The sequence below is a fragment of the Nostoc paludosum FACHB-159 genome (assembly GCF_014698835.1).
Classification (GTDB): domain Bacteria; phylum Cyanobacteriota; class Cyanobacteriia; order Cyanobacteriales; family Nostocaceae; genus Nostoc; species Nostoc paludosum.
Genome location: NZ_JACJTU010000040.1, coordinates 1 through 57,671, shown reverse-complemented (window position 1 = coordinate 57,671; position 57,671 = coordinate 1). Strand labels below are relative to the sequence as shown.

General features: G+C 38.7%; 38 protein-coding genes and 1 pseudogene (1 of these 39 running past the window's edge). 27 read left to right on the top strand and 12 right to left on the bottom strand.

Going from position 1 to position 57,671, the window contains the following annotated elements; genetic code table 11:
* Positions 1–495: the 5' portion of a uracil phosphoribosyltransferase gene (gene upp / locus H6H03_RS29115; RefSeq protein ID WP_190958537.1), read on the bottom strand. 141 nt of this gene lie to the left of the window's left edge; 495 of the gene's 636 nt are visible here — the first part of the coding sequence; the start codon lies at positions 493–495; its stop codon lies beyond the left edge, outside the window.
* A gap of 1,162 nt (positions 496–1,657) precedes the next feature.
* Between upp and H6H03_RS29110 the strand changes: the two genes are divergently transcribed.
* Positions 1,658–3,190 carry a glycosyltransferase gene (locus H6H03_RS29110; protein ID WP_190958536.1) on the top strand — a complete coding sequence of 511 codons (1,533 nt, stop codon included), beginning with the start codon at positions 1,658–1,660 and terminating at the stop codon, positions 3,188–3,190.
* Between the two features lie 308 nt (positions 3,191–3,498).
* Here H6H03_RS29110 and H6H03_RS29105 read toward each other — a convergent pair.
* From H6H03_RS29105 to H6H03_RS29080, 6 genes and pseudogenes are all read right to left on the bottom strand, one after another.
* Positions 3,499–6,171: pseudogene (locus tag H6H03_RS29105) on the bottom strand (beta strand repeat-containing protein); the annotation flags it as partial.
* Between the two features lie 833 nt (positions 6,172–7,004).
* Positions 7,005–7,148 carry a DnaB-like helicase C-terminal domain-containing protein gene (locus tag H6H03_RS29100; RefSeq protein ID WP_313931948.1) on the bottom strand — a complete coding sequence of 48 codons (144 nt, stop codon included), beginning with the start codon at positions 7,146–7,148 and terminating at the stop codon, positions 7,005–7,007.
* A gap of 257 nt (positions 7,149–7,405) precedes the next feature.
* Positions 7,406–8,080 (bottom strand): carbonic anhydrase, encoded by a 675-nt coding sequence (locus H6H03_RS29095; RefSeq protein WP_190958534.1) that lies wholly within the window; start codon positions 8,078–8,080, stop codon positions 7,406–7,408.
* 321 nt (positions 8,081–8,401) lie between these two features.
* Positions 8,402–8,539 carry a transposase gene (locus H6H03_RS40620; protein ID WP_242058032.1) on the bottom strand — a complete coding sequence of 46 codons (138 nt, stop codon included), beginning with the start codon at positions 8,537–8,539 and terminating at the stop codon, positions 8,402–8,404.
* A 172-nt stretch (positions 8,540–8,711) separates the two neighbouring features.
* A complete protein-coding gene (locus H6H03_RS29085; RefSeq protein ID WP_190958533.1) occupies positions 8,712–9,920 on the bottom strand; it encodes a glycosyltransferase in 1,209 nt (402 codons plus the stop codon).
* A 788-nt stretch (positions 9,921–10,708) separates the two neighbouring features.
* Positions 10,709–10,921, bottom strand: coding sequence for a hypothetical protein (locus H6H03_RS29080; RefSeq protein WP_190958532.1), 213 nt, complete (start codon positions 10,919–10,921; stop codon positions 10,709–10,711).
* Between the two features lie 47 nt (positions 10,922–10,968).
* Here H6H03_RS29080 and H6H03_RS29075 point away from each other — a divergent pair, with 47 nt between their 5' ends.
* The 23 genes from H6H03_RS29075 to H6H03_RS28965 all read left to right on the top strand — a co-directional run bounded on the left by H6H03_RS29075 (position 10,969) and on the right by H6H03_RS28965 (position 46,908).
* Complete coding sequence (locus H6H03_RS29075; protein ID WP_190958531.1) at positions 10,969–12,924, top strand: ATP-binding protein; 1,956 nt, start codon at positions 10,969–10,971, stop codon at positions 12,922–12,924.
* 683 nt (positions 12,925–13,607) lie between these two features.
* Positions 13,608–14,177, top strand: coding sequence for a DUF4255 domain-containing protein (locus H6H03_RS29070; protein ID WP_190958530.1), 570 nt, complete (start codon positions 13,608–13,610; stop codon positions 14,175–14,177).
* A gap of 35 nt (positions 14,178–14,212) precedes the next feature.
* On the top strand, positions 14,213–15,052 hold the full coding sequence (locus H6H03_RS29065) for a hypothetical protein (protein WP_190958529.1): 840 nt from the start codon (positions 14,213–14,215) through the stop codon (positions 15,050–15,052).
* A gap of 24 nt (positions 15,053–15,076) precedes the next feature.
* Positions 15,077–16,444: a phage tail sheath family protein gene (locus H6H03_RS29060; RefSeq protein WP_190958528.1), complete on the top strand. Its 1,368-nt coding sequence runs from the start codon at positions 15,077–15,079 to the stop codon at positions 16,442–16,444.
* Between the two features lie 164 nt (positions 16,445–16,608).
* Positions 16,609–17,070 (top strand): phage tail protein, encoded by a 462-nt coding sequence (locus tag H6H03_RS29055; RefSeq protein WP_190958527.1) that lies wholly within the window; start codon positions 16,609–16,611, stop codon positions 17,068–17,070.
* Between the two features lie 48 nt (positions 17,071–17,118).
* Positions 17,119–17,601 carry a phage tail protein gene (locus H6H03_RS29050; protein WP_190958526.1) on the top strand — a complete coding sequence of 161 codons (483 nt, stop codon included), beginning with the start codon at positions 17,119–17,121 and terminating at the stop codon, positions 17,599–17,601.
* Positions 17,602–17,603: 2 nt separating this feature from the next.
* Entirely contained in the window at positions 17,604–17,768 is a 165-nt protein-coding gene (locus H6H03_RS29045) for a DUF5908 family protein (RefSeq protein ID WP_190958525.1), read from the top strand.
* A 9-nt stretch (positions 17,769–17,777) separates the two neighbouring features.
* Positions 17,778–18,500: a CIS tube protein gene (locus tag H6H03_RS29040; RefSeq protein ID WP_190958524.1), complete on the top strand. Its 723-nt coding sequence runs from the start codon at positions 17,778–17,780 to the stop codon at positions 18,498–18,500.
* Between the two features lie 5 nt (positions 18,501–18,505).
* Positions 18,506–20,143: a type VI secretion system tip protein VgrG gene (vgrG, locus tag H6H03_RS29035; RefSeq protein ID WP_190958523.1), complete on the top strand. Its 1,638-nt coding sequence runs from the start codon at positions 18,506–18,508 to the stop codon at positions 20,141–20,143.
* A 29-nt stretch (positions 20,144–20,172) separates the two neighbouring features.
* On the top strand, positions 20,173–20,577 hold the full coding sequence (locus tag H6H03_RS29030; protein WP_190958522.1) for a GPW/gp25 family protein: 405 nt from the start codon (positions 20,173–20,175) through the stop codon (positions 20,575–20,577).
* 66 nt (positions 20,578–20,643) lie between these two features.
* The gene (locus H6H03_RS29025) at positions 20,644–23,067 is read left to right on the top strand and encodes an eCIS core domain-containing protein (protein WP_199339119.1); all 2,424 of its coding nucleotides are present in this window, start codon (positions 20,644–20,646) and stop codon (positions 23,065–23,067) included.
* 158 nt (positions 23,068–23,225) lie between these two features.
* Positions 23,226–27,341 (top strand): hypothetical protein, encoded by a 4,116-nt coding sequence (locus tag H6H03_RS29020; protein ID WP_190958521.1) that lies wholly within the window; start codon positions 23,226–23,228, stop codon positions 27,339–27,341.
* 14 nt (positions 27,342–27,355) lie between these two features.
* A complete protein-coding gene (locus H6H03_RS29015) occupies positions 27,356–28,969 on the top strand; it encodes a hypothetical protein (protein ID WP_190958520.1) in 1,614 nt (537 codons plus the stop codon).
* Between the two features lie 122 nt (positions 28,970–29,091).
* Positions 29,092–29,316 (top strand): hypothetical protein, encoded by a 225-nt coding sequence (locus H6H03_RS29010; protein WP_190958519.1) that lies wholly within the window; start codon positions 29,092–29,094, stop codon positions 29,314–29,316.
* Positions 29,317–29,391: 75 nt separating this feature from the next.
* Positions 29,392–31,725, top strand: a complete 2,334-nt coding sequence (locus H6H03_RS29005) for a hypothetical protein (RefSeq protein ID WP_190958518.1) — start codon at positions 29,392–29,394, stop codon at positions 31,723–31,725.
* 15 nt (positions 31,726–31,740) lie between these two features.
* The gene (locus H6H03_RS29000; RefSeq protein ID WP_190958517.1) at positions 31,741–33,597 is read left to right on the top strand and encodes a contractile injection system tape measure protein; all 1,857 of its coding nucleotides are present in this window, start codon (positions 31,741–31,743) and stop codon (positions 33,595–33,597) included.
* A 22-nt stretch (positions 33,598–33,619) separates the two neighbouring features.
* A complete protein-coding gene (locus H6H03_RS28995; RefSeq protein ID WP_190958516.1) occupies positions 33,620–34,093 on the top strand; it encodes a hypothetical protein in 474 nt (157 codons plus the stop codon).
* Positions 34,094–34,206: 113 nt separating this feature from the next.
* Entirely contained in the window at positions 34,207–35,400 is a 1,194-nt protein-coding gene (locus H6H03_RS28990; RefSeq protein WP_190958515.1) for a family 10 glycosylhydrolase, read from the top strand.
* Positions 35,400–35,609: a hypothetical protein gene (locus tag H6H03_RS28985; RefSeq protein ID WP_190958514.1), complete on the top strand. Its 210-nt coding sequence runs from the start codon at positions 35,400–35,402 to the stop codon at positions 35,607–35,609. Before H6H03_RS28990 ends, H6H03_RS28985 begins: the two co-directional genes overlap by 1 nt.
* A 309-nt stretch (positions 35,610–35,918) precedes the next feature.
* Complete coding sequence (locus H6H03_RS28980) at positions 35,919–37,250, top strand: hypothetical protein (protein WP_190958513.1); 1,332 nt, start codon at positions 35,919–35,921, stop codon at positions 37,248–37,250.
* A gap of 565 nt (positions 37,251–37,815) precedes the next feature.
* Positions 37,816–43,869, top strand: a complete 6,054-nt coding sequence (locus H6H03_RS28975; protein ID WP_190958512.1) for a hybrid sensor histidine kinase/response regulator — start codon at positions 37,816–37,818, stop codon at positions 43,867–43,869.
* A complete protein-coding gene (locus H6H03_RS28970) occupies positions 43,866–45,857 on the top strand; it encodes an ATP-binding response regulator (RefSeq protein ID WP_190958511.1) in 1,992 nt (663 codons plus the stop codon). The genes H6H03_RS28975 and H6H03_RS28970 overlap by 4 nt, the downstream gene beginning before the upstream one ends.
* Before the next feature lie 262 nt (positions 45,858–46,119).
* Positions 46,120–46,908, top strand: a complete 789-nt coding sequence (locus H6H03_RS28965; RefSeq protein ID WP_190958510.1) for a Uma2 family endonuclease — start codon at positions 46,120–46,122, stop codon at positions 46,906–46,908.
* A 24-nt stretch (positions 46,909–46,932) separates the two neighbouring features.
* Here the strand turns inward: H6H03_RS28965 and H6H03_RS28960 are convergent, their stop codons facing one another.
* The gene (locus H6H03_RS28960; RefSeq protein ID WP_190958509.1) at positions 46,933–48,255 is read right to left on the bottom strand and encodes an AAA-like domain-containing protein; all 1,323 of its coding nucleotides are present in this window, start codon (positions 48,253–48,255) and stop codon (positions 46,933–46,935) included.
* Positions 48,256–48,885: 630 nt separating this feature from the next.
* Here H6H03_RS28960 and H6H03_RS28955 point away from each other — a divergent pair.
* The 3 genes from H6H03_RS28955 (at position 48,886) to H6H03_RS28945 (ending at position 53,184) form a co-directional block, all read left to right on the top strand.
* Positions 48,886–50,469 carry a mechanosensitive ion channel family protein gene (locus H6H03_RS28955; protein WP_190958508.1) on the top strand — a complete coding sequence of 528 codons (1,584 nt, stop codon included), beginning with the start codon at positions 48,886–48,888 and terminating at the stop codon, positions 50,467–50,469.
* 129 nt (positions 50,470–50,598) lie between these two features.
* Positions 50,599–52,254 (top strand): mechanosensitive ion channel family protein, encoded by a 1,656-nt coding sequence (locus tag H6H03_RS28950; RefSeq protein WP_242058030.1) that lies wholly within the window; start codon positions 50,599–50,601, stop codon positions 52,252–52,254.
* Between the two features lie 357 nt (positions 52,255–52,611).
* Positions 52,612–53,184, top strand: coding sequence for a hypothetical protein (locus H6H03_RS28945; RefSeq protein WP_190958507.1), 573 nt, complete (start codon positions 52,612–52,614; stop codon positions 53,182–53,184).
* Positions 53,185–53,793: 609 nt separating this feature from the next.
* On the opposite strand, the gene H6H03_RS28940 is transcribed toward H6H03_RS28945, so the two are convergent.
* The 4 genes from H6H03_RS28940 to rppA all read right to left on the bottom strand — a co-directional run bounded on the left by H6H03_RS28940 (position 53,794) and on the right by rppA (position 57,234).
* Positions 53,794–54,015 carry a DUF4327 family protein gene (locus tag H6H03_RS28940; protein WP_190958506.1) on the bottom strand — a complete coding sequence of 74 codons (222 nt, stop codon included), beginning with the start codon at positions 54,013–54,015 and terminating at the stop codon, positions 53,794–53,796.
* A gap of 107 nt (positions 54,016–54,122) precedes the next feature.
* On the bottom strand, positions 54,123–54,980 hold the full coding sequence (locus H6H03_RS28935) for a nucleotidyltransferase domain-containing protein (protein ID WP_190958505.1): 858 nt from the start codon (positions 54,978–54,980) through the stop codon (positions 54,123–54,125).
* A gap of 162 nt (positions 54,981–55,142) precedes the next feature.
* Positions 55,143–56,468 (bottom strand): two-component system sensor histidine kinase RppB, encoded by a 1,326-nt coding sequence (gene rppB / locus H6H03_RS28930; RefSeq protein WP_190958504.1) that lies wholly within the window; start codon positions 56,466–56,468, stop codon positions 55,143–55,145.
* Between the two features lie 34 nt (positions 56,469–56,502).
* Positions 56,503–57,234: a two-component system response regulator RppA gene (gene rppA, locus H6H03_RS28925; RefSeq protein WP_190958503.1), complete on the bottom strand. Its 732-nt coding sequence runs from the start codon at positions 57,232–57,234 to the stop codon at positions 56,503–56,505.
* Between the last annotated feature and the right edge of the window lie 437 nt (positions 57,235–57,671).

Sequence of the window (57,671 nt, the reverse complement as noted above, 5' to 3'; positions counted from 1 at the left end):
TGCTGCAAGTAAGCAGATAAACTTAATTGATAGGGGATTAGTTGATTTCAGGCGTTCCACAGCTGCCACAGCTGAATTACCAGTGGCCAGCATTGGATCAACCACAAGCATATCGCGCTTGTCAACATCATGAGGGACTTTGAAATAATACTCAATAGGAATTAGAGTTTTAGGGTCACGATATAAACCAATATGCCCTACCCTTGCTGATGGTATTAATTCTAACATTCCATCCAAAATTCCTTGCCCTGCACGCATCACGGAGACTAACACCAATTTTTTATCGGGAGCCAGCATTGGTGCATTCATTGGGGCTAATGGTGTTTGAATCTGTTCAGATTTGAGTGGTAAATCTCGCGTGACTTCATAAGCCAATAACAGACTAATTTCTTTGAGGAGGGTGCGAAATTTCGTGGTGCTGGTTTCAGCTTTTCGCATTAGCGTTAGTTTGTGCTGAATCAAGGGATGTTGAATTAATGTTACTTGGTTGTGCATATTTTGTAAAACTTTTAGATGATATTGAACACCGACTCAAAATCATGAAAAAAAGAACTGTAAAAGACGCAAAAAAGTGAAAATTTCACAGAGTTTTTGCATAAGTTCTAATATTGATTATCTAATTTCAGCGAGTCTGGAAATACTGTCCCCAGCTTCTCAATTGTCACATTTTTATGGAATTGCAACAGCATAATCAAGATTTATAGCATCTTGTATTGTATAAGTGCCAGTAAATTTTGAAAGCAGTTTTGGTAAAATTTAGACAACATTAAGTAAGGGGACATAATTAAATGTAAAATACAACTTAGCGAAACCCTTTACTCCCTTTACTCTTGAGGGTTTTTCCTTCTGCCTTCTGCCTCCTACTTTCTACTTATCATTTGATAGGTCTTGTTGAGAATATCTGACTTTTGTTTTTTTACCCCAAAACGGTTACGCTCTTCTATTTCCTTACCTTCAGCCCCTTTATTACCGCTTTAGTACAAACGCTTAAAGACAAGATTCTCTGGCGTTATGGGCTAGTAGCAATTTATTAGCTTAGATTTTGGGCTGTTGGTATTCTAGGGAAGTTGGTTGTGGTTGCTGAAATCGGTACAGGGGACACTCCCTTTCAAGTTGACATAATTGATACGCTGCCATTGCCATGTAGAAACCAAATGTTCCAATTCCTAATAAACACATTAGGCCTAAAAATTGAATGACATCTTTGAAGACTCTCTGAAGCATAATTTTGAGATGATTACAAACGCTTTATTGTAGATATACAAGCGATTGTCTGGTGATTACGTTCAAGGACTTCAATAAATCTCAAATTTTCCTGACAATGCGTCCTGATAGCAATTTGAAAAAAGAAGATATAGAAAGAGATTTTCAATCAAAATCCAAAATCTTATGAGTTAGCGATCGCCATGCGATTTATGCCATGCGGTATATGTACGCGAGGTACAGTAGCGATTAACTTAAGCATAGGAAAATGCGCGGATTGGCTAGGTTTAAGGTGAAGGAAACCCTTTAACTTACTTCATTGATGGTATTTATTTACAGCCTGACTGCTTGTATTTTTCAGTCTTGGGAGTTTTTAACAAGCTCACTAAGGTGTTCTGCTGCCGTCTTTGGCAAAAATCTCTAGTAGAAATCAACCTGTATTAGGAAGTGGGCAATGCACATTGGATTTCTCAACCCTCAAGGCAATTTTGATTCTGGCAATAGTCACATAACCAAACACCCAGATTTTGGGGGTCAGCTGATCTACGTTAAGCAAGTCGCTATTGCCATAGCTCAGCAGGGACATAAAGTTGATATTCTCACCCGTCAAATCATTGACCCGGAGTGGCCAGAGTTTGCTGAAGTAATTGACACCTATCCAGGGGTAGATAACGTCCGGATTATCCGGTTAACAGCCGGGCCAAAAGAATTTTTGCCTAAAGAGTTATTGTGGCCTCATCTAGTTAAAGATTGGGTACCCAACATCCTGCAATTCTATCAACAAGATGGGGGTTTTCCCGATGCCATGACTGCTCACTACGGTGATGGAGGACTGTGTGGTGTTTTGATTGAGGAAGAAGCAGGCATACCTTTTACCTTTACTGCTCATTCTCTCGGCGCTCAAAAGATCGACAAACTAGAGGTCACCCCGGAGAATGTTACAGAAATAGACGAGCAATTCCACTTCAAATATCGCATCTTAGCCGAACGCTTGAGCATGAATCGCTCCGCTATCAATATTACCAGTACGCGGCAGGAACGCTTTGAACAGTACTCTCATCGAGTCTATGGTGGTGCAGTGGATGTAGACAACGACGATCGCTTTGCAGTGATTCCACCAGGAGCAGATTTTTCGATTTTCGGTGCAAAAGCGCGTTCCGAAAATGAGGAGGCTACCCATGAATTCATTCAAGAACGATTGGCGCGAGATATTGCCGAGTCACGTCGAGATTTGCCAGCGATTGTTGCATCCAGTCGATTAGAACTGAAAAAAAATATATTAGGGCTGGTGCAAGCCTTTGCAATGAGTCCGACACTACAGGAACGAGCTAACTTGATTTTACTCACAGGGGGACTGGACGATCCTTTACGAGAGGCGGCTAGCGACGACATAACCGAAGAAGTATTAGCCCCCATTCGGGAGGTGGTCAAAGAAAACGACTTGTGGGGAAAAATCGGTGCATTTGGTTTGCCAGATCAGTCTCAAGAGTCACTGGCAGCAGTATATCGACTTATGGTTAAACGCCACTCGGTATTCGCGCTGACTGCACTTTACGAACCCTTTGGACTTGCTCCCTTAGAAGCAGCAGTAGCAGGTTTACCGGTGGTAGCAACCAAAAACGGCGGCCCTAGCGAAAGCTTCCAGCAGGGAAATAAGGAATATGGGGTACTCGTTGACCCAGAAGATCCTGCTGATATTGCGCGGGGCTTGGAACGGTTGTTATGCGATGCTAAGGAGTGGGAGTATTTTGCCCAAGCTGGTCAGCAAAGGGTCTTGAAAAAGTACACGTGGGAATCTACTGCTGAAAACTACCTGGCTTTCCTTGAGCAGATTGTGTCTTCACCTGACACCCGCCCTCGTGCTGAACTCCTTCCCATCCATCCCTACTTCCTTAATCCAGAATCCGAGACTGATGTTTCATTAAAAGAATTGAGCGACCTGTACTTTGGCTCTAACCAAAGGTTACTAAGTACACCTAGCGTTTAAATCAGCTAGGATTAGCTTTTTCAAGGTATAGCAGGGAACAGGGAACAGGCTTGAAAGCATGATATCAAAATCCTTTTAGAGACGTTGCAATGCAACGTCTCTACTTTTTTTATCTCTGTGAAGTCTCTGGAGTTTAGACAAATTTGCTCAACTGGTTACAGATGCGCCGCAATGGACTGAATGGATGGCGTGAGAAAGTTGCGATCGCTTACCAAAAGAATTTGCATTGAGCAAAATAGATGCGAGATGCTAAAAAATAGCACCTCACAAACCTTACCGCTTGGTGACTTACAGAGCGCTAAATCCGATTAAACAACCACAAAATTGTTGTTGGTTAGTGACAATCCAGTAGATAGTTGTGCAAATTGTACCTGAGTAAACCCAGATGCACTGCCATCTTGGTCAAAGAACAGTCCACCTGTGGTGCTGTTGTAGATAAATCGCTGATCGCTAGTGGTTGCAGATGTTCCAATAGTAAACTGACTTGTCCCAAGTGAACCTGATGATAATCCCTCGCCAAAATCATAAGTCGATAGCTGAATTAGTTCATTAGTGGAGTTAAAGTCATAAATAGTATCAACACCCTTGCGGTAACTATTGAAGGCAAAGGTATCAATACCATCTCCTCCAATTAGGGTATCATTACCAAACTCACCTATCAGAATATCATTGCCAAAACCACCATAAAGGGTATTATTGCCTAAATCGCTAGCAATCAACCTATCGTTACCTGCACCGCCAACAAGTGTATCATTGCCACCACTGCCCCCATATATCGTATCGTTGCCACTGTTTCCCACAATATTGTCATCGTAATTGTTTGTACCCCAGATATTTAATCGTTCGATATTCTTGTAGCTAACCTGATTCGTGCCTGCTGTAATTGATCCAGTATTAGTACTAGCATTGAAAGTCGTTGTGATTCCTCCATTAGCACTCCTGTAATTGATCGACAAAACATCGTCACCCTTACCCCCGTCTATAGTATCTTTGCCATAACCCGCAGAGAGTGTATCGTTCCCACTATTCCCCACAATATTGTCATCGTAGTCTGTACCTCTGATATCTAATCGTTCGATATTTTTGTAGCTAACCTGATTCGTGCCTGCTGTAATTGATCCAGTGTTAGTAGTAGCATTGAAAGTCGTTGTGATTCCTTTGCTAGGAGAGCTGTAATCGAAATCGACGGACAACAAATCGTCACCCTTACCCCCGTCTATAGTATCTTTGCCATAGCCCGCAGAGAGAGTATCGTTGCCATTGCTCCCCACAATATTGTCATCGTAGGCTGTACCTCTGATATCTAATCGTTCGATATTTTTGTAGCTAACCTGATTCGTGCCTGCTGTAATTGATCCAATGTTAGTAGTAGCATTGAAAGTCGTTGTGATTCCTTTGCTAGCAGAGCTGTAATCGACGGACAACAAATCGTCACCCTTACCCCCGTCTATAGTATCTTTGCCATAGCCCGCAGAGAGAGTATCGTTGCCATTGCTCCCCACAATATTGTCATTGTAGGCTGTACCTATGAGATTTAATCGTTCGATATTTTTGTAACTAACTCGATTCGTATCGGCTGTGATTGTTCCAATGTTAGTAGTAGCATTGAAAGTCGTTGTGATTCCTTTGGTAGCATTACTGTAATCGACGGACAACAAATCGTTATCTTTACCCCCATCTACCGTTTGAGTTACTAAAGAAGAGGGGGCAGTATCTAGGGCAGTTACATAGAATGAGTCATTGCCATCGCCTCCAGAGAGCAGATTATTGCCTTCTGAATTGTCAACATTCAAGTAATCATCACCAATACCACCGTTGAGAGTGTTATTACCTGTTGTATAACCAGCATTCAAGGTATCGTTACCAGCATCACCGTTGAGGGTGTTATTGCCTGTGCCATAATATCTAAAAAAAGTTCCTCCTCCACCGTCGGAGAAGCCAGAAACAGAGAGATAATCATTACCAGTGCCACCGGAGAGGAGATTATTACCTGTTGAATAGTCAATATTCAAATAATCATCTCCAGCATCACCGTTGAGGATGTTATTACCTGTTGAATAATTAGCATTCAAAATGTCCTTACCAGCACCACCGTTGAGGGTGTTATCGCCAGAGATAGGATTGCCAAATGAAATTGAGCCTCGGTACTCGCTGTAGTCACCAGAGGCAAAAAGATAATCATTTCCATCGCCACCAGAGAGCAAGTTATTGCCTTTTGAAGAGTTAACATTCAAATTATCATCCCCAGCACCACCAATGAGTGAGTTACTCCCCGCACTACCAATGAGCGTGTCATTGCCTACACCACCAATGAGAGTATCATTGCCTACACCACCCCGCAGCAAATCATTGCCACTCAAGCCATCGATTTTGTCATTGCCGCCCTGACCATTGACGACATCATTTGAGTTATCTAAACCCGTAATGTTGTTAGAGAGGTCATTGAGGAAAGTCACCGTGTTCTTGATACCCAGGCTCGTTTCAGTAGAGTTGGCATCTAGGACATTAAAGCTGTCGCTGATGCTAGTTTGCCCATCAAAGATAATATTGCCAATAGCTGGGATACTACCAGAAGCTTTCAAGTTCTCCAAATCTTCTAGTTTGAAGTTTTGCAGGATAACTTTGACTTCATTTGCTCCATCAAAACTGATTTCTAAATTGCTACCATTCTGTGTCAGCAGCAGATTTCGCGCAGTCAACCCTTCCCCAATAAATTGTATGGTATCAATTTCAGCAATGACTGGTGCTGTTGGGTTTGTTCCTTTACCTACACCACCGAAATCAGTAATAATATCAGTCTCATCAGTACTATAGGCAAAGTTATTATCGAAAAAAAATCTATCCTTACCGCCCCCACCTGTTAAGGTGTCTTTACCTCCCTGACCATTAATGATATCATTTCCAGCTTTGCCATTAATTGTGTCGGCGTCGCTACTACCATTTAGGGTATCGTTTGCGTTGGTTCCAATGATATTTGACATAACTTTTTCCTACCTGAATCGATTTTTACGGTAAATGAAGTTCTCAATTTGCTGTGAGTACTGGGGAAAGCGCACAAAATTTCGCCGAAAGCATCATATTTCGGCATACCTTATATCACGTTGGAAAATTAGAAATTTTTGATGAAAAATCTCCTTTTAAGTTGTTTGCAAGTAGTATTTATCCAACTATTGAGGGCTGTCCATGTCTTAAGCGCCCTACAGATTTGTGAGGATGTAGATTCACAAAAACAACTAGTTTCACAGTTGTTTCAAGCATCCTCCATTAGTAACGTTGGCAAGCATTTAGCGTAGACATTGCTGAAGAAGATATGAAAAGCTGAGCTGGAATGTCCTAACCCAAAAGTTAATAATTGGGTTGGTTCTATAGTTTCAAGCCTACTAGTTGCAAAATCGGGAATACTTGACAGGGATATAAAGCAATAATTTCTGTACCTTTTTTGCAGGCGATCGCCTTCGGGCATTTCGCTTACAAACAAGAAATATCTTCAGATAACATCATATTAACTCAATCTAGAATATTTACTTACATTTGTGGATTTAAATACATATCTTTGCATATTCTTTATATTAATTGCTAATAAATCTATTCATAAGCACTGAACTTTGTATCTGCTTTATATTTTCAAAGTCAATTTTCAACTAGCTCATCAAAACTCCCGACCGCGAGATAAATTCTTGAATTTGGTAAACTGATGGTCAAACAAAAGCTTGACTGTCCCAGTGGGCCCAATACGGTTCGGTTAACGTGTTTATTCCTCGAAGATCCCCCCAACCCCCTTAAAAAGGGGGGCTTATAACCCTCTTTTACCCCCTTAAAAAGGGGGTCGCCGTAGGCGGGGGGATCTTAACCGAACCGTATTGCCAGTGGGCCCATTCCTCTGCTTGCGAACGATTAACTCAGCAATGCCACGTTCAGGTGTATCGGGATTATGCATTTCTTCCCTGTAGAGTATAATTACAACATCACTAATAGAACTTACGCATTGACAAATTAGACAGGAGGTGCTGTAAGAGTAATGAGGATAAAACAGACACTCAAGAAATTGTAGGGACTTGAAAGGCCGATAATTTAAGTCATCTCTATCAGCAGGTTGGGACTATCAGAGCGACTACCAAACCATCCACAGGCAAGTGTGACCCAGAAGTTGGGATTGACTGCATAATATCAATTTTCTGACAATGCGTAAGTTCTAGTATCATTAAATTCTCATTTTTAACTTGACTGTACACTAATTAGAGGATTAGGCACAGGAAACGAACGGTTTTTGAGAACTCTAAATTTCCCATCTTCGGCATCGTAGGCAAACACTTCTCCACTTTCAATTTCATAAATCCAAGCATGAAGTGTAAGTTGATTACTGTGAAGTTTGGAACGAATTACAGGATAAGTCTCTAAGTTTTCTATCTGTGTGAGGACGTTTTGCTCAATAGCAATTTTTAACAGTTTCTCATAAGGATAACCTTGGTAGTTATCTAGCACAAGACGGCGGGTAGCTTCAGCATGATTCTTCAACCATTCATAAACCAAAGGCATTTGCTGAGCCAGATTACCTATTTGTAGTAACCCTTTCATGGCACCACAATGAGAATGTCCGCAGATAACAATATCTTTAATACCCAAAGCCTCAACAGCATATTCTATACCCGCAGCTTCGCCACTATTCAACCTTCCATAACATGGTATGAGATTACCAACATTACGAATAACAAACAAATCTCCTGGTTGACTTTGTGTAATTAAAAATGGATCGATTCTTGAGTCTGAGCAAGTGATAAACAACACTTCTGGATTTTGCCCATGTGACAAATGCTCAAATAACTCACGGTGAGCAACAAAATAGTTGTCCTGAAATTCATTTAGCCCAGCAAGAATGCGCTTAATCGGCACAATTTAATTCTCCTTACTATCAGAAAAGATATTATTAGCATCATTGTTTTAAGAATTCAAAAGTTAGTAGCTAGGCTGCTGAATCAGGGAAAATCAAGAACTCATCATTAATCTTGTTTTGTTTGATTCAAAGCCACTGCTAAAATCTCAAAAAGTTCTTAATTAAGGATACTAAAGTCTATTTAATGTGCAATCTATTTGACATCAGAAACAATACATACACAAGGGTAGCCACTGAGATACCTGGCGGATATCCCACAAGCTTTCGCAGAGCAGGGGGAGCTCTTGAGCTGATCTCTCCCCTGCTCAAAACCATTTACCTCATTCACCCCAAAAATTTAGCCGATGTTGACCGCAGTTAGAGCAAATCTGAGAACTAGGAAAAATCCTATCCACAAGGATTAATTTACTTGAAAATTTCTCAGTTTTGTACTCCAATTGGCGGCGAAATTCATACATACTACAATCAGCAATTGCACCTGCTAATTTATGGTTTTTGAGAAACGCTTTAAGGTGTAAATCCTCAGTTATGATTCCTTGCCCCCAAAATGGGACTGCCAGACAATAATCCACTTTAGCACTTAGATTCTTGAAGTCAGGCAGATTCAGACCGATCGCTCCCACGAATTCATTAGCTAATCAATCGCTGGGCGGCAACCTGTGCGCCATCGCTACGCACTTCGGTGGCAACGGATTGGGCGCGGGCAACCACGTCTGGCTTTAGGGTGCGATCAAGTGCGATCGTCAGCGAGTCAGTGGTGGGTGGAACAGGTGGATGTGCGGTTCCAATGCCCAGTTGGTGGACCCGTTGCGCCCAGTAGTACTGGTCGTAATGCTGCGAGATAACAACCTGGGGCACGCCAGCTTGTGCGGCTGCGGTGGTCGTGCCCGCGCCCCCGTGGTGGACGACCGCAGCAACTCGTTTGAACAACACCTGCTGGTTGACTTCACCGATGGACAGACAGTCCGGTTCATTGTCCACCAGTAATAGGTCTGCCCAACCCCGATAAACGATCGCGCGCAATCCGATCGCGCGTGCGGTTTGGATCATCACCTGGCTGAGGTCTGCCGATACACGGGTACTGCCGAAACCGAAGTAGACAGGCGGCTCACCAGCATCGAGGAACATCTCCAGTTCGCGGGAGAGCGGGCGGTCATCCGGAACGATCCACGCCCCGGTCTGGAACACGGTTTGGTCTGCGAGATCGAACCAGGGAGCCAAAGTTGGATCGGCAGCCAGCCAGGGCTGGTTGGTCAAAATGTGGCTACGCACGTCGTTCAAGGGAGCCAGACCCAGTTTTGTCCGCTGTTTGTTGAGTATAGAACTCCAGTGGTCATTCCAGCGTTGGGCGTCTTGTGCCCAGAGTCCACTGTAATCGGTCATTGCGGGCGCTGGCTGGTCTCCCAGCAAGGTCAATACAGGTGGCGCGTGACGGGGCGAGGGCAGGACTGCGGGACAGTAAGCAGCGAAGACATAGGGGATGCCCATCTTCTCTGCGATCGATGGAGTGGCTATCTGTAGAGCTGTTGCGCCCACAATCATGTCACAGCCTCGCGCTGCTACTGCGATCGTCTCGAATTGTGTGGCGATCGTGCCTTCCATCATCTGCTGCCGCTGCTCAGGAGTGGGGTTGATGGCTGCCGATGGGCTGACTTTCCCAGTCGATTGCAGCTCAGGTCCAATGGGCGTGACGGACATTCCCAAGCTCTCGATCCAGTCGCAAAAGTCGGGCGGCACACACAGATGGATCTCCTGACCGAGGGTCTTCAGTTGTAGCGCCAGCGCCACCAGTGGTTGGATATCGCCCCGTGAGCCAATTGTCGATAGGAGTACCCGCATTATCGAATGCCTCGCGCAACATCACGAAGAACACTGAAAACAATACGATTGACGAACCAATCCAACATCACCTGCTTTGGACTACTCTAAAGTGAGCTTGTCCACAGGCAACGCCAAATCAAATCGATTGTCCCACGAATAATGCCTCCACGATCGCATAACCTCATACCCGCTTCGACTTGGGTTAATATCTTGCCTTGTCCGTTGCCGCTTCAATTGTAGTTTTTAAATAGTTAGTTGGACTGTCGAAGCTGTTATCTGTAGAATCAGCCATCGTTTGCGCTTCGAGTAATTACACTTAGCTGTTATTGCAAAATAGTTTGGAAATGACTGAATTGGGCTTTTTTCCCAAAAACAGAAATCAGTGCTTATACTTACAGCAAGCGAATAGTCAAATTGAGAAAGTGGGCAAAGTGAAGAAGCAGGGGGGCAGAGGGGTTCAGGGGCAGGGGAGAGAGTACTTTCATTTCCCCCTTGCTCCCCTGCACCCCTGCCTATAAAGCTTGCCCACTCTTTCCCTTACGCCGCAACGAGTTCTCGCACTGGGTCAGGCTCCATCATTATCAGCTACTCGTCAGCCGTTAAAAATTGATTATTTTGTTAACAGCGTGCCAATAAAATAAACAATTTTATTGTTGTTTAAGTGCTTAAATCTCGGTAAAAGCATCAGCCAGGGAATCGGGAATGTGGACTAAATCTGTGGCGGAATGTTCAGATGCGATTGAGTAGACCTTCTGTTCGGCTTGGTCAAGGATGACAGGGAATTCGGTTTCGGTTGCTTAGCCGAGTTAATCAAGTGAGCGATTCGAGTAGTAGGCAATCAGATAGGCTTCAGGTAGCGATCGCAAAATTAGTAATAATCTAAGTTTCAGTCCCAACAATGATTTATACAGTGTGGTTACTTGATAACTAAGGGACTGACAAATTAAAAATATCCAATTAAATCTTCTAGGGTGGGCATCTTGTCTGCCCTGTGAACTGGGTGGCACTGGCTTTATCATAGGCGATTATCCGAACATATATTACAGGGTGGTTGCTCTAAAGCCTTATGAAAACATCCCCCATATCCCATTGGCATCAAGAAAACCTTGCTACACTAATTCAAGCTACTGGCTATATTCGTCAATATCTAGAAAATAAGCTCGAAAATAAAGCGCCACAACCCCTTCCCAACGAAACAATATTACCTACATCTGCCTTGGCGAATTTATGTCGCCTCTTCTACCTCACTGAATTTGAACGGGATATCCTCCTTCTGTGCACTGCCCTGGAGATTGACCCCACCGTTGCCCAATTATGTGCTAAAGTCCAGGGAAATCCGCAATTAAATTATCCTACTCTTGCCTTAGCTTTAACCACCTTTCCTCAAGCCAGTTGGTCTGTGCTTTCTCCCCAAAATCCTTTACAATCCTGGCGATTAATTGAAATTGGTACTGGCTTTACCCTTACGCAAGCCCCCTTCCGCATCAATCCACGAATTCTCAGTTATCTAGTTGGAGAAGCAGCTTTTGATGAGCAATTAATGGGTTTTGTCCATCCGCTTCCCCTTCACCTTGAGCAAATACCCTTAGCTCCCTCCCAGGAAAAGATTGTAGAACAATTAGTTGCTATTTGGTCTGAGCTTTCCTCCTCTTCTCCTACGTTGCAACTATGTGGTATGGAAATAACCGCTAAATATGCCATAGCCAAAGCTGCATCTATTCGCCTTGGCTATAATTTGCATGTCATGTCTGCGGCGGTGCTTACCCAATCCCCTAACGAAATTTACCAAATCAAACAACGTTGGGAAAGGGAAGCGTTATTAAATAATAGTCTGCTGTTACTGGACTGTGATGATATTTTCTCGAATGAGCCAAAACCGGCTTTCACTGTTTCCCAGTTTGTGGAACATCTGCAAACACCTGTGATTATTTCTAGTACGCAACGGCTACAGGTTAAACACAATCATCTCATTACCTTTGATGTACCTCAACTCAGCTATCAAGAACAAGCAGGGATTTGGGCAACCCATCTTGGCACCCAAAGCAACCAATTGAATGGAGAGATTACCAAGTTAGTATCTCAATTTAACCTCAGCAACGCCACTATTCAAGCAGCCTGTCTGCAATTTAAACTTCAAAAGGCACATACCGATACCTCTGACACTCCCCACGCCAACTTATGGGATTTCTGCCGCCATCAAGCCCGTCCTAGTATCGATGGTTTAGCCCAACGCATAGATACATCTGCTACTTGGGATGACTTAGTGTTACCGGAACAACAACGCCAGGTACTCGCAGATATAGCCACTCAGCTGCGACAACGCGCAAAAGTTTACCAAGAATGGGGTTTTGCAGGCAAAGGTAGCCGCGGATTAGGGATTAGTGCCCTATTTCACGGGGAAAGCGGAACTGGTAAAACTATGGCAGCAGAGGTATTAGCAAATCAATTTCGTCTCGATCTTTACCGCATTGACCTAAGTGCTGTAGTGAGTAAATATATCGGTGAAACAGAAAAGAATTTGGAGCGCATATTCACAGCAGCCGAAACCGGAGGAATAATTTTACTATTTGATGAAGCAGATTCTCTATTTGGCAAACGTACAGAAGTCCAAGATAGTCACGATCGCCATGCAAATGTAGAAGTATCTTATTTACTCCAGCGTATGGAAGCATATCAAGGTTTGGCGATTCTGACCACAAATTTAAAAAATGCTTTAGATTCTGCGTTTTTGCGCCGTATCCGCTTTATGGTTGCTTTTCCATTTCCAGAAACCTCCTCACGTACCGAAATTTGGCAGCGTATTTTCCCGTCTCAAACACCCACCCAAGGTTTAGACTACGAAAAATTAGGACAACTCAAGGTTGCTGGCGGTAATATCCGCAATATTGCCATGAATGCCGCTTTTCTCGCAGCCGATACCGATGAACCAGTGATGATGAAACACATCCTACAAGCCGCACAACGGGAATATCTCAAATTGAAAAGATTATTAAATGATCAGGAAACTAAAGGATGGATCTAGTTCTATCGCCACAATTTTAGATACTAAATTGCCATGTAATAATTTGGTTTTTAGTTGGCGATCGCTAGAATTAAGATTAATAATTTGAGGTTTTTGATTATATGTATGATTTGTAGTGTAAACCTACGCTATTTTAAGCGTCTGGAATAAGAATTTTTAAATCACACAAATCACTTAACCATTTTCATACCTAAATTCAGCAACGTCAATAATTTCAAAATATATTTTTAACCAAATATAAAATGTAAAGATATATTTTGTGTTTAACTTGACAGACAATGTTGTTGTTATACTCAGCACTATTGTTTAAGTAGTGAATAGTCACAAAAAATACGAGTTCTTCATTTTGCTAGTTAGAGCGGATTTATAAAGTAAACCTTAAATTTTCGGGTGCGTTATAGCAAGGCTTAACCCACTGATAAATAGGGTATTCTGCGGGTAATTCTCACTTTCTTAAACTGCTAAATCCTCGCATAACCATAATACAGGCAGTTGCGATGCCTGGGTTGGGCTACGCCAACGGAGGAAAGCTGCACTCATCCTGCCTCTTTTACCTAATATTTACTTTATAAATAGACTCTTAGCTCTTAATTAGTTATCAAAACTGTTTTTGGTAGCTAACAATTGTCATGTTCTAGGAATAACGTGTTGGTTTGAATAGGAAAAATTAATTATTATTGCCTATGATAGAGCATGTCCTTTCATTCCTCAAAGAACAACTTAACACCTACATCCGAGTCAAAACCGGAGCGCAGGACTTTGAAGTCGTATTTGTTAGCGATCGAAATCAAAAAGAGCTTTCCTTCCAAAATGATGCCATTACTACCTTGCTAGTCAACGTAGAAGAAGACTATACTTTTCGTTCTGGAGCAGCCTATGAACGGATGCCTAATCAAGGTGGTAACCCACCAAAAAGCCCTAATATCTATCTCAATTTATATGTTCTCTTTGCTGCAAATTTTACCGATTACAGGCAATCTTTACAATTTTTATCCCTAATTATCAAATTTTTTCAAAGTCATCGCTTATTCAATCAGCACAACTCTCCAACGCTGAATTCTGAAATAGATAAATTGACCCTTGAACTTGTCAATTTGTCTTTTACAGAACAAAGAGAGGTTTGGGCTGGTTTGGGAATGTCTTACATGCCTTCAGCCATTTATAAAATCAGAATGGTTGTCTTTACAGATGCGGATACAGTGGAAGTTGGCTCTGATATAACTGATAACGTAGTTCTGACTTCAACTATCTAAATTTTTTCTAAAAAATAATACATATCGTCTAGATTATGCATTATAAACAACTATTTGAATTGAGGATTATTCACGAATATTATCGAGATCGAGTATGCTCTGACTTCAGTCTTGAACCAACAAGTCAATGTCAGAAGATACTTAGCGGTCATCGTCTGATTGTCAAAAACCAAGTTAACGGAATAGTGATAATTGCACCAGTAGATTCAGAAAGCAAGCTTTGGATAGAACTTGCTGAAAATTTGCAATTTAGTTTTATATTAAAACTCAAAAATAAAGAATTTATAGATTTCACAGAAATTGACTGGAAACCTGTTGATAATGTTATTTATCAATTTAATAATAAAAACCATAGTAATATTGAAGTATCAGACTTAGAAATAACTCAAACTAAATTGTCTGATAGGAAATTGCCCAGAGGACAAAATATTTTTGGCATTGTCGATATTTATAATCGCTCCTCTATATCTCAAATTTTGCATCAGGCCAGTGAATATAAAATTAATTTTCAAGCTAAAAAACAACAATGGCATTATTACTTGCTCACTGATAGTGAAACTAATGGCGATGAGTTCTTGATTAAAGATAAAGATACATCTAGGAAAACAGAAATTAAATTTACTAGATTTACAAGCGCCCAAGCTGAAAAAACAGACCCTATATTTTCGCTTCTTAAGCAACAATTCCCTCAAACTCAACAATATCTCTTTATATCTGACTCAGAAATTGCTTGTCAGGAAGCAGGAATAAAAAATATTCAGCTTTTAAAAAAGAAAAACAGTGAAAGTAGTAATTCAACTGTGTGGATAGAACATTTACCTAACCCGCCTAATTATAATGGAATCCAAGTAATTAATGTCCTCAAATATCTATAAAAATTCAAAAACAAGGATTGAAACATGGTAACTTATAAAACTCCCAACGTTTATGTTGAAGAAATTTCAATATTTCCCCCCTCAGTCGCCGATGTATCTACAGCGATTCCTGCCTTTATCGGTTACACAGAAAAAGCTCTAAAAGATGATGAAGATTTAACTAAAAAACCAACTCGCATTAGTTCGCTCCTTGAGTATGAAACTTTGTTTGGAAAAGCTCAAGCATCTAATTTTGAGGTGACAACTGATGCAGGTGTAATTAGTAGCATTAGCACTCCTGAACTCAAATATTTAATGTATTATGCCTTGCGCCTGTATTTTGATAATGGTGGGGGTAGTTGTTATATAGTTTCGGTAGGGCAATACGGCACAGAAGCTTTGAAAAAAGCTGATTTTGAAGCAGGTTTATCAGCTTTAGAAAAAGAAGATGAACCTACTTTAATACTACTGGCTGATGCAGTCAACTTAAGCGAAATAGATTATTACGCGCTTTGTCAGCAAGCTTTGAAGCAATGCAATAAGTTAAAAGATAGATTTGCCATTTTCGATGTTCTAGCAGAGAAAAAAGATAAGACAGGGGGAGTTAATAAATTCCGAGATGCTATTGGCACAGAAACAGACGAATTAAAGTATGGTGCAGCTTATTATCCTTATTTGCAAACCTCGCTTAATTACTATTACACCGATGATTCTGTAACTATCAAAGGAGTTGGAGAAACTGCTGATGCACAAGATGAAAAGTTAACTGACAGTAAAACCCAAAGAACCGATCTCTACAACAAAATTCAGACAGAGATAGGTAAAAAGCGAGTTGTATTACCTCCAAGTGCTGCTGTCGCAGGAGTATATGCCAGAGTAGATAGGGACAAGGGAGTTTGGAAAGCACCTGCTAATGTTAGTTTGGCATCGGTACTTGCTCCTACAGTAAAAATTAGCAACGAGGAACAAGAAAATCTCAACATAGATCCCACCGCAGGTAAATCCATCAATGCTATTCGCAGTTTTACCGGAAAAGGAACCTTAATTTGGGGTGCAAGAACTTTAGCTGGCAATGACAATGAATGGCGCTATATACCTGTGCGGCGACTATTCAATCTCATTGAAGAATCAATTCAAAAAGCCACCGCATTTGTTGTTTTTGAGTCTAATAATGCCATCACCTGGCTAAAAGTGAAATCTTTAATTGAAAGTTATTTAGAGGGATTATGGCGACAAGGTGCGCTGGCTGGTACAACACCAGAACAGGCTTATTTTGTCAATATTGGACTCGGTAAAAGTATGACCGCGCAGGATATTTTAGAAGGACGCATGATTGTAGAAATTGGTCTTGCAGCAGTTCGGCCGGCTGAGTTTATTATTCTAAAATTCTCTCATAAGTTACAGCAAGCATAGAGAAATTCTGGGACTTTCCAATAAAAAAAATCCCATTGCTTTGATGGCAAGGGAACAGGGGGCAGGGGAGACAAACAAAAGTATTATCGAAGTAAATTGGATAATTTATTTTCTCCAAGTCCCCTAAAAGAACTAAGGACACTTAAATTAAGGACAAATAAATCATGGCAACCTCAGCAGAAGATATCAAAAATAATTATCCAATTCCTGTCTTTTATTATCGGGTCACCATAGATGGAGATGATTCCCACGCTTTCTCAGAAGTATCAGGATTAAGCATTGAATATGAAACCATAACTTATAGAGATGGCATGAGTTATAAAGATGGGGCAAAGCACATGCCAGGATTAAGCACTCCTGTTAACTTAAGCCTAAAAAAAGGCATAGTCCGAAAAGACAGCTATTTATTTAGTTGGATTAGTAGCGTTAAATTGAACACTGTAGCCAAGCGCGATATTCGCATTGACTTATTAGATGAAACAGGTGCAGCAGTTGTCTCTTGGACAGCGATAAATGCTTTTCCCAAAAAATTAGATGCACCATCATTTAATGCAACTAGCAATGAAGTTGCTATTGAGAGTTTAGATCTAATGGCTAACGATCTCAAGATTGACTATCCAGGATAATTACTCATTTTTATTTTTTTCCTTGACTTTTCCAAAAATTCTAGTGAGATGGCAGATAAATTTCCTATTCCGGAACTTACTTTGACAGAAAATCCCCCTGTTGGATTTTATTTTATGGTTGTCTTTTTCATTGCCGGAATTGTGCCTAATCCGTTAGATATTCGGTTTCAAAAAGTATCCGGAATTTCTGCCGAAATAGAGACAACAGACATTCGTGAAGGTGGTGAGAATATATTCAGACATCGTTTGCCTACTCATGTCACTTATAATAATCTAGTTTTAGAAAGAGGGATGGTGATTGGTTCTCCTCTGACTACAGAGTTTAATATTGCCATGAGTTCTATGAGATTTACACCTAGCAATGTCTTAGTTATGTTGCTGAATGAGAATAGTATCCCTCTTTTTAGCTGGTTATTTAAAAGAGCTTATCCCGTGAAATGGACAGTCTCCGATCTAGATGCTAGTGCCAATACAGTAGTTATAGATACGATGGAATTAGCCTACGCAAGATTTCAAAGTGTGAGTATTTAGCTATGCCCGTAGAAATTAAAGAATTAATTATTCGTGCCAACATTGTCGATAGTAATGATATTAATCACAAATCTCCAATTGAAGGCAATTCTGACCAAAAACAAGAAATCATTGCTGCTTGTGTGGCACAGGTACTAAAAATCTTGGAGCGTAAGCGAGAAAGATAAGGAAAATATATGCTTAAAAACCCTTTTAAATTAGAAAAGTTAAAAATTTGTGTTTATGGAAATAGACTTCGGATTGGTTTACCACAAGAAACCTTTGAAGCTATGTTTAATCCTGAATCTTATTCCTTAACATACGAAAATGTTTATCAATCTTATCAAGGAATTAATACTAGTGGGCGCACTGCTAAATATTCTCTGAGCAAACCTCAGAAGTTATCTCTCAAGTTGATTTTAGATGACACAGGAGTAGCAGATTATGGGCTTTCTGGGTTTGCGGCTGCTGCATTCCTTGGCAAGCTGAAAGGAACGAAAGATATTTACAAACAAGTAAATCGCTTTCTTGAGCTAACTACTTATATGGATGGCAAGAGCCATGAACCTAAATTTCTCAAAATTGAATGGGGAGACTTAATTTTTGATTGCCGTCTGGAATCTGTTAATGTTAACTATACGCTTTTCAACCGCAGTGGACAACCGATAAGGGCTGAGTTAGATACAGTTTTTATCGGTGATATCCAAGATTCAAAGCGCATTAAAAAAGAAAATAAAAGCTCGCCAGATTTATCCCACTCTAGAACTATCAAAGGTGGAGATAAATTGCCTGTGATGGCTCAAGAAATATACGGTAATTCTGCCTATTACATTCAGCTTGCTCGTGCTAATAATCTTAATAACTTCAGAAAGTTAAAACCAGGAATAAATATAAAGCTACCGCCAGTTAAAGAAGTATAAAAATAATGAGTGGTGTTGTCACAGTCACAATTTTGAATGATGGGTCAACAATGAACCCTGAATATAACGTCATGTCAATTGACATTATCAGAGAGGTCAATAAAATCCCCATAGCTCAAATAATTTTATTAGATGGTGACGCTACGAAACGAGAGTTTGCTATTAGCAACACAGATTTTTTTAAACCTGGTAATAATATCGAAATCAAGCTGCGCTATGAAGGCGATCGCCAAAACGAAGCTACAGTTTTTGAGGGGATTGTAGTTAAACATTCTCTGCAATCAGATCGATATGGTTCTCTGTTAACTGTTGATTTAAAAGATGCAGCAATTAAACTAACTCATCAAAGGAAAAGCGCTGTTTTTCGAGAGATGGCAGACAACGAAATTATCAGCAAAATTATTGAACCTTGGGGATTGGAAATTACATCTATTGCTGAAACTGAACCAGAGCATAAAGAAATGGTGCAATATTACTGCACAGACTGGGATTTTATTGTATCTCGTGCAGATGTCAATGGTCACTGGGTTTTAGTTGATGATGGCAAAATTACTGTAGAACAACCTAATCTTAAGGGGTTACCAAAACATACCTTTGAATACGGTATTAGTGATATTTATGAATTTGAAATGTCAGCTGATATTCGCCATCAATATGCATCGGTAGAAAGTACGGCTTGGGATATTAAAACGCAAAGTATATCACCACCTCAAAAAGCTAAAAATGTTTTTATTAGTCAGGGTAATTTAAAAGCAGAAGAATTAGCAAAAACTATTGGTGCAGACAAATATCAATTAGTTAGCTCAGGAGAAATAGACGAACAAGAAAGACAAGTTTGGGCTAACGCAAAATTACTTAAAAGTCGTTTGTCAATGTTGAATGGTCGTCTCAAAGTCCCAGGTTTTGCTGATATTAAACCAGGAGAAGTGATGGAAATTGCTGGTATCAGCAAACGCTTCAATGGCAAAACATTAGTGACGGCAATTCGGCATCAAGTTAATGAACAAGGTTGGCAGACAGACATACAATTTGGTTTATCTGCTGAGTTTTTTGCTCAACAAAATCATAATATTATTGATATACCAGCAGCAGGATTAGTCCCGGCAATTCATGGTTTACAAATTGGGATTGTTGAGAAATATGAAAGCGATCGCGATAAAGAATATAGGGTAAAAGTCAGAATTCCGTCAATTGAAAAAGATGGTATTATTTGGGCTAGATTAGCTTCTTTGGATGCTGGTAATGAAAGAGGTATTTTTTTTAGACCAGAATTAGGTGATGAAGTGATTCTCGGCTTTATCAATGACGATCCCAGACAAGCCATAATTTTAGGTGCAGTGTATAGTGAGAAAAACGCTTTACCCCCTGGTTTTGCAGTAACCCAGGAAAATAATAAAAAAGGGATCGTCACCAAAAAATCACTAAAAATACTTTTGGATGATGAAAATAAGTTAATTGAACTTAGTACACCGAAGGGCAATATTTTGAAGTTATCTGAGGCGGACAAAGGTATTAATTTAGTCGATGAAAATGGTAATACTATGACTATGAACGATGGAGGGTTTAAAATTGAATCAAGTCAAGATATTACGATTCAAGGGAAAAATATAACGATTAAAGGTACAAAAATTAACATAAATTAATTATTTCATATTACAAAAATATATAAATTATGGAAACAAATAATTCTTTTTTAGGAACGGGATGGAGTTTTCCCCCTACATTTAACCACGATACTGGAACAGTAGAGATGGTATCGGATGAGGAAGATATTTTTCAAAGTTTAGAAATTATCCTCTCAACTCGTCCAGCAGAAAGGATTATGCAGCCTGATTTTGGTTGTGAATTAAGTCAGTTTGTCTTTGAAGAAATTAGTCAAGGTTTAATTACTGGTATTAAAGGGACAATTTCTGATGCTCTTTTGTACCATGAACCGCGTATTGATGTAGAAGAAATTAATATTGATGAAAGTGAAGAAGGTTTATTACTAATAAATGTTATTTATCGCGTGCGAGTGACTAATTCTCGATTTAATCTGGTTTATCCTTTTTACATTAATGAAGCGCAAACGGTTTGATGCTATCTCGATAAATCGGGGGAATTCTTAGATAAAACAGACCTGAAAATAAAAAAGGCATTACATATGGCAAATCTCGGTAAGCAACAAGTCTCATCCAGGCAAAAACCCAAATTAGTTCAGAAAAAGAGCGTTGTTGAGCAAGGCAAATTTCCTGAGATGGTGCCCAATGTTACAGCACCAACAGCTACAACCGATTTATCTGACTACCACGAACCTAAGTCAGGGGAAATGATAGCCAATGTAATGCGATCGCACTTAACCTCAAATTCCATATCAACTGCGACCTTGGCAGATAATAACCAATTATTAGCACCAAAACGTCAAGATAGCGAAGCCAATTTTTCACCTACAAATCAGCTAAAAACAGCATCAAGGCTCAGCTTACCAACGGACGGGGTAGTTCAAACAAAGCTGACCATAGGCAAACCCAATGACCGTTATGAACAGGAAGCGAACAGGGTCGCAACATCGGTGGTACGGCAAATAAATCTTCCTTCTGAGACTCAAAGTGGAGTAGTGCAGGGAAAGGAAAAGGAAGGGCATGGACTGAGGAAGAAGCCCCAGCCAATGGTGCAGCGTCAGGAAGCTATAGGTGGGGGTGAGGCATCAACGGATTTGACATCAGCTATCAATAGTGCCAAGGGTGGTGGACAGCCTTTGGATGCCGGACTACAGCAGTCAATGGGGCAGGCGATGGGGGCGGATTTTAGTGGGGTTAGGGTACATACGGATAAACAGTCAGACCAGTTGAATCAATCGATTCAGGCGAAGGCGTTTACGACGGGGCAGGATGTATTCTTTCGGCAGGGGGCTTATGAGCCGGGAAGTTGCGGGGGGCAAGAGTTAATTGCCCATGAATTGACCCATGTGGTGCAACAAAATGGCAATGAAATTCGTCGCAAACAGACCCAACAACGGGACGACCAGAACACTGGAAGCGATATTTCCATCTGCTCAACTCGAAGCGACCAAGTTCAAAGGCGTTTTGGATTTGAAATTGAACTACCTATGTTGTTTACACACAAAGCCAACATACCGGTTCCATCTCTAGCAGGGGGGGGCAATATAGCTATGAACAATGTGCCGATAGATGCAGGAATGGGAGGTAGACATACGAATTTAGTGGATATGACTGTTGCAAGCCACTGTTATTTAAATGTTGACCATAGTAGAACCCTTAATAAACTCTACGAAGCAGAGCTAGACCAATATGCGGCAGATAATCATCTAAACCAAAATGAGCAGGACAGCCTGCAAGATTACCGTGGAACTCTCATGCCGAGTCACGCCAGTATTGTCGAGGTTGTGACAACAGCATGGGATGAAAATACCCTTTCTAGAACTCAGGTTCTAGCGAGGGTACAAGGGGTAGTGAACGCAGTAAACGATCTGTATGACGATATAGATAATGATACACAAGCGGCTGTGGGCGCACCTCTTGACGCATATTACATCGGCTCAGACAGTCCAAATTCTTCCCTTTTCCAACCACGTTTAGGATATTTTCACGCAACTTATGGGATAAAACTTGCACAAGTACCCCATTTATTCAAGCAGACTACCCAACAAAAGAACAGAATGGCTCGATATGCCGAGCAAAATCTACCAGAAAAGGAACATGCCAAGAATGTAGAGCTGACCAAGCGTTCGGTAGCAGTAGCAAAAACGGCGATGACAGCCATCAAGAGATTGTGGCCAACAGTTAATGTAACACGAAAATTTTTGCCGGATACAACAAAGATCGACCTATCGAGCGCAGCAGAAAAAGACTTTCTTGGGTTTTTAACGCTCTTATGTAACTACTTCATGCTGATGAATGAACACACTGGAGGGGGCGATCTTGCGAAGAAGCTGGTGGGGATGCATTACTATAAGAGCGACCTTTATGACGTGGCAAGCCAGTTGCCAACCCAAGTCATAAACAAGTTGCGTGCAGTTAATACTACCTTGATCGACCAGGTAATAGATGAAATTTGTACAGCCGTGGGCATAAACAACACTGATACGTTGAACGACGCTCTCAGCGGTTATACGGTAAGAGGGTATCTATATCAGATATTCAGAGGGCATTTCGGTGTCATCCAAGACAATAACACTGGCTTAGCCCAGCAGGACGCTTCCAACAACACGTTCATCGATCCCGTGCTGGCTGACAGTATTAATCCGTACAGTAGTAAGTTAGGGCCAGAGCAACTGGGACCTGTGGGACGACAGGGAATAGGAGTTGTAATGGAGAATCGACATTTGGAGTATCTAAACCCTGCATACGGGACTCTCTTGGACACAGACCAGGAGAAACAGAGTGGAGAAGTAATTCAGTATGGGCCGCCGAAAGCAGGACTTGACACAAGGACGGCGCTAGAAAAAGCTATGTACGATTCCATAGGAGCGAGAGCGGAAGGACCGGCAAAGCGGCCCATAGCAGAATGGGAAGGGATGATGATGGGAATATACGACATGGTGAAAGCCATTAATAATCGGATATAGCCCGATCGCTTGCTCTTGTAGCGTGGGTTAACAAACTGACGTATACAAACCAACCCATCATAACGCAGTGCGATCGCCTAATTCGGAAAATAGATATCGAGCGATCGCTCACCGATTATTTTTCATTTTTATATACAATAACAATTCATAATTTAGCTATGAATATAAATAAGCAAATTAAAGATCAGATTTTTCGAGATGGCGTTAGTCAGCGCGATCGCTTGCTCAGAGAACTGGAACCAGATTATGTTGCAGTTGATGAGCGCGATACATCAGATTTACTTACTTTTGTGCAAGAGTATGCTACAAAACTCAACTATTTTGATGAGTCTAATACGATAAAGGGTGATTGGTCGCCTTTTTTTGCCGGAGATATAAAGCAAATGGTTGCTTACATTAATAACCCGGAAAGTTTCGCCGATGATGAATCGACATTAAGACAATTTTCTCAACCTCATCTAGTTTTATTATTTACGTTTTTACAATTATTACGTTATCCGCAGCAACAGTTTAAAGCACTGACTCAAAGATATCTTGATTTTTACTATCAAGAGGTACTGAAGTTAACGACAAAAGCGGAAGTTGCAGACAAAATAAATGTCATTTTTGAGTTGGTGTCAGGAGAAGATACACATCTCATTAAACAGGGTACTTTGCTGAATGCAGGTCAAGATAGTCAAGGTATTAATCTCAATTACGCTACTGATGAAGACATCATCGTTAATCGAGCTACAGTAGCGAGTGTTAAAACTTTATTTGTAGAAAAACAATACATAACTTTAGAAGATATTCATCAGCAAGAGAATAGAAGCGATCGCGGTTTTGAAAACATGCTGCGATGGGCAATTGGTAGCCCAAATCAAGGAGATAGATTACCTGATTTTAATGGAGAAGCAGTTGATATTAATTATCTCAAAAAAAATATTTATCAACAACTTAAAAATACTAAGCAAATATCTCAAGAAGCAAAAAACTATGTTGAAAGTAACCTATTTTTTGATACGATAGAAAATTTTCAATATTGCTTTGACATACACGATCGCCAAATAAGTCAGGATAACCCAACTCTCAAAAAACCTACGGAATTAGAATGGCAAGAGGTTTATAAAATAATAGAAAAAGCCTATAGAAAAAAAATTACTTTCGCTAGGCGTAATACTTTAAAAGAAGAACGAGAAAAATCAGGCTTCGATGGAATGCTGAAATTGGCTCTCGGTAGTCCTAATTCTGGCGATGCTTTACCAGAAATGCCGAATAATTATTATACCCTGGTTGAAATATTTGATAATCTTAGCCAAGAGCCAGTTATTAGATATATTAAAGAACAACTTTATATGAGTGTGGAAGATTTCCGGAACATTATGGAAATCCAAGCTACTACAGTAAATCCTAATTGGGAAGAAGTTTATCGCCTTGTTGAAAAAGCACAAACCAAAAAAAGTAATTTTATTTATCCTCCCATTGGCAGAACGGAAATTAAAAATATTTATCCCAATTCTCCAGTTGATGTTAAAGAGGGAGAAATAGCTAAATTTCAACGTTTTAATACTTTTGGAAGTATTCCTCAAAGCATACAAAACTCTCTTGGTTTTGCAGTTACTTCACCTATATTTTTCTTGTCAGAAGGTACGCGTACTATTACCCTTACCTTTGCTTCTTCTGGAAAGACATTGAATCGAGATGCTTTGCAACAGACAATAAATAGTAAAGTTAAACCTTTTGAGATTTATTTGAGTAGCGGAAAGCAATGGATACAACCTAAATCGTTTAGGTATGAAATTGGCGATTTTATTTTAGAAGATCCAGTTAAATTTTATAATATTTCGCAAATAAGTTTAGGTGCGATCGCTCCGGAAAGTCGTATCTTTACAAGTGTGTCTTTGACCGCTGATGATACATTTGATGCTAGCAATGTCGGGCAGCTTCTTGTTTGGAATGACGGTAAAATATTTGAAATTACAGAAATAGTAAATAGTAAAAAAGCTAATATCCAGCAAATTGATAAGGGAATATTTTCTCAAGAGGTGATTAGTAATGACAAGATTAAATTATATAAACCTTCTGCTATTTATCTTAATAGCTTACAATTTCAATTAACCATTGATGACAGCTTACCTGCTATTTTACCACCCAAAGCAGAGGAATCAGCTTCTTTGATGGCTACTCCCTATCCTGTGGTCAAAATTCTGTTGAGCCAAATATCAGAATTAGACAATCCTCAAGAAAAAGTTATTTATTACCAGCAATTGCGATCGGTACTTTTAAAAAAAGTAAAGATACAAATTGAGGTTGAAAATATTCAAGCTTTACAATTGCGAAATGATAACTCAATTATCAATACTAAAACTCCTTTTCAACCCTTTGGTAATACTCCTAAAGCGGGTTCAAGTTTTTACTTTGCCAATAGAGAAATTAGTTACAAGAAATTAGATAGTCTTTGCATAAATATTGAGTGGATGGGACTTCCCAAAAACTTTGGAGAATACTACAAGGCTTATTCGGATACTGGAGTAATTACGAAAGTTGCTAATAATAGCTTTCAAGCAGGTTTGAAAATTCTCAATAATAGAAGCTGGGTGGACATTGAAAATGATAAACCTATTTTTTCTGAGGATGGGAACAATTTAAGTAATTTAATCCATCTCAAATATCAAAAATTTAATATTCCTGGCTATGCTCTCGACACTTCTACTGTTGAAATTGCTACAGACGATCCTTTTGAGCAAACCAGATACTTCAAACTGGAATTAGAAAGTCCTGATTTTGCACATGAATTATATCCGATAGTATTAAATAAGGTTGCTTTAGCAACCGATGACAAGAAAAATCTGACAGTTTATCCTCCCTATACCCCTCAAATTAAAGCTATCTCCCTCGACTATACGGCTTCAGTGGAAGTTGACTTACAAGCGTCTTCAACCAATTATGAATCGAGCCAAATCTTCCATCTTCATCCCTTTGGCTATGCAGATATCCAAACCTTAAATCAAGATAACTCAACAAATAACCAATATTATCTCCTACCTCAATATCAAGAAGAAGGTAGTTTATATATAGGTATCCGCAATTTACAACCACCGCAAAACATTTCCATCCTTTTCCAAATGATAGCGGGAAGTGGCAATGGAGAACTAACTCCGCCACAAATTTACTGGAGTTACTTGAGTGGTAATAATTGGCGAGAATTTCAAGACACAGAGATACTTTTTGATAGTACCAACGGATTAGTAGATCCGGGAATTATCCGCTTGAGTATCCCAGACAAAGCCACCAATAACCATCAATTATTACCCAGTGGATTGCATTGGTTACGAGCCACTGTTAAGGAAAATACCACCGCTATTCCTGATATTTTAGACATCAAAACTCAGGCAGTTAGGGCTACTTTTGTTAATCAAGGGAACGCAGCCGAACATTTCAGTAAACCCTTGGCAGCTAATTCTATTCAAGGATTTGTGACGCGAGATCCCGCCATCAAAACAGTACAACAACCATATACATCATTTGGTGGTAAACCCAAAGAAGATAACCGCGCTTTTACTATGCGGGTGAGTGAAAGACTACGCCATAAACAAAGGGCAATAACTCCTTGGGATTACGAACGTCTGGTACTGGAACATTTTCCTCAAATTTATAAAGTTAAATGTATCACCTCTGCTGCTGGCTCCAATAATCCGGGTGCTGCAAAGGTGACGATAGTAGTAATACCCGATATTTCTAATACTGCGCCATTCTTTCCCCTCGAACCCAAAGCACCTTTATATTTGCTTAAGGAAATTGAGGCCTATCTGCAAAAATATACCTCACCTTTTGTGCAAATTGTAGTTAAAAATCCCCGCTACGAACGTATTAAATACAGAGTGGGTGTCCGTTTTCGCCAGGGATACGAACAGGGTTACTATCTCAATCAACTTAACGAAGATATTAAACGCTTTTTGTCTCCCTGGGCGTATGAAGAGCAAGCAGACATTACCTTTGGAAGTTCAATTCACAGTTCTTCACTCATTTATTTTATTGAGAACAGACCTTATGTGGATTATGTTGCCAATCTGAAATTAATTGAACAAATCGGCATTAAAGCTGGTTCTCAAGGTAAATCGGATACTTATTATCGGGTGAATCAGTCAAACCTGGCCCAGGTGCAATATCAGGATGCAATTTTGGTTTCTGCACCCGAACATATTATCGATTTAATTGGCACAGATAATTATGATGAAGAGAACTTTGAAGGTATTGGTTACATGATTGTCGGTATTGATTTTGTTATTAGTTAACAGGAGTAAAGATCGTGACTCAAAAAAGTAGAAGTGAACTGCAAGGATTATTCAAAACAGGAACAAAGCCTTCCCAACAGGATTTTGCCGATTTCATCGAATCCACCCTCAATATTAAAGATGATGGCATAGAAAAGCCGTCTGGGGCAGATACTCCGTTGAAGATTACGGCGCAGGGTACTGATGAGAAATTAATGGATTTTTATGCAGGTGAAACAAAAACCTGGAGTTTTAATCAAAAATCAGGAGATAAACAAGGCTTAAATATATCTAATTCTGGAGGTAGTAGGCTTTTTATTGCTAACAGTAATGGGAATGTCGGACTAAGTATTGACCAGCCAACGGCGAAATTGCATATTCAGCAGACAGCTAATGAAGATGCTTTGCGAATAGATGATGAGTTAAATGATACGACTGCTTTTCTAATTAATAAAGATGGCAACGTGGGTATTGGGACGATAACTCCAGGAGCGAAGTTAGAAATCAATGGTAATCTCAAGCTACAACAGGGAATAGCAGTCAATAAAATTTCTAATGATGTAACTCTGGCAGGGAATAGCGACCTTACCATCCCAACAGAAAAAGCAATCAAAACATACGCAGATACTAAAGCACTTCTGGCGGGTTCTGCTAACCAGGATTTTCAAACAAAAAACCTAACTGTAAATAGCAATCTCAAGCTACAGCAGGGAGTAACAGTCAATAAAATTTCTAATGATGTAACTCTAGCAGGGAATAGCGACCTAACCATACCAACAGAAAAAGCAATCAAAACCTATGCAGATACTAAAGCACTTCTGGCGGGTTCTGCTACCCAGGATTTTCAAACAAACAACCTAACTGTAAATAGCAATCTCAAGCTACAGCAGGGAGTAACAGTCAATAAAATTTCTAATGATGGGACTCTAGCAGGAAATAGCGACCTTGCCATCCCAACAGAAAAAGCAATCAAAACCTATGCAGATACTAAAGCACTTCTGGCGGGTTCTGCTACCCAGGATTTTCAAACAAAAAACCTAACTGTCTCAGGAAGTCTAACTGTAACTAATTCTTTATCCCTTGCTGGATCTACTGGCAGTATGGTAAATATCGATTTATCAGGACATGTCCAACTCAAAGAATACAGCACACAAAACCTTGCTTTTTTTCAAGCAAGAGACGACTCATCCAATCGAGACATTGGTTTGAGAATCAGAACTCAAAAGAAAGGTGATAGCAAACCAGCTATTGTAGATGCAATCACCATTAGTCCTGACGGCAATATAGGAATTGGTACTACAACTACAGGTGCAAAGTTAGAGGTGAATGGCAGTTTAAAAGCAACTAGTCTACAACTGACAACAAAACTAATCTCAGTCAAAAAGTATAGCAATATTGGTGATAATACTAATTTTAAAACTGACTATTCTACAAGTCGATGGATTTGTAGCATTGCCGGATTTAATAGCGGTTCTGGTGATATAAATGAGGGAGGTGTTGGCGAAATTATTAAGGTTTATACTTATCCTAACTCCGATGGTTGGTGGTATATTAGGGGTGATTTTTATAGTCACAACAAGGATGAAAACTGGACTGTTTGGCTAATGGCGATTAGTGTAGACATAGCAGAAGCAGCCAACTCTCTGTAAGCAGTGCGGATTGTCTAGTGGTTAGTTTTTTAAAGCACCATCAATCGAAGCTACACCAGTTTTAATTTTTAGCATTAACTAAACTGTATTGACTGAATACCAGCAATAATAAACTTAAAGTAATGAGACAACAACTGGAAAACCGTCTTCAACAACTCAAAGCTGAATTTGCCTCAGGACAAAAAGTCCTTGCAGATTTAGAAGCCAAACAAATCAATGTCCGAGAAACTTTACTCCGTATTCAAGGAGCAATTCAGGTATTAGAAGAAGAATTAACTAAAAATAACGGTGTTGTATCTGAAGTAGAAAAACTAGAGGTTTTAGAAACACAGAAAATAGGGAGTTAAATCACTAGCTAAAACTACAAAATCATCATGACTGAACACCTCACTATCTCCAGCACTCTCCCCGAACATCCTGGGATGAATTTTGCCTTATTGCGACAAGAAGGCATAAAGTACATTGAACGCCTAGCAGGGCAACTGTGGACAGATTACAATACCCACGATCCTGGTATCACTATCCTAGAACAGCTCTGCTACGCCATCACGGATTTAAGCTATCGGCTTGACTTCGAGATCAAAGATTTGCTTGCACCTTCTTCTGGAGAAAACAGAAAACAGTTTTTCACAGCCAGAGAAATTCTCACTGTTAATCCCCTGACAATTAATGATTATCGGAAACTATTAATTGATATTGATGGCGTTAAAAATGCTTGGTTAGAACCCATCAAGAATCGGCAACTTCCCATTTATTACGATTTAATTCTTCATACATTAAGTTTTAAAGCTTCTGATTTCACTGAAGAAATCAATTTAAATGGGCTTTATCGGGTAATGGTTGAAAAAGAAAAAGATATATCTGATGAAGCTAGCTTACTAGAAAAAATAAAAACTAAACTTAATCAACATCGCAATCTGTGTGAAGATTTTGCTTTAATAGAAATATTATCCATTGAAGAAATTACCATTAAAGCTGATATAGAGGTAGATGAAGGCTTTGATATTAATGAATTAATGGCAAAGATATATTTTGGCTTAGATAATTTTATTTCTCCGAACTTACAATTCTTTACTTTAAAAGAACTATTAGACCGAGGTAAAACTCCTGAAGAAATTTTTGAGGGGTTTCCCCTGGAACATGGCTTCCTTGATGACGAACAACTTGAGAGTTTCACTAAGAAAGATGAACTCCATACTTCTGATTTGATTAGAATTATTTTAGATATTACAGGAACAAAAACAGTTAGAAATATTACCCTTGCAAGCGACAAGTCATCAGAATTAGAAGAATGGGCTTTGGCATTAGATCGCAATCTAACACCACAACTTAAAGATATAGATAGTTTGGTAAATAATATTACTTTTTATAAAGGACAAATTCCGTGTAATTTGAACCTGGCTAAAGCTAAAACTCATCTGGAATTATTGCAACGGCAAAATACAAAATCTATATCAACTACACAAATAAAAGATATCCCTATCCCTCAAGGACAATATCGAGAATTATCTGATTATGAATCAATCCAAAACGATTTTCCTGCTAATTATGGTATTGGAGAATTAGGTTTACCTGCTTCCGCTTCTCCTTTACGCAAAGCTCAAGCGAAGCAACTGCAAGCTTATTTAATGTTTTTCGATCGCCTTTTAGCTAACTACTTTGCTCAATTAGAACACGCTAAAGATTTATTCTCTTTTCAAGATAAAAACAAAATCACTTACTTTTCTCAAGATATCTCTCAAATTCCAGGTGCGGTCGAAATATTAAAGATTGATAACAATTCATCAGCAGTTCAATGGAATGACATCGATTTAGAAAGGAAAAACCGTTTTTTGAATCATTTAATAGCGCAGTATTGTGAAAAATTTACAGATTATTCTTTACTTTTATATAACTCAATTCTGGAAGAAAAACTAATTAATCATAAAGTTAATTTTTTACAAAACTATCCTCAAATTAGTGCCGGAAGAGGTAAAGCATTTAATTATACTGATTCTACTCAAGTTTGGGATACAGACAACGTATCGGGACTAAAAAAAAGAATTTGCAGTTTAATCGGAATCCCTTACAAGCGGCAAACTTTAGCTCTCTCTGATGAATCTACTAAAACAGAAGGATTCCATATAGTCGAACATATTTTACTTCGTCCTTATAGCAGCCAAAATTCCGAAGATAACCCTAATTTTTTAAATTTTGGTCAGCACATTTCAGAATTTCAATCAAGCACAATTTCAAACAAAATAGTAACTTGTGTTTCTCAGGAACACGGACTTTTTGAAAACGAACATATACAAATATTTGACACAGATAATTACAATGGAATTTATTTCGTTACTAATGTTCAACAAAATACGTTTGATATAGAAATAGAAACTGGATTTGTAAAATCAGAAGAAGGACAGTGGGTACAAGTAGATCGACCGCTAGATCCCTACTCTTTTCAACTCAGCTTTGTATTTCCTGATTGGCAGTTTCAAAATGAAAACTTTAGAAAGCTAATTTATAAAATTATCAGTGCAGAGATGCCTGCACATATAACTCCTTATTTTCACTGGTTAGATAAATCAAAAATGCAATATTTTGAAAGATATTACACTCATTGGCTGAATACAATTGTGGACAAAAATGCCACACCTGAAAATCTTAAAAGTACGAGTAATAACCTGATTAAAGCTTTGGAAATTGCTAGTGTTGATATTAGAGAGTTTAATGTTCTGGGATACATGACTATCGGCACAGATTTTGTAGTCAGTTGATTAAAATTTCTGCAAGTGAACCAACAACAACATTCAATCAAAAAACAAATTATAGAAATTAATTTGAGTTCACAGACAGGTGCTTTTGAATTACAAAAAGAATTAAGTAGAATATATAACCATAAATTTATTCCTATTATTGATAATTTGTTGAGTCAGTTTAGCAGTTCAGAAATAATATATCGGATTAATACCTTAGAAATTAATTTAGGCAATATTGATATTAATAATCTAGAAGAGGAATTAGTTAATAAATTTATAGAAAAACTCGAAGAACAATTACTAAAACAAATTGGTGTATCAACTTCTAATTTTTCAGAGCAAACACAACCCGATACTAAGTTACGTGAATCTTCAATATTGCTTCCTGCTATAGAAGCTTTGGTTGATGAAACAGGTAGACATGGGGATAAAAATACAGGAGAAAATCAAGTTAGCTCCGCGGATGCAACTTGGGATAAAAGAAGATCGGATAAAATTGAAATACTAGAAATTGCTGATAAAGAAGCCTCACAATTAAATATTTTTAGCTACTTTATCCAAACAGGTATGCTACCTTGGTGGAGCAAAAAATTAAGCAAACAAGAGCTAGAAGAGTGTTGCGATCGCCTGATAACAAATTCACCAAATCAAATTAAATCTCTTGTCGAGAAAAATTTTAAAATTCCAAACCAATTACAGCGCATCATTTACCAATATTCTGATTCAATACTGCTGAAAATAGTAGGATTATTTACTAATGATGCCGATTTAGTAAAGTTTATTGCAGACTATAATACAGACACAAAGCTTATCTTTAAACAACTAGAACAAACTAAAAATATTCCGCAAGCAAAATTAAGATTGGATAAATGGCAAGGAATATTTTTCAGTCTTTCTTTAGATAGCAATATTCAACTGAATAAACTTAAATTAATCCAAGCTAACTTATTACACATTAGCACTAGTAATGGAATTAACTATTCAGAATTATTAAACAGTCTGGTTACCAAAGTTAACTATTTAATTAGAGAAGGTCAACATTTCAAAACTACACTTACAAAAATCCTAACAGAAATTCAAACTGCTAGCCAAGAGACACAGTTTTTTAAAGAAGATAAACAAGTAAATCTACTATTAAGCGAATTGCAACAACTAAGTCTAAATAGACAGATATCACCGCAATATGCACAAGAAGCCAATCAGCTTATACATGAACTCAAAAGATTACTAAATGAAATAAAAAATTCTGCTACGCTAGAGAATCAACCTCACCAGACAAAACGCCTCAATCAACTTTTACAAATTGCTCAAACTCTGAAAATCAAAATCCAACAAGAAACAAATTTTCAGCAATCCACACTTCTAAATGCTGTTAATACTTTTAGTCAATCTGATGAAATCTATATTTACAATGCAGGGTTAATTTTACTATGGCCATTTTTGAATCGTTTTTTAGTCAAAATAGGGCTAGTAGCAAATAATCTTTTTATTAACAAGATGTCTGCTGAACGAGCATCTCTTTTACTCCAGTATTTAGTTGATGCTTCAACAGAGTCATCTGAACATATTTTTCCCCTAAACAAAATACTTTGCGGCATAGATTTATTAGAACCTATAAACACTAATTTAGAAATCACTACGAACGAACAAGCAGAATGTGAAAATTTGTTATCTGCTGTGATTCAAAATTGGTCTATTTTAAAAAATACGTCTATAGAAGGATTTAGAAAAGCTTTTTTACACAGAAATGGCATCTTGAAAGTTCATAATGATGGCTGGCTGCTACAAGTTGAACGTGAAACTTATGATGTTTTGCTAGATAGAATCCCGTGGAGCATACAAGTTATCAAACTGCCGTGGATGGAAAATATTTTATACGTAGAATGGTAGTCAGTTAGCAAACTCAATCAATATGAAAGTATTACCGTACAATACCTTTACGATTTCTACACCCGATCCATTGCCTGTAGTTCTGCAACGGCTAAATGCAAAAGTTGAGCCTATGAAAGCATTCAGATTTTCTACAAAACACGCGCCTTATCAAGGAAGCATTTCTGAAGAAGGCTTTAAAATTAGCCGTATAATTCACTACCGCAACTCCTTCTTACCAATGATTAGAGGGCGCTTTGAAGTCGAATCGCACCAAACAATAATTCATATAGAAATGAGTCTACATCCTTTTGTTATGGCATTTTTAGGATTGTGGTTTTTCTGTTGGTATGGTGCGATCGCTCCCATAATATTAACAGGTGCTATGCCTAAGCATATCGCTCCGTTATTTGCAGGGATGCCCATACTGATGCTAGTCATCTTTTGGCTAGCTTTTTGGTTAGAAGCAAATCGCAGTCGCACTGAATTGACTCAAATTATTCAAGGACAAGTATAATTAAGCGTTCCTATTTGCTCTGATTTTATAGAGATTCTATCTGGAAAATGTCAACCTAAAATGGTAGCAATCTGTATATACAAAGCGAGATTAAATCATAGCCTTTAAATAATATGCCGCAGAAAAAGAAAGAGCCAAATGGATGTGGATGCTTAAATATTCCATTTTCTGTAATTATAGCCGTGTTAGGAGGTGGCTACTGGTGGTTCAGCCAGAAAGGAAATTTAGATATTAGCAAATTTTTACCAAAGAATGAACGAATAAGTATTCCTATTGTGACGCCTGCTCCAACTGCATCCAAAATTCCCACCCCAACTATTTCTCCTACTCCGGTTTCTACTTTACCAACCCCAAATTTACCAGTTAATAATAATAAAACTACAGAGGAAAAAATCCAAAATCAAAAAACGCCATTACCTCCTACTCCTTGGGAGAAAAAAGTAATTAGAGGAATTTATTTAACTCGCTATCAAGCTACAAATAACGCTGATGAACAAACAATTCGCCAAAGAGTTCGTTACTATCGCGCTCAAGGACTTAATACAATCATTCATGGTGTTTGGGGAAATGGTTGTACGATGTACAAAAGTGAAGTTATGCAGCAAACTCTAGGGTATGATAGTTGCCCAAACCAGTTTCGAGAACAATGGTTAAATTGGTTGATTGATGAGGCACATCAACAAGGAATGCAAGTTCACGCTTACTTTGAGAAGGGAATTAAAATAGATCAAAATAGTCCAATTTTTGATTTAGCAGTTGCCCGAAAATGGATTGTTCCGGGAGTAGATAAAACTTACGCTGGAATCGATCATTATGTACTTGACGTGGAGAATCCTGAAGTTGCTACTTTTTTTAAAAGTATCTTAGTCGAGTTTGTCAAAAAATATCCGAATATTGATGCAGTTCAATGGGATGATTATCTAGGATATCACGCTGAATTACCAGGGAAAGTTGATAGAACTGCAAATTTAACTAAATTTGTGCAAGAAATGACAAGCTCGATGAAAAAAGCTAATTCATCAGTAAGTTTTGATATTTGCCATCATAATCCTTATTGGGCTAAAAGATATTTTGCGGCTGACTGGGAACAATGGGGTGTAGATCGCGTATTTATTCAAGCTTACAATGATAATAATTTTGAAGAAGAATTAAACTATGCTCAAAAATATGCTGGGGTGGCCATTACAGATAGTCAATTAAATCGTTTAAGAAATTTAGTTAATAATGCAAATATTAAGAGTATCTTAGTTTTTCCATTTTCTGGTAATCCAGAAAAAACAGCTTCTAGCTTAAAAAATTCGATATAATGCTCCGCAAACTGCGGTTGCCAGAGCAAAAGCGATCGCCTTTAATCAGTAAAAAGGCAACAGCGAACAGCCAAGAGTTTGATACCCCATACATAGCTGTTGGCCATAGGATGCTGACCATTGAAAAACAAAGTTCCGAAGGGCTTTCAGAAATTAGGTTCTCCTGTGACACAACAGGGGTGAATAAAATTCTTTTAATCTTAAATTAAATTTATACTCATTTTTACCAAAATATAAAATAATTATCTTTATCTTAGATATGTTCAAAAATTAGTTTTCTCAATTAGTTAAGCTTTTAGGCTTTCCTAAATTCAGTTGCAAATCTTAGATGTAAAGATGCTTAGCTAGACCCTTTATGTAAGTTTTTGGTATTATGTAAAATCATTTTTATTATAGATAAATTAACACTGCAAAATAATTTTTGATTTGACATTTAATTGATTGCAAGCATCTCAGCAATCAACTAAATGAAATTTTTGCTATCAAACAATTTTCAGACCCATAGGATTTTTCAAAGTATGGTTCAAGTCAACTTTAATATTTGGGGTAACGGTTCTATCAACCGTTCGGGGCGCATTAATTCTGACGCACCGACCTATGTTGTTATTCATGGTTATCAAAGCACTGGCGGCAACGCAAATAATAACTATCAACCCGCAGATTGGATGGCAAACATAGCCCAAACCATTCGACAGCGCGAGTCCAATGCCAACATCATTTTGTTAGATTGGGAGGAAGCAGCTAGTTCCTGGTGGTATTCTACTTCAGCTGCTAGAACGCGCGATGTCGGTAATCAGTTAGCTACGTACTTAATAAATAATGGCGTAGATCCCACTTACACCAACCTCATCGGCCATAGCCTGGGAGCGCACGTTGCTGGATTCGCTGGTTCTAGCTACAAGGCATCTACTGGACAGTCTATTGCTCAAATAGTAGGACTAGATCCTGCGGGGCCTGATTTTGAAGGCAAAGCGGCTAGCGATCGCCTAGATCCAACTGATGCCAGTCGTGTTGTAGCATTACATACAAGTGAAACATTGGGCTATGATGCTCGGTTGGCTACCCTTGATGTCTATGCCAACTGGAACGACTTGTTCCAGCCCGGACAGTGGAATTTTGCAGGGAATCACAGCTATGCCCACACTTTGTATACACAATTACTCCAAGGCTATAGCTTTACCCAGTCGTCCAGTGTGCTTCTAAACCTCAACACAGTAGTCAATGCTGGATTTAGCGGCCAGAACGATGCCACAACTAAAAACAATCAGACTATTGTTGCTCTCAATCTTTTGGGTACCGTTAACAACGACACTCAAGCGGGTGGTGCAGGCAGTGATACCATTCGTGGCAATGCCGGAAATGACTATATCACAGGTGGCGATGCCAATGATTCCCTGTTTGGAGATAGTGGTAACGATCTTCTCTACGGTGGACGTGGTAATGATTCTGTCTTCGGTGGTACTGGGAGCGATCGCCTGTTTGGAGATGAAGGTATCGACGTACTCACAGGAGCAGATACACTAACAATAGGTGTTGGCGAATTTGACCGTTTGACAGGGGGTGCTGGGAGCGATCGCTTTGTCTTAGGTAGTACTGTAAGTGTTTTCTACAATGATGGCAATGCCGGCACTTCTGGATTAGGTGACTACGCCCTGATTACTGATTTCAATGCTACTGAAGACACCCTGCAATTGTCTGGCTTCAAGTCTAGCTATAGCTTAGGTGCAGCGCCGACTGGTTTAGCTACGGGTACAGCTTTGTTTTTGAATGAAAGTAGCCCAGAACTAATTGCTATCATTCAAGGCACCAGCAACCTCAGCCTTAGTGCCGACTATTTTTTAACCGTATAAAGCATATAGGAACAGAAATAGGACTTACGCAACTGTCACAAGTGACGGCATGGCTAGACCGTACCGTCACTTGTGACATTATTGCATCAAAGGTTTACTTTCCTTTACTTGCGATCGCATAAAAAAATCTAACGCTTATTAATATGTCAAAAATTAAAGATAATTTCCAATTTAAATGGCAGTAGAATTGAACACTGAGATAAAACTCATAGATAAAACTTATAGAATATCAATCAAAAATCGGCAGGTTGTATCAAAAAAATTTAAAATAATAGTAGTGGGGCGAGTAAGTAGGGAAGTAAAATTCTTTACCCTAAGATACTAAAAACGAGCGAGAAACTATCAAAATGATTTTGGAACTATTTAAAGAATCCTTTTTATTAGGGGCTTCCAGTTAAAAAAATATCCCATCCCTCCGGGACACTCCGCGAAGTAAGGGTGCAAGGCCTTGCGCCCCTAAAAATCTACAAATAATTTGGGATAATTTATTTTTTGTAAGTCCGTTACCACAATGAGTTTTTTTAGCTGATTTGAGAATTGATGTCACTCAAGTGACAAAACAAACATGAGTATTATCCTTGCCGATTACAACCTCATCAAAGTTATTTTTGATGGTATAAATACCTGCATTTACCGTGCCTTCAAAGAATCAGACCAAACTTCAGTAATTATCAAAACTCTAAAAACTGAATATCCCACCATAGAACAAATTGCCCAAATAAGGCACGAATATCAAATACTGCAATCTTTGGAAATAGAAGGAGCTATTCAACCTCTAGCCTTAGAAAGCACACAAAATGGTGTTGCACTGATCTTGCAAGATTTTGAAGGAGAAACACTCAAGGATATTATTAGCACCCACAATTTGAAACTCAACAATTTTTTGCAAATTGCTATTCAATTAGCTACAACCTTATATCAACTACATCAAAATCATCTCATTCATAAAGATATTCAACCTCATAATATTCTCATCAATTCCAACACAGGTAAAATAAAAATTATCGATTTTAGCATTGCATCACGCTTATCTAGAGAAAATCAGATAGTTAACGATCTCAATTTGCTAGAAGGTAGTCTAGCTTATATGTCGCCTGAGCAAACTGGGAGAATGAACCGCTCAATAGACTATCGAACTGATTTTTACTCCTTAGGCGTAACATTTTACGAAATGCTAACTAGCAAGCTGCCCTTTGTCGCAGATGATCCTTTAGAATTAATTCACTCACACATTGCTAAAATCCCAGTTTCGCCTCACGAATTAAATGCCAAAATCCCGCTAGCAGTTTCTGATATTGTCATGAAATTATTAGCTAAAACTGCTGAGGAAAGATATCAAAATGCCTTAGGGCTAAAAGCTGATTTAGAACTATGTTTACGACGACTGCAAACAACTGGTAAAATTGAAAATTTTGTTGTTGGTAAACTTGATTTATATAGCCAATTTCTGATTCCCCAAAAACTTTACGGTAGAGAGCGAGAAGTTACCAAATTGATCGATGCCTTTGAGCGGGTTAGTTCTGGTGCAACTGAGTTAATGCTAGTTAGTGGGTATTCTGGCATTGGTAAATCTTCTTTAGTAAATGAAGTTCATAAACCCATCATTCGCCAGCGTGGCTATTTTATTTCAGGAAAGTTCGATCAGTATAAACGCAATATACCTTATGCTTCATTAATTCAAGCTTTTCAAGAATTAATCCGACAACTCTTAACAGAAAATGCTACAAAAATAACAAACTGGAAAACAAAAATTTTAGAAGCCGTTGGTGTCAATGGCCAAGTTATTATCGACGTTATTCCTGATGTTGCAAAAATTATTGGTTCTCAGCCTGAAATACCACAACTAGGAATTAATGAAGCTCAAAACCGCTTTAATAGATTATTTCAACAATTTATTCATGTATTTTCTCAAGCCGAACATCCACTGGTAATTTTTCTGGATGACTTACAGTGGGCAGATACAGCTTCTCTCAAGTTAATTCAACTGCTGATTAGTGACCCAGAGAGTAAACATTTATTAATAATAGGAGCATATAGAGATAACGAGGTGACTCCGACTCATCCATTAATACTAACTATAGAAGAATTGCAAAAATCCAGTGGAGATGTTAACAATATTGTTCTCCAGCCTTTAGAAATTTGGCATATCAAACAATTAGTTAACGATACATTCCGTATTTGTCTAGAAAAATCACAGGAACTAGCTGATTTAGTATTACACAAAACTCAAGGCAATCCATTTTTTGTAACCCAGCTACTGAAATCTCTTTATCAAGATAAATTATTATTTTTTAATTTTGATACAGGTTGTTGGGAGTGGAATATTGAACTAATTCAAGACATTGATATTACTGATAATGTCGTTGAATTAATGGTTAATCAAATTCAAAAATTATTACCAGAGACACAAAAAGTTTTAAAATTAGCTGCTTGTATTGGCGATAAATTTACTTTAGATATTTTGAGCATTGTTAATCAAAAATCTTTGTCAGAAACAGCCAAAGAGCTATGGGAAACTTTGCAAACAGGTTTAGTTTTACCTATAGACTCATCTTATAAAATACCCCTGGTTGTTAACGAGCAGTTAGAAGAACAGCAAACAATTGCATACAAATTTTTGCACGACCGCGTACAGCAAGCATCTTATTCTTTGATTCCAGATAGTGAAAAAAAAGCAACTCATCTGAAAATTGGGCAATTGCTTATTCAAAAAACTTTGCTGGAAGAGCAAAAAGAAAATGTCTTTTATTTAGTAAATCATTTAAATCATGGCATCGATTTATTAACTTCAGAATCAGATAAATATGAGCTAGCTGAACTTAATCTTATAGCAGGACAGAAAGCAAAAGCAGCAGCGGCCTATGAGTCTGCCATGCGCTACTTAAAAGAAGGTTTAAGGTTATTAACAGTAGATAGCTGGCAAAATCAATACGAATTAACGCTATCAATTTATGAGTCAGCAGTAGAAGTAGCCTACCTCAACGGTCATTTTGTACAAATGGAGAAATGGGCAAACCTTGTTCTACAGCAAGCAAAAATTCCACTCCATAAAATGAAAGTCTATGAGGTAAAAATCCAAGCTTGTATGGCACAACTCAAACCAGTTGAAGCATCGAAAATTGGTTTACAAGCTCTAGAATTGTTAGGTATTAATTTTCCAGCTTCACCTAGTTTGTCAGACATTCAGGAAACTCTTAATCAAACAGCTACTAATTTAGCTACAAAAAAAATAGAAGACCTGATTGACCTACCGTTAATGATAGATATAGATAAGTTAGCAGCTATCAGGATGCTAACTTGTATGGGATCGCCTACGTATCAAGCTGCTCCTGCATTATTTCCGTTGGTGATATGCGAACAAGTAAATTTATCTATTCGTTATGGAAATGCATCTTTTTCAGCTTATGGTTATGTTTGTTATGCAGTCATTTTAAACAGCATTATTCAAGATATAGATTCAGCTTATAAATTTGGTAAATTAGCATTAAGCTTAGTGGAAAAGCTAAATATTTTAGAATTAAAAACAAGCATCTTTTTTGTGGCTGCATCATGTACGATGCATGGAAAAGTCCATGCTAGGGAAACGTTGCCACTTTTAGAAAATGCGTACTCTAGTGGACTAGAAAACGGACAGTTTGAATATGGTTGCTATGCTGCGGTACAAAAATGTCACCATTTATATTTCCTTGGAGAAGAATTGCCAAGACTGGAAAAAGAAATAGCAAGAATCAGCCATGTTATAGCTCAACTTAAACAGGAAAATGCTTTAAGTTGGAATGCAATCTTTCATCAGTCAATTTTGAACTTACTCCGACTTTCTGAAAATCAGTGTCGTCTAGTAGGTGAAGTATACAACGAAAACGAATCATTGCCACTACTAGAAACAGCTAACGCTAGAACTGGACTTCACTACTTGTATTTAAACAAACTGATACTTTGCTATTTATTTGCTGACTATCAACAAGCGGCGCAAAATGCAGTACAAGCCGAACAGTATCTAGATGGAGTCAACGCATTTTTTCATGTGCCAGTATTTCATTTCTACGATTCTTTAGTACAACTGGCAATTTATCAATTAACATCCAGCGAACAGCAAAAATATCTCTTAGATAAAGTCATTAATAACCAAGAAAAAATGCAAATTTGGGCTAACAATGCTCCAATGAATTTTCAGCATAAATATGAGCTTGTGGAGGCAGAAAAAGCGCGAGTATTAGGACAACATTGGCAAGCAATGGAATATTACGATCGAGCAATTGCTGGAGCTAAAGAACAAGGATATATCCAGGAAGAGGCTCTTGCCAATGAACTAGCAGCAAAGTTTTATTTTGAATGCGGTAGAGAAAAGGTAGCTCAGACTTACCTTACTGATGCTTACTATGGATATAGTAACTGGGGAGCAACAGCAAAGCTGAGAGATTTAGAAGTAAAATATACCCAAATTTTTGCGCGGCTGTCGGAACAAAGAACCCACAGACCAGAAAAAAAACAGATCGTCCACTCTCTGAATAAAAGTATTAGCGAATCTTTTGATTTAGCAACAGTTCTCAAAGCTTCACAAGCGCTTTCTGGTGAAATTGTTTTTGACAAATTACTAGCGAAATTGATGCAAATTGTGTTAGAAAATGCTGGTGCAGAAACAGGATTTTTAATTTTAGAGAGGGGCGGAAATTTATTTATAGAAGCTTCAGGTAGGTTTGGTAAAACTGAAATCAATGTGCAGCAATCAACACCTGTAGAATTAAGTCACCAGTTACCTTTATATATTATTAATTATGTATATCAGACTCATGAAAATATTGTACTCAACGATGCTACCCGTGAGGGGGGATTTACGACGGATAGCTATATTGTTCAACAAAAGCCAAAGTCTATTTTATGTAGTCCAGTTATTCATCAAGGTAAGTTGATTGGCATTCTTTATTTAGAAAATAAATTGATTGCTGGGGCTTTTACGCCCGAACGATTAGAAGTTTTGCAACTTTTATCATCACAAGCTGCAATTTCATTAGAAAATGCGCGTCTCTATAATGATTTAGAAGAATATAATCGCACATTAGAAATAAAAGTTAAAGAGCGCACTCTCGAATTACAAGATAAAAATTTACAATTACAGCAAGAAATTAGTGAACGGCAAAAAGCTGAAGAAATAGCTGCATCTGCCAACCGTGCCAAGAGTGAATTTCTCGCCAACATGAGTCATGAACTACGAACTCCCCTCAATGGTATTTTGGGTTATACTCAAATTTTCCAGGGAGATACATCTTTAACTGCTCAACAAAGGAATGGCATAAATATTATACATCAATGTGGCGAACATCTACTAACACTAATTAATGATATTTTAGACATCTCCAAAATAGAAGCTCGAAAAATGGAGCTTTATTTACAAGAGTTTCATTTATCGGCTTTTTTAGAAGGAATAGTAGAAATTTGTCGAATTCGATCTGAACATAAGGGAATTAGCCTAATTTTCCAACCTTTATATCCATTACCTAGTCTAATTTGTGCGGATGATAAGCGCTTACGTCAAGTTTTAATTAATTTATTAAGTAATGCAGTTAAATTTACAAAAAAAGGTAGCATTACTTTTAAAGTAGGCTATGTAAATCAGTATGGAGAATGGATAATTAATACAAATAAACTTGCAGAACAATTATCAAATTCCAAAATTCGATTTCAAGTCGAAGATACAGGAATTGGGATTGCTACAGAGCAATTAGAAGAGATATTTTTACCTTTCAAGCAAGTAGGTGAAGATAGCCTAAAGACAGAAGGAACTGGATTGGGATTGTCTATTAGCCGCCAATTGGTTCAGATGATGGGGAGTGAATTATATGTCGCAAGTGAATTAGGTAGAGGTAGCGTTTTTTGGCTAGATTTGGAATTACCAGAAGTTGCTCAACCCACAAAAAATAATGTTAATGAATTTAACATTATTGGTTTTGTAGGTGCTAAACGCAAAATTATGGTGGTAGACGATAAATGGGAAAATAGGTCTGTGTTGGTTAATATTTTAGAACCTCTAGGTTTTGAAGTTGTAGAAGCAAGTGATGGTTTAGATTGTCTTGGCAAAGTCCCTGAATGTCAGCCAAACTTGATTTTTATGGATTTGGTAATGGCAAAAATGGACGGATTTGAAGCTACCCGTCGCCTGAGAGTGCTACAAAACTTTAAGGAAGTGATAGTGGTTGCTGTCTCCGCTAGTGTCTTTGAATTCGATCAGCAAGAAAGCCGTAAAGTAGGCTGTGATGATTTTCTGGCGAAACCAATTAAAAAAGCAGAACTTTTAGAAAAGTTACAGGTTCACTTGGGATTGGAATGGGTATACGAAGATAAAGGTAAGGTAAGAAAGATGAAGGACGAAAACAAAAGTCCTGCTAATACTTTAAACTTGACATCTCAGACTCTTATTGTCCCTCCTTCAGCAAGTGAACTGGCAATTCTGCTAGATTTGGCTATGCGGGGTGATTTAAGAAGCATTGCTGAACGAGCTGTAAAACTAGAAGAAATAGATGAGGAGTTGCAGCCTTTTGCTACTCATTTATATCAACTAGCTAAAGGTTTTAAAGGAAAACAAATATTGGAATTTCTCCAAAAGTATTCTGAGTGCGTATGAAAAATGATGTTAATAAATCGAGTGTAATCTTAATTGTTGATGACACTCCCATCAATTTAGAAATGCTGTTTGATTTTTTAGGCCAAGCAGGATTTACCGTTTTGATTGCTGAAGACGGTGAAAGTGCGATCGCCAGAGCCGAATATGCCCCACCTGACTTAATTTTATTAGACATCCTCATGCCGGGTATGGACGGTTTTGAAACCTGCCGTCTCTTAAAAAGCAGTGAATTAACACAAAATATTCCTGTTATTTTTATGACTGCACTTTCCGAAACAGTGGATAAAGTTAGAGGCTTTGAACTGGGTGCAGTCGATTACCTTACCAAACCACTCCAACACCAAGAAGTCTTAGCCAGAATTCAACTTCATCTCAAGCTGCGAACTCTGACAAAAACACTACAAGAACAAAATTTACGTTTAGAAAGCGAAATCGCTGAACGCTTACGAGTTGAAGAAAAAATCCGCGAACAAGCTGCTTTGTTAGATATAACGAGCGATGCAATAATTGTCAAAGATTTTGTTAATCAAATCCGTTTTTGGAACAAAGGGGCTGAGAATTTGTATGGCTGGAAGGCTACCGATGTAATTGGTATGAATGTCAATCAGATTTTATATCCACCAGAAAGCTTATCCCAAATCCAAAATATTTCTGCAAGTATAGCTGAGTCTGGTTTTTGGCAAGGTGAATTGCATCAGGTTAATAAACAAGGAAAAGATATTATTGTTGCTAGCCGTTGGACTTTAATGCGCGATCGCAACGGTCAACCAAAATCAATTTTAACGGTAAATACTGATATTACCGAAAAAAAACATTTAGAAAATCAAATTTTGCGGGCGCAACGTTTAGAAAGTATTGGCACCCTAGCTAGTGGTATCGCCCATGACCTAAACAATATACTGACTCCCATTTTGACAGCATCACAACTGTTGCAACTCAAAATGTCTGATACTAATGAGCGCAATCAACAGATGTTGCAGACCATAGAAAATAATTCTAAACGTGGGGCTGCTTTGGTCAAACAAGTCTTGCAGTTTGCGCGAGGAGTCGAAGGACAGCGTACCATCGTGCAAGTTAACCATCTGTTCTCAGAAATTCAGCAAATTGTCCAAGAGACTTTTCCAAAATCCATTGAATTGGCAGTAGATATTCAGCCAGGACTTTGGGCTGTAATTAGCGACCCAACGCACCTACATCAGCTACTGATGAACTTAGTGGTTAATGCTCGTGATGCTATGCCTAGAGGTGGTCAGATTAAAATCTCTGCGGAAAATCTCTTTATCGATCAACAGTATGCGCGCATGAATCTTGATGCCCGTGTCGGTGCTTACATTGTGATTACTGTTGCAGATACAGGCATCGGGATGCCCTCAGACATCCTTGACAGAATCTTCGAGCCGTTCTTTACTACTAAAGATATTGGCAAAGGTACAGGATTGGGTCTGTCTACCGTCAGGGGTATCATCCAAAGTCATGGTGGTTTTATAACTGTGGCTAGTCAGGTTGCTAGGGGTAGTGAATTTAAAGTTTACTTGCCAGCAGTGGAAGTAGCAAAAACACCACAAGGACAAGACCTGGAATTGCTCAACGGTAACGGAGAATTAATTTTAGTAGTTGATGATGAAAGCGAAATTTTAGAAACAACCAAAATTTCTCTAGAAACTTACAACTACAGAGTTATGACAGCAAGTAATGGAATTGAAGCGATCGCTCTCTATGCTCGCCACGAAGACAAAATCAACCTAGTGTTGATGGATATGATGATGCCATCAATGGATGGTGCTACTGCCATTAGTACCTTACAAAAAATGAATTCCCAGGTCAAGGTTGTGGCTGTTAGCGGGCTGAATGCTAACGATAAACTCACTAAAATACCTGGAGTTAAAAAGTTTATTCCTAAGCCATACACAACCAAGGAGTTATTGCAGACTTTACACAATATTCTTGTAGAGAAAGCCCCAAACCCAAAAGGTGCCGTTAAAGCTTGACACTCACTTGCTAACCCATCAAATTAATGGAGGCGATCGCTTTTACCTACCGTTGTATTTTCCTAATTTCAATCCAAAATCCTATAACTTCGGTACTTTGAGGATTCTTCCAAGAATAGCAGTTGCCAGTTAGGTTAAAACATAAACTAATGGTAAAATCCTGACACCAAGACACTTTGAAACCTGTCGCCTGTTGCCCTTTGCCTGTTGCCTGCCATAGCATAGATATATTCGCTGCGGGCTACCCTACTGATGAACAGCCATGTCAGAAACCACCCTACCTGCACCTCTAATTGAAATTCCACCCACCCAAGCACAACTCCCTTATGATGATGGTGTCCCAATGGAAAGCGCACGGCACAAAGTCCAAATGGACTTGTTGATAGATGGCTTAATCCCTTGGCTGTCACAGCGAGAAGATGGATTTGTCGGCGGCAATATGTTTGTCTACTACAGTCTGGCGCAGTTGCGAAACCAAGACTTTAGAGGGCCAGACTTTTTTGTGGTGTTGGGTGTCCCTCAAGGTGAACGCAAAAGTTGGGTGGTTTGGGAAGAAGGAAAAGCGCCGGATGTTGTCATTGAATTGCTTTCCCAAAGTACAGCCACCACGGACAAAAACGAAAAAAAGCTGATTTATCAAAATCAAATGCGCGTACCAGAATATTTCTGGTATGACCCGTTTAACCCAGATGATTGGGCGGGTTTTTCTATCCAACAAAGAGTTTACCAACCACTGGTGGTTAACGATCGCCATCAATTGGTGAGTGAATCCTTAGGGTTAGCCTTGCAGCGCTGGCAGGGAAATTACAAAGGAATTGATGCAACTTGGCTACGCTGGGCAACTTTGGAGGGAGAATTACTACCAACGCCTGAAGAACAAGAACGCCAACGAGCCGAACAAGAACGCCAACGAGCCGAAAAGGCAGAGTCCCAGTTATTACAAACGGCACGCAACTTACTGGCGGGTGGTATGACGGTAGAACAGGTAGTTAACATCACAGGCTTAGATGCATCAGCGATCGCACCATTGATACCTCCATCTGAGTCGTGATAAAAATGGCAATTGCCTGGTATTTTATTCAAAACTACCTAAATTTGCTGATTCACAATACAAACGATACAATTCGCAGGAAAATTTAGCGCGATCGCACTCAAGTTTTATCAGCCCAATACTTTCTAATTTATAAGCAAGCATAGATTCTAATTTTATATCTTGTGCAGCAATTAACTTTTTAATCGCACCACCCAATTCTCGCTCCTCCTGGAGTGCTGTTAACAGCCGTCGTAAATGGTCGTTATAAATTCCTGATTCCGTGGGAGCTTGTTGTAATAGCTGCTTTAAGGTAACTTTTCCCTGAGAAACGTGATACAAAGCTAGGCGCACTAAATAGGGATGTCCCCCCACCATTGACATCAGTTGCTTGGCTTCTTTACTATCTCTCCAATCTAGCCCATGACGCTGTGCTAAATCCTGCACTTGCTTGATTGTAAATGGGGGCAACTTTAGCGGTAATCCGATATTAAACGGTGATTGGTTTAGCTTTAAAGGAATATAAATTTCTGTTGAATAAGCCACAAGCAGCCGGAGTTTTTCCCAAATTTCTATTTGCTTAGCTTGCTCGTGCCAAGAACGCAACAAAGGTAAAAATTCTTGAGCGATCGCTGGATACTCAAACACCCGATTCACTTCGTTCAATGCCAAAACCAAGGGACAACTAAGATCTTCTAGCAAATACCTTTGAAAATAATTGGTACAGCTAACTTTGCTGCCGATATCTTCATCCCAATATTCATGGAGTTTGGATTCTAGCTCTAACTTACTACTGATGTTGGCACAAAACCAACGTAAAAATTTATCAAGATTGCAAAATACTGTTGAGTCTGCTTGCTGAAAATCCAAGTTCACACTGCGATAGCCAACGGATGTAGCGTAATCAATAATGCGTATCATCAGAGAGCTTTTTCCCATCTGACTAGAGCCTTTGATGCGAATAACACACCCCGGCTCAGTAATTTCTTTGTAGGCTAATTCCTCAATTGGCGGACGAGGGATATAAAACCGGGAAGATAGCATTACTGGTCCGCTGGGAAATTCTAGCGTAGTAACGGTACTGGTGGCGTGTTTCTCAATCTGTTGCTGTTGTGCTTTGGTGAGGGGGCGTACCTCTAGGGTGTGACGGAAGTTGGTTTTGCTAATTGGTTCTCCAAAAATTTTACTAAGTACATGCCACAACTGAGAAGCTACTTCTCTAATACTTTGTGCCCCATAGTGAACTTCACCTGCCATGTGATTGTAAGTTTTTCCCTCCCAGGACGAGCGCAACACTAATTCTTGCAGGGGTGTCAAAGGTTTTTTTTGGCTGACTGATAGAACTTGTATCACTTGATCGATGTTCATTTTCTAGATGCGTAGGCAGCTTTTTACCTTGATTAAGATCTAGGCAACTCCGACAACCCAAAATGTAGTTAATGTTCGGCTATGTTTTAGAGTTAACAGTAGTATATTTGTTCAAAAACCTACAAATCAAGTGTTGACAATTATATTTTTACATGGTATTCAGTAAGTTATTATATAGCAATTAAGCTGCTTTTAACAGCAAAGACTGAAATCTATAAACGAAATAATATTGTTTTTATACTAAATAATTATTTTGTTTATACACTTATAAAATACAAAATGTAGGTAATTTTTGTAGTTCTAGCCATATCTTGACGAAAATTAAGCAACAATTTTCTCTTTACTTAATTTCTGGTTTAATTTAATAATACTTTCAATGCAAAATAATTAGTACAAAAATATTGAAGGTTCTGCTTTAGTTGTCGCAGAAAACATATTATTTTAGTTAAATTAATAATTGCATACATAAAATATTTAAAAGATATTTAGTAACAGCAAAGCCTATTTACATAAATCGAATGAATAAATTTCTATTAAATATTAAAAGATTGACAAAATATAATGATATGAAATAATTAACATCTATCCATTTGGATGTTGTCTAAAATTATTCAAATTATATGGTCAAAGATGAACATATTAATTATTGTCGCTGAAGTCAGCCTTATAATATTTGTGTTTTTACTTATCAACTGGCTTGTAAGTAAAACATTTAAGCTGTTTATTAAGTCCTCTATATTTAGAAGCAATGATAAGAGTATCAAAACCCTACGACGCAACATCACAGGGTTACTCTTACTTGCTTGTTTAGTCTTATTTATTCTGATTGTAGGTGCGAATGGTTATTTAGTTTATCGTGGTGAAAACCTCCAGGAATACACATTAGCCATGATTCGTCGTATTCCATTAGCATTTTGGATAGAGCTAGGAATTGGTATAGCTAAAAGTGTTGGCGTATTGATTGGAACTGCGATCGCACTGAAATTTCTCAATTATTCTCTGAAGGTAGCTACCACTCGCGCCAAGAATTTAGAAAGAAGTACTGCTGACGATGAAAGTATTGATGCTTTCTTCAACGCCCTCAATCAAAGAGTCAGTGGTGGAATTTGGCTGTGGGCTGCAATTTTGTGTGCCGAGTTTTTGAAATTACCACCAGCAGTTTCGCAATATCTCTACATTGCACTGCGGATTTATCTAATTATCGCCGTCGGTTTCCTGATACTCAAAGCAGTTGCAGTGTTAGTTGATAGCCTAGATGCTTTGAGCCTCAGATACTCTAGCCCTGATAATCTTTTGAGGTTCTACGATCGCCTGCGACACCTGATACCCTTTTTAAAGCGGTGTCTAGAATTTGTAATTTATGTCTGCATGGCGACATTGGTAATTCAACAAGTGCAGTTAATTGCCAACATAGCGGCTTTTGGCCCGCGAATCATCAAAATCATCGCCATTATCTTTATTAGTCGTGTAATGTTTGAGGTGGTCTACTTATTTATTGAAGAGGTGCTGTTTAAAAACCAGAATCTAACTGACATTCAAAGAAGTAGACGCCTGACCCTCGTTCCTCTGCTTCGTAGTTTCTTACAATACTTCATTTACTTCGGCGCGATCGTTTCCATTCTTTATACCCTGGACATCGATCCTACTCCCATACTTGCAGGTGCAGGTATTGTCGGTATAGCTGTCGGCTTAGGAGCACAAACGCTGATTAACGATATCGTTTGCGGCTTCTTTATTCTGTTTGAAAACTACTACTTAGTGGGTGACTATATCGAAGCTGGAAAAGCCGAAGAAAAAGTTGTCGAAGGTATTGTCGAGGCAATTGAACTGAGAACCACCCGTGTGAGACATCCGAATGGTCAATTGCAGATTATTCAGAATGGGAATATTGGCTCAATTACTAATTACTCCAAACAGTACATCTATGCAGTAGTAGAAGTTGGCGTTCCTTATGATTCCAACTTAACTCATGTCTATAAAGTAATTGAGGAGGTAGGACAGCAGTTAAAAGCAGATTATCCAGATGTACTCGAAGGTACACAAGTGGATGGCATCGAAAGTCTTGGGGAGTCTAACTTGTTGCTGCGGACATTGACGAAAGTCAAGCCAGGAAAACATCTGCAAATCCAGCGTATTCTTCGCAAGATTTTTACGGATACTCTATTGCGTGAAGGAATTGTTATTCCCAGTGGTGTTGCAAATACAGAAGATTAATTTACTAACAATTATAGAGTCATTTAATTTTGAATTTTGGATTTTTCCTGCGATGGAAAATCCAAAATCTAAATCATGCTTCAACAGCAACAAACTTTCAAACTACTTAAGATTTGAGGTAAACACCAAATGATTTATACGCTCATTGCCCAAGCGGCAGAATCTACATCAAAAACCCCAATACCACCAGCACCGCCCACTATGCCAACAGCAGCACAAATGAATGCTTTTTTATATACATTTGCGGCATCTGTAATTGTTTTTTTTGTCATCTACGTATTACTCTTTTATGTACTGCGAGCCTTTTTTAGGCGTACAGAAAAAGATACAGCCCTGCTCATTCTTGCGATTTCACAAACCCCATCCATCACAATTTTTATATTTGCTAGTCTCAAGATTTCCCTATTCCAATTAGGTTCAGGAGGAATTATAGATTGGATTGACCGAGGATTGACAGCTTTGCTAATTGCTACTTTGACTTACTTAGTAACTGTATTCTTTACAGAAGCAGCAATTTCCTACTTAAAAGACTACGCCCGCAAAACTGAAGCTGTCTGGGATGACGTATTAATTCCACTACTGCAAAACTGTATTCCAGTAATCACATACATAATTGGAATCTCTCTGTTTTTTAGCACCCTTGGAGTTGATTTAAGTGGCATCGGTTTAGCAATAGGTAGCATTACCGTAGTTTTGGGATTGGCAATCAAAGATATTTTAAGCGATTTTTTCAGCGGGTTGGTATTGTTAGTTGATACACCCTTTAAATTTGGAGATGTTATCTCCATGCCAGATGGGTCAATTGCAATTATCAAACAAATTGGTATCCGGGTGACCAAACTATATTTGATTAACGAGCATTGCGAGGTATATGTACCAAACACATCATTGGGCGGTCAAAATATCGTCAATCTCAGTCGTCCTACAACCCACTATGCTTACACAATTAAAGTCTCAGTCAGAGTTGATGCTGATGCAATAGTAGCAACAAAAATTTTGCAAGAAATCATCATTGGGCATCCAGATACTTTAGGTGATATCGATGAGAAACTGCAATATTTAGACAATTTTGCGGCATTAAGAGAAGCAGAGGATGATAAAATATCAAAAAAAGAAGCAGGACGACTGCGTTTATTAGTTGAGAAAGATGTTAATGAACAGCTGCAAAAGCTTGAACAAGCATTTGAATATTTTGCCCTGGAAATTAAGCAGCTAGAAAAGGGAGGCTTGAATTCAGAGGAATTGAGAAGTATCCAGAAAACCTATCTGGAAATATTGAACATTGCTGGTCTGGTGGTAATTACAGAACGTAAAGGTAAACGAGTGCGATCGCGCCTAGAAGAACAACAACAGGCTGGAAAACCAACTTTGATTATTTTGATTCGTAAATGGTATGAAACTTGGCTTCAAGACCCTGATTTAGTATTTGAAGACAAAAATATTTTACCTGACGAATGGGAACAAAAAATTGAACTTTTGAAAATCAAACTGAATAAGATTTTTCAAAAAATTTCTAATCCTGGAGTAGATGAAACCAGATTAGATGATTATTCATTAAAATTTGTTGAATGGTTGCATGACAGTTTTAAAGAATCTAATACTGCCTGGAAAGAACCACAAGTTCAACTAACTGATATCCAAGGCTCTGGTATGCAATTTTCTGTAAGATTCTACGTTGATAATATTCAATTAGAACACTGGCGGCGTGGTAACCGCGTCCAAAATGAGGTGCGTCGAGAAATGGTACGGCGTTTAAGACAAGCTTATATTTACACACTAGGATGATGAAATAGAGGTTATCAAATAACCTCATAGTATTTCTCGCTTTTGTGAGGTACAAGGTAGGGGCGTCCCTACCTTGTACCTTATGTAATTGGCAACCGCTACATATATGGACACGATATCAGCCACTTATACCATTTCACTAAAATCCTGATACAAATTCTTTCCCCTCTGCTCCCCTGCTTGCCTAGTTTCACAGTTAGGTTTAGAAATTGGGAAAGCAAATGTATCCGATATCGGTTCCTCAACAAATATGGATGCTCGTCTAATGGAAGTGAGAATTGCTTTAAATCAAGAAAGTAGCTGTATTGTAGCAGCAATGACGAATCTTAATGTTGATGTATCAATAGGTCTTGAAGAATGATTCGATGTTTGGTAAATGAACTGAGAAAAATACTTATTGCTTGGTTGCAATTGAGATACCAACGCAATCAAACAATTGCAGGAACTGTGGGAATACTTTGCATTACATTTCTTATTTTTATGCAGTTGGGATTGAGAAATGCTTTTTTAGAGGGAGCATTGCAATTAACTTTGAATCTTAACGCAGATATTGTTTTAGTTAGCTCCCTCTCTTCGACTGTACTGCAACCAGTCAGTTTTTCATCTAGACCTTTACATCAAGCACTGGCACTCAAAAATGTTGAATCTGTCGCACCACTTTATATTAGTTCGACCCAATGGTATGACAGAAATCAGTCTGTTTATCGCATTCGCGTAAATGTCATAGGTGCTCCTACAAACATACAAACGCTAAACCTACCCGGAGTAAAAGAGAATCTTGACAAACTAAACAGGCAAAAATTTGTTTTATTCGACCGTAATGCCAGAAATGAATTCAATCCCATCATTAGCGAATTTAAAGAAAAAGGAGAATCATCAGCAGAAGTTTTAGGAACTACTGGTTCATTGCAGAAACTTCGAGTTGCTTAACTATTTGAATTGGGAGCCAATAATGCTTATGACGCTACTTTTTTGATGAGTCCCGGAACTTTTAGTGAATTATATAGCTAACTATATAGCTAACTAAAATATCAACTACCGAATAACAAATTAATACGATCAAAATACTGGAGCAACATAGCGAATAGTACGTAATTAGCTACCATGAGGATGCCAATGAATATGTGTGGTGTTTTAATCAATGTGACTTTCATAAGTTAACTAAAGTGAGGGTAAAAAAGTGGGAAAAATGTACCCACTTATAACGTTTGAATACCCTACAATTTGTAGCTTTACTATCTACTTATGAAATCAGTTGAAATACTGAAAGATTTTCTCATCTTCATGATTGAATTTAGCTCGTGTCCGCCTAATCACTTATCCTTAAAATCTCTTTGCATCAAAACATCCTCCGAAGTTCATATCGGTTGGTAAGCTGATGCGCTTTTAAATTGCATAGTTCAATTCGCTAGAAAGACGGGGGGACGCAAAGATGCAATTTGAATGACGATTAGCTTACGAAAGAATAATCTTTTTAATACCAGACACTAATAGACTTTCGCAAGCCTGTTGCCTATTCCCTGCTATGGCGATCGCAATTCAATCTTCGCTCCAATCTTCACGACCTAATAGATCTATAATCTTGTCCCGAAGTAAAAATTCATTTTTTTCTAGCTCAAGTTCCACGCAAACCCACTCACGACCAGGAATATATCTACACAAAGTATAAATTGGCTCGTTACGACGAATTACTCCTTTTTTAACGAGTTCACGTGCTTCATCTTTGATAACTTCAATATCATATTTAACAAGAGTATCCATAACAAAACCCCCTGGATGTTTACGACGCAGGTTGAGCCTAAGTATTAACACTTGGACTCTAACTTCAATTTATCGAAACTATTTGAGGATTTTGTGAAGATTGTAAATTACATTGCTAATCGTCGATTTCCATACCATTGGCTCAAATCGTCTTCCATCGCCTCAATAATCCCAATCGCCTCAGTTATTGATTTTCCATCAGCGCTTAAAAGTGCAAACGCTTGCTCTACCCTTTGTTGATAGTCTTGCGGGCAAACAGCAAATCTATTAGCGATCGCCGTCGCCCCTTTTTCATTCAATAAATAATCTTCATTAAGCGCGAATAAAACCTGATTAATACATGCCACACTGCGGAAACAACAACCTGCTGCATAAACAACATCATTGCGTGCGATTGCCTTTTTTGCCACTAACAGCGAGAAACTTATTTCCCAGGCGAAAGTATCAATAGTTGCCTGTTTTAGCTGCTCTGGATAAGGTTTTGTTTTTACCTTTAAAGCTTCTAAAACACCATCAGGGTCGTAAAGTATCTGGCAAATAGCAATTTCCCCCATATAAATAGAGGACACAAAACCATGAGGATGTCCTGGTTGATAATCAATAGTAATGCGTCCCATATGGCAATCATCAATGACACGATTCACCTTTGCCAAATCGCGATAGAGAAAATCTACACCTACACCTTCCACTTTTAGCCAACCGCCGCCGTTAATCCACTTTCCCCATTCACCAATTCGAGTAATCAAATTTACGCGATGGTTGTCATCAAGTTCACAGGCAAGGCGATTCAGAGCAACTAAATCAGGCGGGTTTTCTGGATTATAATAAATGCCCAAATCCACATCTGACTTGTTCGTGTGGTTTCCTCGTGCCCGCGAACCACCCAGTGCGATCGCTTTAATTCCCTCAATTGAACGCAAATTTGAAACAATATGATTGATGAATTGGGGCGATTCCTGATTCATAGAGCGATTGTTAAATTCCTATCGCTGTCATTCTATATTTTAAAGACAAACCCTGAGCAGGGGAGCAGGGGAGCAGGGGAGAGTTCAATGTGCCTTGTTCTTTCCCCTCTGCATTTCAAACTTGTAAGAAATGCGGGAGAAACACCCCACCTTGCCACTTAGTTAAAGAGGAAGTCGAACTGTAAATGTACTGCCCAGTCCTGGCTGACTTTGAACGTGAATGCTGCCTTTGTGTGCTTGGGCGATCGCTCTTGCTATGGCTAATCCCAGTCCGGAACCGCCAGAGGTACGGGAGCGATCGCGATCGACTCGGTAGAAGCGATCGAATATTCGCTTTTGATGTTCAATAGCAATGCCAATTCCGGTATCTTGAATTTTAATAATGGCGTAAAACTCACTATCTGACAAAAAAACCGTGACTTTTCCCCCGCTAGGTGTTGCTTGAATTGCATTCACAATTAAGTTAGAAATTAATCGATAAAGCTGTTCTTCATTTCCCATCACATACAATTTTTCTGAAACTTGCACCTGCTTAGAGAGATTTACCTGATGTTCTAGTGCCAAGAATGCTAATTCCTCCATTAAATCGCTAATCAAATCATTCAAACAGCAAGGTTGATATTCTCCTGTTAGTTGTTTTTGGTCTATCCTTGTTAACAGTAACAAATCTCCTACTAATTGCGATAAACGACGATTTTGGCGTTTGAGAACCTCTAAAATTCCACTACTTGATTTTGGTTCTTGCTGTAACTTAATAGCAGCCTCAATCGTAGAATACATTGCTGCTAGGGGTGTGCGAAATTCATGGGCAGCATCAGCAGTAAATTGTTGCATCTGTTGGTAGGAAAGATATACAGGTTGCATTGCCCTTCCTGCTAACCACCAACTAGACAAAGCAACGAAAATCATGGAAATCGGCAATCCTAACACCAAAGTTAATTTTAAAAAAGTAATATGCTGTTCTAAATCATTCAGGCTTCGCGCTACTTGGAGATAACCCGAAACCTGACTTTGAGTATATAAAGGTAAAGTAATTTGACGGTATCGAGTGCCAGAATAATCTGTGATAACTTGCCAACCTGGCGATGGTAAAGTAGTTTTTAAATTATCAGCTTGTATACCTGTAATTGCAAATATTTTTCCCGATTTATCCAACAAACGTATATAATAATTGACTGGATTAGCTACCTCTACTAAAGGTTGTTTGATAGTAGTTTTAGGCAAACAGTTTGTTGAAGTTATACATAATTCTAAGGAAAGTTCCTTAGCAAGTTGCTGTAAATGTCCGGGTTGTTGCCAAGCAGGTTCAATACTGTTATGGAGTGCATTTGCTACTGATTGTAATCCCTGGTCTATGGTTTCATTGTAAGCATGAGCAACCACACTATAAACTCCTAAACCAGACAGGCCTAAAATACTACCCATGACGAGGGTATACCAAGCAGCTAACCGCAACCGAGTCTGGCGGAAAATAGGATTACGTTCCATATTGCTAAAACCGGCTTAAAGTATTGCTGTCGAGTTAGCAAAAATCAGCAGCCTGAATTTTGAGACGATAGCCGACACCATAAATAGTTTCAATTAAAGATTCGCTATCTTCTTCTCCTAATTTACGTCTTAATAAGCGAATTTGTGCGGCTACTACATTACTAACTGGTTCTGCACCAATTTCCCAAAGCTGATTAATAATTTGGTCGCGGCTGAGAATTTGGTTAGGATGCCGCATAAAATATTCCAACAATTGGAATTCTTTGACAGTTAAAGCGAACACTTGCTTTTCACCGTCACAATACTGACGAGTCAGTTCATGGGTGCTGTAATTGAGCATTAGACAACCTACTTGTAAGCGTCGAGCTTGGAGTTGGGGTGTAAGTGTTGTTCCTGTGTAGGAGGCTCGGCGTTGTAATGCCCGCAATCTGGCCAGCAGTTCTGCCATATCAAAAGGTTTCACTAAATAATCATCTGCACCACTATCTAAACCAATAATCTTTTCTTCCATTCGGTCTTTAGCCGTTAGCATTAACACAGGTAGAGTTAAATGGCGATCGCGCAACCATTTACATAACTCTATTCCTGAAACTCCAGGCAGCATCCAATCAAAAATCGCTAAGGTGTACTCAGTCCAGCCAGTTTCTAGATATTGCCATGCTTGAGTCCCATCTAAAAACCAATCAACTACATACGCTTCATAAGTTAAGACTTGTTTGATTGCTGCACCTAAATCTTCTTCATCTTCAACTAATATCAGCCGCATAACCAATCCAGTGCTAAAAGCTTCTTTTAATTACGCTTTCACAAAACAGTGAAATAACTATGAAATGTTGATTCTACTTTAGATAGAAACTGGTTTTCGTAATTCGTAATTAAATTTATGTAGGCTGCATTTCTCAACTTTGGGGTTTTGATAGTGCTTGTAATTCTTCCCAACTGTAATGACGGGGTAATTCAACTGGTTTGCGATCGGCACCTAATCCCAAGCTTATAGTCGGCTGAAGTTCCTCAATAAATTCCTCTGCGTACTGAGCTAATTTATTGGCTGCGACTGTGCCAGTAATTGCTCCTGCAACGCCACCAATGGCAGCACCTAGTGGTCTATCGCATTAATTTTGCTGGGTTAGAATGGAAACAGAGAGTCGAGCGATCGCAGATCAGAAGAGTATGCCAAAAAAGCACATAGTAAAGCTAACACAA

Excerpts from the sequence above, each read along its gene's own strand:
- H6H03_RS29110 (WP_190958536.1), top strand. The coding sequence starts at position 1,658 with ATGCACATTGGATTTCTCAACCCTCAAGGCAATTTTGATTCTGGCAAT.
- H6H03_RS40620 (WP_242058032.1), bottom strand. The coding sequence starts at position 8,539 with ATGTATGAATTTCGCCGCCAATTGGAGTACAAAACTGAGAAATTTTCA.
- H6H03_RS29085 (WP_190958533.1), bottom strand. The coding sequence starts at position 9,920 with ATGCGGGTACTCCTATCGACAATTGGCTCACGGGGCGATATCCAACCA.
- H6H03_RS29080 (WP_190958532.1), bottom strand. The coding sequence starts at position 10,921 with ATGATAAAGCCAGTGCCACCCAGTTCACAGGGCAGACAAGATGCCCAC.
- H6H03_RS29075 (WP_190958531.1), top strand. The coding sequence starts at position 10,969 with ATGAAAACATCCCCCATATCCCATTGGCATCAAGAAAACCTTGCTACA.
- H6H03_RS29070 (WP_190958530.1), top strand. The coding sequence starts at position 13,608 with ATGATAGAGCATGTCCTTTCATTCCTCAAAGAACAACTTAACACCTAC.
- H6H03_RS29065 (WP_190958529.1), top strand. The coding sequence starts at position 14,213 with ATGCATTATAAACAACTATTTGAATTGAGGATTATTCACGAATATTAT.
- H6H03_RS29060 (WP_190958528.1), top strand. The coding sequence starts at position 15,077 with ATGGTAACTTATAAAACTCCCAACGTTTATGTTGAAGAAATTTCAATA.
- H6H03_RS29055 (WP_190958527.1), top strand. The coding sequence starts at position 16,609 with ATGGCAACCTCAGCAGAAGATATCAAAAATAATTATCCAATTCCTGTC.
- H6H03_RS29050 (WP_190958526.1), top strand. The coding sequence starts at position 17,119 with ATGGCAGATAAATTTCCTATTCCGGAACTTACTTTGACAGAAAATCCC.
- H6H03_RS29045 (WP_190958525.1), top strand. The coding sequence starts at position 17,604 with ATGCCCGTAGAAATTAAAGAATTAATTATTCGTGCCAACATTGTCGAT.
- H6H03_RS29040 (WP_190958524.1), top strand. The coding sequence starts at position 17,778 with ATGCTTAAAAACCCTTTTAAATTAGAAAAGTTAAAAATTTGTGTTTAT.
- vgrG (WP_190958523.1), top strand. The coding sequence starts at position 18,506 with ATGAGTGGTGTTGTCACAGTCACAATTTTGAATGATGGGTCAACAATG.
- H6H03_RS29030 (WP_190958522.1), top strand. The coding sequence starts at position 20,173 with ATGGAAACAAATAATTCTTTTTTAGGAACGGGATGGAGTTTTCCCCCT.
- H6H03_RS29025 (WP_199339119.1), top strand. The coding sequence starts at position 20,644 with ATGGCAAATCTCGGTAAGCAACAAGTCTCATCCAGGCAAAAACCCAAA.
- H6H03_RS29020 (WP_190958521.1), top strand. The coding sequence starts at position 23,226 with ATGAATATAAATAAGCAAATTAAAGATCAGATTTTTCGAGATGGCGTT.
- H6H03_RS29010 (WP_190958519.1), top strand. The coding sequence starts at position 29,092 with ATGAGACAACAACTGGAAAACCGTCTTCAACAACTCAAAGCTGAATTT.
- H6H03_RS29005 (WP_190958518.1), top strand. The coding sequence starts at position 29,392 with ATGAATTTTGCCTTATTGCGACAAGAAGGCATAAAGTACATTGAACGC.
- H6H03_RS28995 (WP_190958516.1), top strand. The coding sequence starts at position 33,620 with ATGAAAGTATTACCGTACAATACCTTTACGATTTCTACACCCGATCCA.
- H6H03_RS28990 (WP_190958515.1), top strand. The coding sequence starts at position 34,207 with ATGCCGCAGAAAAAGAAAGAGCCAAATGGATGTGGATGCTTAAATATT.
- H6H03_RS28985 (WP_190958514.1), top strand. The coding sequence starts at position 35,400 with ATGCTCCGCAAACTGCGGTTGCCAGAGCAAAAGCGATCGCCTTTAATC.
- H6H03_RS28980 (WP_190958513.1), top strand. The coding sequence starts at position 35,919 with ATGGTTCAAGTCAACTTTAATATTTGGGGTAACGGTTCTATCAACCGT.
- H6H03_RS28975 (WP_190958512.1), top strand. The coding sequence starts at position 37,816 with ATGAGTATTATCCTTGCCGATTACAACCTCATCAAAGTTATTTTTGAT.
- H6H03_RS28970 (WP_190958511.1), top strand. The coding sequence starts at position 43,866 with ATGAAAAATGATGTTAATAAATCGAGTGTAATCTTAATTGTTGATGAC.
- H6H03_RS28965 (WP_190958510.1), top strand. The coding sequence starts at position 46,120 with ATGTCAGAAACCACCCTACCTGCACCTCTAATTGAAATTCCACCCACC.
- H6H03_RS28960 (WP_190958509.1), bottom strand. The coding sequence starts at position 48,255 with ATGAACATCGATCAAGTGATACAAGTTCTATCAGTCAGCCAAAAAAAA.
- H6H03_RS28955 (WP_190958508.1), top strand. The coding sequence starts at position 48,886 with ATGAACATATTAATTATTGTCGCTGAAGTCAGCCTTATAATATTTGTG.
- H6H03_RS28950 (WP_242058030.1), top strand. The coding sequence starts at position 50,599 with ATGATTTATACGCTCATTGCCCAAGCGGCAGAATCTACATCAAAAACC.
- H6H03_RS28945 (WP_190958507.1), top strand. The coding sequence starts at position 52,612 with ATGATTCGATGTTTGGTAAATGAACTGAGAAAAATACTTATTGCTTGG.
- H6H03_RS28940 (WP_190958506.1), bottom strand. The coding sequence starts at position 54,015 with ATGGATACTCTTGTTAAATATGATATTGAAGTTATCAAAGATGAAGCA.
- H6H03_RS28935 (WP_190958505.1), bottom strand. The coding sequence starts at position 54,980 with ATGAATCAGGAATCGCCCCAATTCATCAATCATATTGTTTCAAATTTG.
- rppB (WP_190958504.1), bottom strand. The coding sequence starts at position 56,468 with ATGGAACGTAATCCTATTTTCCGCCAGACTCGGTTGCGGTTAGCTGCT.
- rppA (WP_190958503.1), bottom strand. The coding sequence starts at position 57,234 with ATGCGGCTGATATTAGTTGAAGATGAAGAAGATTTAGGTGCAGCAATC.